Raw genomic sequence first — 53,675 nt, 5'->3', positions numbered from 1 at the left:
TAAAAAAACGTTTTACAACATTTCATAACCGCAATTACGGCGGATTCGCCTACGTCCGAATCCACTCGGAATTGCTAACGTCCGTGTCAAACCGAAAATTAATGCATACCAACCCGTAACTGACGGTTATACAAAACCCATTAGCCAACATTTGAAAATGAACAAACCGATAATAATTTTACTTCTGATTTTAACGCTTTTTAGTTGTCAAAAAAACATTGAACGGATTGACATTGCGAATACTTTACGAGGGAATACCTTTGTTATGACTTCAATCGGAGAAAAGGACACTTTGACTATAGATTTTAAGGACTCAACCTATACTGTTTTTGAAAATAGCGACAAGAATTTACCTTGGAGGATTGCATCTTTTGAAAATAACGACTTATTGGTTTTTGACGGAAGAGTAATTGCAATCAAGCAGATTGACAAGAATACTCTAAAAGGGCTTTTGATTTCCGAAAAGGACTATGAAATAACCCTTGAGAAAAGTAAAATTCAATGGAACAGAAAGTTACTGAATGGAATTTGGATTGATGAAAAAAATTATGATTTGCCCTCTAATGACAGCATAATCAAACCGCCTCCGCCACGAGGTATATCTGAAAATAATTTTCAATATCCGCCTTTTTATGAAATTAAAGGCGATACTATTTCTGCATCATATTTTTATCAAGTATCCAAATCTGTAATTGACATCAGTAATTCAACAGAATTCTTAACTCTGGAATTACAAAGTGATTTAGACAGGATTGAGAAACTATGGAAAATTAAAAAGCTGACTGACAGCTTAATGATTATAGACCGAACTATACAAAAGGGAAATAAAGAGTTTAGTTTATTAACGACAACTGAAGAAAATATAAAACTGATTAAAAAGCGTTAGCTAACACCGGTAGTCGTTGCACAAGCCACTAATTTTTATAAAACCTTACTAATTTTAACCTACTGACAGGTAGGAATTGACTTAAATGCTCTAACAAATACATAAATTACCCTCAATAACTTAATTAGACTATACCACCCGTAGGCTGCTAAATACTGAATGAAAACAAAATTATGCATACTCCCCTTATTACTACTCTGTTTTCTTGGCTGTAAAGCACAGGATCAAGTACCATCTGATTTTATTCCAAAAGGATATGTTGAATTTGAGAAATACTTTGGGGATCTAAATAAAGATGGTCTGAAAGATTGTGTTCTTATAATCAAAAAAACTGATACCACTAACATTGTCACCAATCGCTTTAACAAAAAAGTTGACCGAAATAGACGTGGAATTGTTGTTTTATTTAATAATGAGGGAGGTTTTGAACTTGCTGATAAAAACTACACTTGCTTTTCGTCAGAAAATGAAGATGGTGGAGTTTATTTTCCGCCAGAATTATGGTTTAAAATTGAAAACGAAAAACTTTACATCCATTACGGACACGGCAGATATGGGTATTGGGAATATACCTTCCGATATCAAAACTCAAATTTTGAATTAATTGGATTTGATTCAAGCAGCAATCGTGGACCAATCACAATGAGAGAAACAAGCATCAACTTCCTGACAAAAAGGAAATTAGTCAAAGAGAACATCAATGAAAATGCGGAAGGTGGAGATGAGGAATTTGAGGAAACCTGGAATACTATTAAAATAGATAGTCTAATCAAACTGTCTGAAATAAAAGATTTTGATGAATTAGATATGTATGGTTACTAAATAAAAACTACTACAAAAGATGCACTAGTAATCGTTTGGTCCTCGCCCTTTTGGAAAAATCCGCTCGAATTTTTCGCTGTCGGTTTGTTTGCTATCTTCGGGAATAGACAACGTAACAATTTTACATACAACGTGAGCTGTAACCCGATGACGAACCTACGAACTTCAAAAGATGACGATAAAATTGAACCTAATTGCATTTTTTAACCTGTTGATTCTATTGACTTCTTGTAATGGACAGGACACAAAACAACAGGTAACGTTGAACAACATTGTAACTGGGGACTCAATTACTGAACTTGGAAAAAATATTATGGTCGTTTATCAAGACCGTAAAGCTAATTTTTGGTTTGGCAGTTGGGAAGCGGGCGTCTATAAATACGATGGTAAAGGTTTAGTGAATTATACAACAGAACACGGATTGATAAACAACAGGATTGATGAGATAAAGGAGGATAATTCAGGTAACATGTATTTCTCTAGTGCAAACGCAACAGCTTCAATATCTATGTTTGACGGAAAGGAATTTACAACATTGACGGCTGTTCCGAGTGAAAATTGGAAACTTCAACCAAAAGATATGTGGTTAAAATATTCTTATGGAAATACGGGAAAAGTATATCGCTATGATGGTATTACTTTATATGAATTAAAGTTACCTAACCCACCGAATTTACCAAATCCCTTTGATGTCTATAGCATTTATAAAGACCGAAAAGGAAATCTCTGGTTCGGCACAAACCCTAGTGGAGTCTGTCGATACAACGGAAAATCATTTGAATGGATTACAGAAGAAGATGTGACTGAATTTCGAAACGAAGGAGCAAATGGTGTGCGTTCGATTTTGGAAGATAAAAACGGTGATTTTTGGTTTAATACCGAATATAGATATAGCATATACGATAGCACCACATTGAATAGCGATCAATTTTACACAAGGCATAAAAGCATCGGCGGTTTAGACGGTAAAATTGATAGCAATTTAGACGAGTATCTATCCAGTGTAATAGATGATAATAATAATTTATGGTTTGTAACTTACCTCGATGGGGTTTGGAAATATGACGGTGCGAAAATTACACATTATGCCGTTCAGGAAAATTCCAAACAGATTGCAATATTCAGCATTTACAAAGATAACGAAGGTGATCTCTGGCTTGGAACTCACGAAAATGGAGCCTATAGATTTAATGGAACAGCATTTGAAAAATTCTTGGAATAATAAATCCAAAAAAGAGTTACAGCTAACAATGGTTATCGCTGCACAAGACTCTAATTCCTATAACATTTCACTTATTTAAACCTTCCGAAGCCTTGGGATTAAGCGGTTTTTCAGTTTAGACCGTTGATAAACACTGGAGTCTAACACAAGATAGAATTGATTTAAATGCTCAACTGAATAACTATTTATCGTCAAAACCTTTAAAGCACTTGTAAATATTGGAATAGCAACATGAAAGAGTTTTTTAAAGACATATTTGAATATCATAATCACTTTAACCAAAAGCTGGTTGAACAACTGATTGAATATGAAAATAAAGTACCTGAACGGACGATTCCTCTCTTTTCTCACTCGATAAATGCCCAACAAATATGGAATGCAAGAATAACCGGAAAAGAAAAATTGGGTGTCCATCAAATACATTCACTCAAACAATGTGCTATAATTGATAATGAAAATTTTAAAGAAACGCTTAAAATAATTGATGAGCGTGAATTGGAAGAAAGAATTAAATACGAGAACTCAAGAGGAACGGAATTTGACAATTCAATCCAACAGATTTTATTTCACGTAGCAAATCATTTCAGCCATCATAAAGGACAAATCATTTCAGATTTAAGACAAAGCGGTATCGAGCCAATTGTCACGGATTATATCTTTTATAAACGATAATTAATAATTCAAACAACTAAAGCAAAATCAATACCTCGTTACGATTAAACAAAAAGATACCCAATATTAGTTCGTAACCCGTTTTGTTTTTTGAACCAAAATCAAGGTAATTGCAGCTATATGCTTTATATTGAGTAATTCGAAGAAACACTTATGAAAGAACTAATTCAGTCACAGTTAGAGTTTTCAGATAAGAGTTATGAGCTTTTAATTAGCATTGCTTCTGAAAAAGAAATGGGAAAAAATCAATTGCTTTTTTATCCGGACAAACCCACAACTAAAATAATATTCCTAAAAAAAGGACTCTTGCGGGGATATAAAATCATCGACGGTAAAGAACATACCCATCACTTTTACTTAGCCGGTTGGTTTGCAACAGATTTCCAAAGTTTTTTGACGGAAAAACAAGGCCAAATCTATATTAGTACCCTGGAAAACGCCAGTTATTTTGAATTTCAAAAAAGTGATCTCTTAAACTTGTATCGTAAATCACATCAGTTGGAGGCATTGGGTAGAATCATTGCCGAAAAAGCATATTTAGCAACGGTTGAGAAATTAGCAACTATGCAATTGCATAACCTGACTGAAAAGTATCAGCTTTTGATGAAATCATAACCTGATCTCATTCAAAGAGTACCCCAAAAATACCTGGCATCGTATTTAGGAGTTTCAGAACAAAGCCTCAGTAGAATTAAAAAACAGGCCATTTCTTAACAAATGCGAATGCATAATTAGTCACTATATACTTTGTTTGTCTAAACTCCTAAGAGCAAACTCATGAATTCTTTTAAAAATTACCTGCTTTTAATTTTTTCCATAGGATTATTAACAAATTGTTTTGGACAAAACACCTCAGATTTTAAACCCAGCTTTAAAAAATCAAAACAAACCACACATAAAATCCCGGAAGACCAGAATTATACGTTTGGCTATTTAGAAGTACTCGAAAACAGAAACAAACCCAACGGAAACCGAGTAAAACTACCCTTATATATTTTTAAAAGCAGAAGTAAGAACCCAAAACCAGACCCTGTTTTATATACTGTAGGTGGGCCTGGTTATACCTCTATGCGTGCATCTATGTATATGGAATACTACAAGTATCTTGATGACAGAGATTTGATTTTGTTTGAGCAAAGGGGTACTCAATATGCAAAGCCAAGTTTAGACTGTCCCGAATGGGCCCAGGCAGTATATGAGTCTAATCTTCGCGGTTTTGATGTTGCTAAAACAGATAGTATTCTCCAAACAGCAGCCCGGGAGTGTAATGAACGATTGCGCAAAGATGGTATTGACCTAAATGTGTACAATACAAATCAAATTGCAGCAGACATCAATGATCTTATAACTGCACTGGGCATTGAAGAATACAATTTGCTCACGATATCGTACAGCACTAAAATCAGTCAGGTTTTATTACGAGATTATCCTGAAAAAATAAGAAGTGTAGTGATGGACTCCCCACTTCCCATAGAAGTAAATTATGATGAAGAAAGTGTGCAGAACCTTTTAGAAACTGTTAGCGCATTACTTCAAGATTGTGAGCACGACAAAAATTGCAATACAGCGTATCCAAATATCAAAAACCGATTCCTAAACTATTTAGAAGAGAAAACTAAAGATCCACTAGTAGTAGAAGTTGAAAATCCAAAAAACGGAAAACCCGAGATAGTTTACTTGGAAGGCAAAGACTTAATTTCAGTTTTTAGTTCTGCCAATACTGGTGATGTACCGAATATTCCTTTTGAGATTAATATGCTCTTAAATAACGATTTATCATCAGTTAAAGAAAAACTATCGACTCTTTTCGAAGAACCTGGTAAAGGTACAGGTTTAGGTATGCGTCTATCCGTTTGGTGTGCTGAAGAAAATCCATTCAATTCTCAGGAAAAAATAAAAAGTGAAACAAGTAAATACCCGGAAGTTATGGGATTATCACCCGCCGTTTTTGATGATGAAATTTGTAAGATCTGGGGTGTTGAAAGTGTACCAAAAATTGAAAATAAGCCGGTAAAAAGTAATATTCCTGTTCTTTTAATAAGTGGGGAATATGATGAATTGACGCCCGTTAAATGGGCTAAATCAATGGCCAATAACATTACGAATAGCTTTCATTTAATTTTTAAAGGCTGGAAACACGGCCCAACTACAAACTGGAGTAATCCCTGTGCTATGCAGGCTGCAAATGATTTCTTCAACGATCCGGGTTCTAAGCCTCATCCAGAATGTTTGGCGCAAACTAAAAGTCCAGAATTTAAATTGAAGTGATATAAGATTTATCCATTACGAAATCTTTAATTGTCTTAGGTCGTGTTTCATTCTTAGAAAGAACTTTCCAAAAAAAGGTACATTTATCCCTTCAAGCGTTTACAATAGGTTTCCAGGTGTTTGTAAGTGGATGGTATTAACCTTAGCAAAGACTGCATCAGTCATAAACACATCGATCAAAAATCAGAACACACCAAAAAAAGGATTAACCAGAATTTAAAATAACTCAATAAATAGTGCTGCTTATAGCAACTACCAAGAAAACTGACGAGATAGATTGGGACTGGAAAAAACTTTATTTATAAATCATCGAATAGGCCCAAAACTAAATTGGCTTGCTATTGCCTCAAATCTGGCGCTTGTAGTTTTCATCTCAACATTGATAACCGTAATCATCACCTATTTTATAGAAGGCAAGTTCTACATAGGTTTTATTTCATTTCTTCTAAGTGCTATAGCCGCCACAGTCAAATTATATATGAGCAAGACAACAGTCTCAATCAAATTTGATGAAGACCATGAAATATTGATTATCACTCAAAAAAATGGGTTTGAAAAACTAATTTCGAAAAAAATAGCTATTGATAACAGCGATTTGAGCCCACTTTACAAAGAGTCAGGCGAGCTGGAATTTGATTTTATGAGTGCTTATAGTTATACACGAATCAGTTCAACACAAAAAGGTGTTTCAAAAAAAAATGTCCAGGTGATCTACACGCTGATGCGTGATAAATTTGGTTTAAAGGTTCGCATATTGAATTAGTTCTTTCGGTAATTTTTTTTCTACATATTTATAGTTCCCAAATTACTTCAAATATAGAATTAGACTTTTCTTATCAGCTTCATTAGGCTTATCTGCTCAAGAATGATCCTTATAGCGTTTTTTTTATTCAGTCATAGATAATATTCTAACAACTAGTCTTTCATATAAGATATTGAATATTAAATAATTATATTTAAAAGGTAAACAACACCCTACCTTTTAAGCGAGATGGTATTTCGGGTTTTAAGAGTTTACTTCCTCGTCCTATGAAAGCGATAGCCCTTACCTCCGTCGGTCTGATTCTTAGTCTCAATTCCATTTGTGCACAAACAGCTGCAGAGAAATATGCAAATGATGTCAATTCTATAGACGCAATCATCAACGCATACTACGATGTAGTTTCGGGCGCCGCTGATGAGCCCTGGGAATTTGAACGCGATGCCTTTATCCATTCAAAAAATGCCGTCATCACAAGACTTGACGAGCTTGGGAATGCAGAGTCACATGGTCTCGAAGCCGAATATATTCCGATAGGATTGTCGTCAAAAGAAGATTTTTATGAAAAGGAACTCAAAAGAGTAGCCACGCATTATGGAAATATCGCCCAGGTCTGGAGTGCGTTTGAAATTCGACCTGAACCCTATACAGAATCGAACGTAATAGGATTAAACAGTATTCAACTGCATTTTGAAAACGGGCGCTGGTTTATAGATAGCTGGACGTGTGAAATGGAATCAGAAAAAAATAATCTGGTTACTCGGTTTTTGAATGATCATTCAGATTAGCCACCCTGAAAAACCGGTTACAACACAGTTATAAACGTCTATTTAACACCAATATTTATGAAAAAAATTACTTTTCTCCTGCTTTTAATTCAGTTTTCTCCAGTCGTTTTTGGCCAGAAAAATGATTTTTCGCTTTCCTTTAATCACATCGCTTTATCAGTGAAAGATGTAGAGGTATCAGCTCAATTTTATGAGGAGGTATTGAATTTGGAACGGATTCCACTTGACCCAAAATATACCACGGTGCGCTGGATTTCATTAGGTGAAGGAAAACAATTACACCTATTATCAGATTTACAAGATACAATCAGAACCAATAAGGCGGTTCATCTCGCGCTATCAGCAACTCATTTTGATGCATTTGTTAAAGAACTCACAGCTAAAAATATTGCGTACTCCGATTTCCCGGGAAACCTCAATAAAATCAACGTCAGACCTGACGGTATAAAGCAGGTATTCCTTCAGGATCCGGATGGATATTGGATTGAAGTGAATAGCATTAAAGAGTAATACCTAAATCAAAATCTGGTCCGTACCGAAGCAAAATTGGCATTTAAATCATGTTTCTTAATGCGTTAATTAACAATTAACCTATGATCAAATTCTTTAGAAAAATACGTAAGAGGCTTCTGGATGAAGGAAAAACAAACAAGTATATCAAATATGCGATTGGGGAGATCGTGTTGGTGGTTATTGGGATTTTGATTGCACTTCAGATCAATAACTGGAATGAGGGACGTTTAGAAAATAACCGCGAAAAAATCACCATTCAAAACCTAAACACTGAATTCCGGGAAAATTTAAGGGATCTTGATTCCATCAATACTACCTTAAAACGCACCATTCGGGCAACGGAAACCATTTTTAGGAAGTTCAGAGAAGGGGAATTAGAGGAAGCAAAGGAGGTAGATAGTCTATTGCATTACGTTATTGAAAGCCCTTCCTGGAAGCCCAGTGAATTTGTATTGAACGACCTTCAAAACTCAGGAGGTCTCTCAAAACTGAACAACTCCGACCTCAAAATCCTCTTATTCCACTGGTCACGCTTTTTTAATGAACTGCAGGAAACGATGGTTCAGTCAGAAGAAACAAACATCAGCCTGATCGAATTTATACGGGATCATGGTTCACTTAGAAACATAGATACCCGGTCTGAGACCTTTCAATACGGGCCATCACAACTGGAAATGAATAATGCCTTGTTGCTCCAAAACATTCAATTTGAAAACTACATCGACGATAAACTTTACGTGCTTAAGGAGTCTGAGATTGCCTATGCCCAGGCTAAACTGTTAATGCAGAAAATACTTGAAGAAACAACTGTAGAATAAAACCTCGATCCATTTAAAAGATTAATAGACCCTCAACCCATGATTAAATTCTTCAGAAATATCCGCCACAAACTTCTTGATGAAGGTAAAACCGGTAAATATCTTAAATATGCTGTTGGCGAAATAATACTCGTGGTAATAGGTATTCTGATTGCCCTGCAGATCAATAACTGGAATGAAGACCGAAAGGAACAGGCCGAAGCAATTGCTCTTTTAAGTCAGTTACACGCAGAGTTTGAAAGCAACCGAAAGCAATTGGAGGAAAAAATGATCATACGAAATAATATGATCGCTGCTTCCTTTAAACTGCTGAACTATATTGATCACCCTGAAAAGAGGCACTTAGACAGTGTCAATTCTCATTTGGTGCAAACTCTTTTGGTACCCACCTTTGATCCTGTTGTAAATGATATTATAAGTTCGGGACGCATTCAGTTGCTGCGAAACAATAGGTTAAAAGAACTCCTAACGTTGTGGACGAGCGAGATCATACAGGTGACCGAAGAGGAAGTCGCCTGGGGCAATTACAAATTAAATTCTTACAGTCCCTTTTTGACCAAAGTGATCTCCACGAGATCTATTTTAAATCAATACTGGCAGGAAAATGCGATGGAAACCTTTTACCTGGATAAAGGAACTACTGTAAAATTCAATATAAAGAACTCGCGCGCTCCTACTGATTTTGCTAATCTATTTGAAAGCCCCGAGTTCGAAAATCATTTAGCTGTTTGCGCCACAGATGCAAAAATCGCCAACATCCAGTCATTGAGTTTAAAGAACAGGATCAATGAGATTTTAGAGATTATTACGCAGGAATTAAAAGAAAAGCAATGATCAAATTCTTTAGGAAAATCAGACTCAAATCCCTGACTGAAAATAAGTTTGGGAAATATCTTACTTACGCCACGGGCGAAATTATTCTGGTAGTAATAGGCATATTGATTGCTCTTCAAATCAACAACTGGAATGAAGACCAAAAATTAGAGGCAAAAACCCAAAATTATTACGAACAATTATTAGTAGACCTAGATAAGGATACGGCTTTTATACAGCAGATAATTTCGAAATTCGAATCACAGCGAAAAGCCTATAATTCTTATCTAAACAAGTTTGAAACCTCTCAATTGAGCCTGGAATCAATTTACGAAGAATTACTTAGCTTAAACACAGAGTCCTACGCGCTTAGCTTCAACACCAGTACTATTGAGTCACTCCAAAATAGTGGAGAAATCGTGCTTATACCGCCTCAGTTAAGAAATAAGTTGCTAGATCTTAAACGCCTGCAGCAAAAAATAACACTCGACGAAAGTCTTGACAACAGAGCCAAAACAGGAGTTACTGAACGTTTGAGCATGCTCATGGGTACCTCTAATTTTTCAAAAAGATTGGAAAATCAGGAGATCCTGAAGAAGATCTTGAATATGGAAAATAATACTTCCGGTATCATTTTGGGTTTAGAGGCCGTTCAGAATTGGATGGACTTTTCGGAACGGAAGTCTATCCAACAACTCAAAATACTATTGGAAGAAATAAAACGCGTTAAAGAACTTATTCAAAAAGAACAAAAGCAATATGATTAGGCTTTTTAGAAATATTCGAAAAACTATGCTCAATCAGGGCAAAACTTCCAAATACCTCAAATATGCCTTTGGAGAAATTGTATTGGTAGTTATTGGGATTTTGATTGCCTTACAGATCAATAACTGGCACGCCAACCGTACAAAAAGCCAGCAGGAAGCTGTTTATCTGAAAAATCTGAAACGGGATTTATATCAGCAACTAAAAACAATAGAAGCGCAAATCAACTTTGAAAATAGTATCAATAAAATTGCCACTCCTATTTTAGAGAATTACAAAACACATCAAAGTTTTAATGTAGACAGTACCTTCACAAGTCATATAGGTCTGCTTACCGGGCGGGTTACATTTGTAAAAAATGCCCCCACCTACACCGAACTTATCTCATCCGGCAATCTGGACATCATTAGTAACGATGAACTAAAAGATGAAATTATCAGGTACTATGAAGAGATTGAACGAACCGAATTGATCATTAATAAAAACAACAATCTGTATACAGATGCGGTGCTGATTCCACAGGTCATGGCATTGTCTGAAATGCAAATGATTGGCGATTTGGGACTTGAGATTCTAAAGGACTTTGACAAAGATCAGAGCACAACTTTTATAGATCTTAATGAGCCCCGACTAAAGGAGATCACAAAAGCACAATTAGCCATCCCCGGAAATGAATTAAAATTGATTAATAGTATAAACTTTAAGAATTTCCTGGCTATTGTACACCGGCATATTCTGGAAAAGCACAAGGAACAAACGGAAATTCTATTACAGCATCTGGAAGCAATACCTTAACTATGATTTTATACGAATTACTTTTCTACCCTTTACTAAAATAACAGTAAAAACCCTAAACCCATAAAAATCATATATTTAAAACAAACCCATTTATTCTTATGATCAATTTCTTTAGAAAAATCAGGCAAAATTTACTTTCCGAAGGTAAAACTGCGAAGTACATCAAATACGCCACTGGGGAAATAGTTCTCGTTGTAATCGGTATTTTGATTGCCCTACAGATCAATAATTGGAATGAAGGGCGTAAGCTCAATCAGGAAGAGCTAAGACTTTTGTCGGAAGTCAAATCAAATTTGGAAACCACTTTGATCAACTTCAGCAGGGATACGCTTTTAAATACAGCGAGTATCACTAAAATGAGAAAAATTGAACATTACGTCAACAACGATTTGCCTTACAGTTCTGAATTAGATGAAGCTTTTGCCACGTTTGGTCAATGGCAAAGTCCATATCCCATCACCACAGCGTATTCCACCTTAAAAACAAAAGGCTTAGACAATATCACAAACAAGCAATTGAGAAATAGAATTGCCAATATGTATGAATTTGAGTTTGTGGTGCTACACAATGATTATGATAAAGGCGAATGGGGAATTATACAGAATGCAAACGTTTTTTTGAACAAACACATCCGAAGTAAAAATTCAAAGCAAACTGCACGTCCCAACGATTTTGAAGAGCTAAAAAAACAGCTGGAATTTAGTAACATTCTGAGTAAAATAATCGCACAAAGAGAAACCGGTTTGAAACTTTACAGAGAAACGATAATAGCTATAGCAGGTTTAATTAAGGAATTAGAATATGAATTGAACTCGAGAATATAATACAATCTGTCGCTAGGTACTATGTACCAATCCGCCTTATTTAGAAACTAACAACCTACTTATGATCAATTTCTTTAGAAGAATCAGGCAAAATTTACTTTCTGAGGGTAAAATTGCGAAGTACATCAAATACGCCGCTGGGGAAATAGTTCTCGTTGTAATCGGTATTTTGATTGCCCTTGGGATTAGCGACTGGAATGATACCCGAAAAGAAAGAAACGAAACCGATGATTTTATCTCACGACTTTCCAAAGAAATTGATATAAATATCAGCAATGTTGAGAAAGCTATAACACTTCAGGCTAAGCATATCTCCGCTTCAAAGTCTTTATTGGATATGTTTCATAAAAATAAAGCTCCGATCGAAACGAGATCACTCGATAGTTTACTCATTATAATCTATCAGTCAACCTCTGTTGAAATTAACAACGGAACCTTTTCTGAAGGACTGAACACGGGTAAAATTGGTAATATTCCTTCAGACCGGTTACGTTCGGCACTCTATAGCCTGCCCTCAGTAATTTCAGACACCAGACGCCTGGAGAATATAAACACTAGCGATTTAAACGGACCCTTCACCCAATTTCTGTATCCCAACTACAACTACAGAAATATGGACAACCAATTTTCAGAATATAAAGGAGAAATTGGGGAAACCAAATTCAAGGAATTCGACAATATGGAAGTGTTAGATAAGATGGAATTTGAAAATTATATGGATAACCGGTATTTTAACAACAGCGTTCAACTCGAACAATACAAAAAGCTAAAAACGGAATTTCTGCAGATTAAAAAATTAATGCAAATCACGCATTAATTGTTTTTAAGGTATTTTCAGGATTCTTCAACCTCTTTTTGCGAGATAAGGATATTTTTTTTGAACCCTTAGAATCTGGCTACTAAACAGTTACTTTAAGTTTTCATTAACACACCTCAAATATGAGGGATTCCGTATTGTTAAAATAATTATTGGCTTTAGATTTACCTCAAATTATAATCTATTTTCAATAATGAACAAATCATTACTTTTTATTTTATTTATTGCTTTCACACTGTCTACCGCAACTGCACAACGCGGCGGAGACTTACAAATGGGATTAAGCGCCGGTCTTAACCTTTCTAACATTTCTACTATGGATGGGGAAAACAATACAGATCCCCGTATTTCCTTCAATCTGGCGGCTTCCGGTGAATATTTCTTCTCAGAAAGCTGGGCTATCAGAGCTAAGCTGATCTATGACAATAAAGGTTGGGCTAATGGTTTTATAGAAGATAACAACTTTAATACCTATACCACAGACTTCCGCTTAAACTACATCACGCTACCGGTAATGGCAAGCTGGCACTTTAGCCAAAGCGGCAACTGGTATTTAAACCTGGGGCCTTATGTAGGCTTTTTGATCAATGCGACAGATTCTGAACTTGGCAGTGACGTGAAAGAGGGGTTTAACAGCACCGATTTTGGTGTGGCATTTGGCATTGGCTATGCCTTTGACATCAGCAGAGACACACGCCTCTTTGTAGAATATGATGCACAAACCGGCTTTAATGAGGTTTTTGCAGAAAACACTTCTGGCCAGACCATTCGCAATGGACGAAGCAGCGTCAATTTTGGAGTTCTTTTTTACCTGAATTAATTGCTAAATAAAATTCTTATGAAACGATTAATAGCGCTATACGCCTCGGTTTTAGCTCTGCTCATAAGCTCCTCTCAGTAGAACCCTACAGTGGCGAAACAGATACCGTAGATCCGGTAGAGTCCAATTTTAGACTTACGCAACGTATTGTTAATTACCTTGATGGCGATGTGGTAACCGAAACCTTTACCTATGATGGTAATAAACTCATAAGTATCAACGGATCAGATACGAGTGTAATAACCTATAACTATGAAGGCGATCTTTTAACTCAGATCATTGATGCGGCCGCAGCAGGAAATACGCTTACCACCAATCTGGCTTACGACAGTCAGCAACGTCTTATCAATTACCGAATGACCACTGATGATGAAATTCTGGAATATGAGTTCTCGTATAATACAGATGGAAGTATTACCCGGACTTTTTACTTTGGAGGAAAGGAAAATGCTACCGGAACACCCGGAGAAAGCATTTTGACATTTCAAAATGAGCAACTTGTAAAAGAAACAAAAGATGACGGTCAGATCATCACTTACGCTTACGATGATCAAAAGAGTTCGTATCTGGGTATTGCCAATATAAAAACCATTAATCTGGTAAGCGTAGATTTTAATGGCTACATAGACAGCTCAGTTAATAATCTGCTTACCGCAACGATTACCGAAAATGGTACTGATTCCGTAGACGAAAAATACGAATATACCTATAACGAAGCGGGCTATCCGGTAACAGCTGCTTATTATCTGGAAGGTGAGCCTGACTCTGAACTTGAGTTCGTATATGAATCTCTATAATTACTAGCTAAAAGGCTGATCATTTTTTTCATACCATCAAAAAACGAACGAAAATCGCTTTCTAACGAAGGCGATTTTTTTTGCTCTATTGTTAAATCTTAAAGGGCAAAGGTTTACAAACTAAAAAAGCTGAACAGTTTCCTGTTCAGCTTTTTTAGTTGTTGAAAGTGTATGTTCTCGTTACGAAGAAGCTTCCATTGAGGCTTGTACGCCTGCTGAAAGTCTCTTGTACGTTCCGTTCTCTAAACGCTCACGAATGCTGGAGAACGCGTCATGTGTTTCTTCCACATCCTGAAGCGTATGCGAAGCTGTAGGAATCAGACGCAATAGAATCAATCCTTTAGGGATTACCGGGTACACTACAATAGAGCAGAAAATACCGTGATTCTCACGTAGATCTTTTACCAGCGCCATCGCTTCCGGAATGCTTCCTTTAAGATATACCGGAGTTACACAACTTTGAGTCGTTCCGATGTCAAAACCACGTTTCTTCAATCCGTTTTGAAGTGCATCTACGTTCTCCCAAAGCTTTTCGCGAAGCTCAGGCATCGTACGCAGCATATCCAGACGTTTTAAAGCTCCGATTACCAATTGCATTTGAAGCGACTTGGCAAACATCTGCGAACGCAGGTTGTATTTTAAGTAATCGATAATCTCTTTATCGGCTGCGATAAAAGCTCCTGTACTTGCCATAGACTTGGCAAAAGTCGCGAAGTATACATCAATTTTATCCTGTATACCCTGCTCCTCACCTGCTCCGGCTCCGGTTTTACCCAACGTACCAAAACCGTGCGCGTCGTCTACAAACAAACGGAAGTTATACTTGTCTTTTAAAGCACAGATTTCTTTAAGTCTGCCTTGCTCCCCACGCATACCAAAAACGCCCTCAGAGATCAATAGAATACCTCCTCCGGTTTGTTCGGCAAGCTTGGTTGCACGCTGTAAGTTTTTCTCTATACTGTCAATATCGTTGTGCTTATAGGTAAAACGTTTACCCATATGCAAACGCACCCCGTCAATGATACAGGCGTGTGCATCTACGTCATAAACAATAATATCATCTTTAGATACCAAAGCGTCAACCGTAGACACCATACCCTGGTAACCAAAATTCAATAAATAGGCTGCTTCTTTGTTTACAAAAGCAGCAAGTTCATTTTGAAGCTGCTCGTGTAGTGTAGTGTGGCCACTCATCATACGTGCACCCATTGGGTAAGCAGAACCCCACTCAGCAGCGGCTTCAGCATCTACTTTACGTACTTCGGGATGGTTGGCAAGTCCCAAATAATCATTCACGCTCCAGGTAATCACGTCCTTTCCACGGAACTTCATTCGGTTAGAAATAGGTCCTTCAAGCTTAGGAAATACAAAATAACCTTCTGCCTGTTCTGCCCATTTTCCTAAGGGACCTTTGTCTTTGTAAATTTTGTCAAATAAATCTTTCATACATCAATTTTCAACCAAAAGCATCTCAGCTCTTGTCATACATTCTTGTTAACCTATTTTTGGGTTCTAAATTTATTATTCGGAGGCGCTTACTTCACAAACTCAATTTTTTCAGCGCTGATCTCATTCTCGGTATCAAAAAATCCTTGCTCGTTCATCCAGTCGTCGCTATAGATTTTGCTCATATAACTGCGCCCGTGATCCGGAAAAATAATCACCACTTTCGAATGTTCATCAAACTCCCCGCTCTCAGCAAGCTGCAAAGTTCCCTGAACCGCTGCCCCGCTGGTGTAGCCTACAAACAAACCTTCAGTCTTGGCGATGCGGCGTGCCGTATGAGCACTTTCTTCGTCAGATACTTTTTCAAAGTAATCAATCACGTCAAAATCAGTCGCAGTAGGAATGAGGTTTTTACCCAGACCCTCTATGCGATACGGGTAGATTTCGTTTTGATCAAATTGCTGAGTCTCGTGGTATTTTTTAAGCACACTGCCGTAAGCGTCAATGCCTAAAATGCGAATATTTGGATTTTTCTCTTTTAAATAGCGGGCGGTTCCTGAGATAGTTCCTCCTGTTCCGCTACAGGCAACTAAATGCGTGATTTGACCTTCGGTCTGTTTCCAGATCTCCGGACCGGAAGAAGCGTAGTGCGCTTCGGCATTAAGTTGATTAAAATACTGGTTGATGTAGACTGAACCTTCGTGCTCCTGATGCAGGCGCTTTGCTACCTGATAGTACGATCGCGGATCGTCTGCACTTACATTTGCCGGACAAACATAAACCTTGGCTCCCATCGCACGTAAAGCATCAATTTTATCTTTAGAAGATTTTGAGCTTACTGCCAGTATGCATTTATAGCCTTTGATGATGCTGACCATTGCAATACTGAAGCCGGTGTTTCCTGAAGTCGTTTCAATTATGGTATCGCCCGGTTTTAAGATTCCTTTTCGCTCTGCGTCTTCAATGATATACAGCGCAATACGATCTTTTGAGGAATTACCGGGATTAAAGGCCTCTACTTTAGCAAAATAGGTGCCGGGTAAGTCTTTGGTAATTCGGTTAAGTCGTACTAAGGGAGTGTTACCCACCAGCTCAAGGACATCATTGTAAACATTTAGGTGTTCTCTCATAGAAGAATTATCGTTTCGAGTACGCTATTCCTGCGGTTCCTAAAACCATCGTTTAAAACCTTGCAAATTTACGGGAAATTTTTGGATTTACTTGGATTTTCCCGCTAAATCCATTAAAAAGGCATAATCCTTTGCAGTCTCTTTTAAGGCTTCAAAACGTCCCGAAGCCCCACCATGACCCGCATCCATATTGGTTTCAAAAAAGATTTTAGTGTCTGCCAGATTGTTTTCGCGCAGTCTGGCAACCCACTTCGCAGGCTCCCAATACTGCACCTGACTGTCATGATAACCCGTTGTGACCAAAATATTGGGATATTCCCGTGGTGTTACCTGATCGTAAGGCGAGTAGGATTTCATATACTCATAATACTCCGGATCATTGGGATTACCCCACTCATCATACTCTGATGTCGTAAGCGGAATACTGTCATCAAGCATCGTAGTCACCACATCTACAAAAGGTACCGAAGCGATGACGCCTTTATACAAATGCGGCGCCATATTGATAATCGCCCCCATCAGCAAGCCCCCGGCAGACCCGCCGTAAGCAAAGAGATTGGAAGACGAAGTATAACCGGTTTCAATCAAGAATTGCGAACAGGCAATAAAATCAGTAAAAGTATTGCGTTTTTTGAGTAGCTTGCCGTCTTCATACCAGGTTCTGCCCAGGTATTCACTGCCGCGCACGTGAGCAATGGCAAAGACAAAACCGGCATCCAGTAAACTGAGACGTGACGAAGAAAATGAAGGATCTGTCGTAATCCCATAACTGCTGTATGCGTATTGCAACAGCGGATTGCTTCCGTCAAGACTGATGCCTTTGCGATAGACAATCGAAATAGGAATTTTAACTCCATCATCGGCAGTCGCCCAAAGCCTGCGCGACTCGTAATTGGCTTTGTCAAATTTTCCACCCAAAACCTCGGCTTCCTTCAATACCTCTTTCTCTTTGGTCACCATATTAAATGAAATCACCGAAGCAGGAGTGTCTAAAGCATTAAATGCGTATCTCAGGTAAATGGTATCAAAATCGGGGTTTATGCCCGTATATGCGGTATAGGTCTCGCTGTCAAAATCCAAATAATAATCTTCCTTACCATCCCAACGTTTGATATTGATCTGGTTTAAACCTTCGCGACGCTCTTCGACCACTAGAAATTCTTCAAAAATCTCAATATCTTCAAGCAGGGTATCTTCGCGATGCGGAATGACCTCTACCCAGTTTTCTTTCGCCGTAGCGGAAACAGGAGTCTTAACCAGCTTAAAGTTTGTTGCGTCGTCTGCATTGGTTACCAGATAGAAATAATCTTCGTAATGTGAAATCCCGTATTCGAGTCCGCGGGTACGTTCCTGAATGATTTCAAAATCAAAATCCGGCCCGTTAGCGCGGGTGTAGCGGTATTCGGAAGTCAGCGTACTTGAGGCACCAATAAAGATAAATTCGCGCGACTTACTTTTAAAAATACCTACATCAAAAGTCTCGTCAAGCTCTTCATAAACCAGAATATCGTCGGCTACCGAAGTCCCCAAAGTATGTCTGTAAATCTGATTGCTGCGCAGGGTTTGCGGGTCTTTCCGCGTGTAAAAGAAAGTCTTATTATCACCGGCCCAGATCGCGCGACCTGTGGTATTTTCAATCTTTTCAGGGTACAACTCACCAGTTTTCAGGTTTTTTACCTGAATCGTGTACTGCCGCCTGCTCACGGTATCTGTACCAAATGCGGCCAGCTCATTATTTTCAGAAACCGAATATCCTGCCTGTTTAAAGTAGGAGTGCCCCAAAGCCATCTCATTGTTGTCAAACATGATTTCTTCGGGCGCAAGCATCGTATCCTTACGACGGCAATACAGCGGGTAGTTTTTTCCCATTTCAAAACGGGTATAATACCAGTAACCGTTGTATTTAAAGGGTACGCTCTCATCATCCTCCTTGATGCGGGCTTTCATCTCCTCAAACAACTGCTGTTGCAAGGGTTTGGTATGCGCCGTCATCTGCTCGTAGTAGGTATTTTCAGCTTCTAAATAAGCCAGCACATCAGGATGATCGCGCTCGTTCATCCAGTAGTAATCATCGGTACGCACGTCACCGTGCTTTTCCAGTTTGAAGGGCTTCTTTAAAGCGATAGGCGGAGTAAGTGTCGTATTCAAAATAGGGTGTTGATCAAATCATTTAAGGCTGCAAAAATACGGGTTATCTTATTAAACTTTACTAAAATTGAAAGCAGATGCCCGCTCAAATTGTACTTTTGTAATTCAATTTTAAAATCACAATTATGTTTGGAGATATGATGGGTATGATGGGCAAAATCAAAGAAGCCCAGCAAAAGGCCGAAGACACCAAAAAACGACTGGAAACGGTTTATATTGATGAAAAAAGCAGCGATGGTTTGCTTGAAGTTAGCGTAAGCGTTGCCGGTGCAGTCAAAAAAATAAACATCAAAGATGAACTTCTGGAAGACAAAGAGCAACTGGAAGACTATCTTATTCTTACCTTAAACAAAGCACTAAGCCGCGCAAAAGCAAGCTACGATCAGGAACTTGCGGCAGTAGCCAAGGAAGGTATGCCGGATATTCCGGGGCTGGATATGTTTAAATAACGTGCTTCAAACGCTTGTCCATTACAGCCTACACTTTTTAATGCCCGGGTTAATCGCCTGGGTATTTTTTCGCAAAAACTGGAAAAAGGCGTGGCTCATTATGGTTCTGACCATGCTTGTTGACCTCGATCATTTGCTGGCCGATCCCATTTTTGATCCCAACCGCTGCAGCATTGGCTTTCATCCGCTGCATTCCTATTGGGCAATTGGAGCCTATTGCGCCATGTTTTTTATCCCTCAGGCACGGATAGTTGCGGTAGGCCTCCTCTTTCATATGTTTACGGATTATATCGATTGCCTTTGGTGATTTTAAAACACATTTTTATGCTCAAAAGCCTGCATCACATCGCCATTATTTGCTCTGATTATGAAGTTTCTAAAGCTTTTTATACCGAAGTTCTTGGGCTAACCATTCTGGCGGAAACCTTTCGCGAAGCGCGGAACTCCCACAAATTAGATCTCGCGCTTAACGGAACCTATCTAATCGAATTGTTCTCATTCCCCAATCCGCCTGCCCGCCAGTCTCGACCTGAAGCCTGCGGACTGAGACATCTGGCTTTTGCCGTGAGTGATCTGGAAGCCATGATTGCGCATTTAAATGAAAAAGGCGTCACCACCGAAGCCATACGCACAGACGATCTTACCGGCAAACGTTTTACCTTTTTAGCTGATCCAGATGGTCTTCCGCTTGAACTTTACGAAAGCTAAACTGCGGAAGAAACTTCAGCCTTAAAAAGCGTGCTCAGATATTCATAGGATTTCAATCGCGCCTCATGCTCGTAGATGTGGGAGATCGCGATAATCTCATCAACCTGCGTCTGTTCTTTAAACTGCTCCAACCCGGCAGCGACTGTATGCGGCGAACCTATAAAACTGTAGCGCATCATATGCTCTATTTGTGCCTGTTCGTGAGGCAGCCACTCCCCTTCCATACTGTCAACCGGTGGCGCAAGCGGTTTGCGCGTATTGTGGATTACACCCAGCATAAAGCGTTTGGCGCTGGTTGCAAGTCGTTGGGCTTCAGCATCAGTATCAGCAACGATTACATTGACACAAGCCATCGTATAGGGTTTTTCAAGCTGTTCGGAAGGCTGAAAATGCTGATGATACAGGTGCAGGGCGTCGTGCAGATGCGTAGGTGCAAAATGGCTGGCAAAAGCATAAGGCAAGCCTTTTTTACCCGCCAATTGCGCACTAAAAGTACTCGAACCTAATAAATACAACGGAATTTCAAGACCCTCACCGGGAATAGCACGTACCGCGCCGGTACTATTTTCTTCTGAAAGATAGAGCTGCAGCTCCTCTATGTTATTTGGAAAATCCTGAACGGTTTCCTGCTGATACCGTCTTAAGGCCATTGCCGTTCGTTGATCTGTACCCGGCGCACGACCCAGCCCCAGGTCAATTCGTTTGGGAAAGAGCGTTTCCAGAGTTCCAAATTGTTCTGCAACGATCAATGGCGCGTGATTGGGAAGCATTACCCCACCGGAGCCTACCCGTATTTTGCTCGTATGCTCGGCAATATGCGAAATGAGCAATACCGGCGAAGCGCTGGCAAGGCTTTCCATATTGTGATGTTCAGAAATCCAAAAGCGTTTGTAGCCCAAACGTTCTGCATGTTGCGCGAGATCAAGACTGCGGGCAATTGCCGCTCTACGGGTACTCCCTTCAACGACAGGCACTAAATCTAAAACTGAAAAAGGCGTATTCTTTAAATTGGAATGTTGCATATAAAACTAGTCCGTAAAAATACAATCACCTTACATTTCCATATGTTAACACAAATCTATATAAAGCGTTAAAGGCCTAGGCTGAGAATACATGCCTGTCTACCTTTGTTTTACAATTATTACCTATGAAATTTTTGGTTTCCTTTATCGCTGTGTTTATTCTCTTAGGCTGTGACCAGTCCAAAAAAACAGATACAGAATCATTCCCGGTTAAAGCCGGCTGTTACGGCTACGCCGAAAAGGGAACACAAATCACCTTTCAGATTACCCGGGTTGACCCGCTTGTTCAGGGAACACTCATTTACGATTGGGCCGAAAAAGACCGTAACTCCGGAAGCTTTAACGGAAGCTATAAAAACGGATTAATATTAGGAACCTACACCTTTGTTTCTGAGGGAACAGAATCAAGCCGTGAGATTGCTTTTAAAGTGGAAGACTCCATGCTTCTTGAAGGTCACGGCGAGACCCAGTCTACCGGTAAAATGACATCCTTCACAAATACCGAAAATCTAAAATTCAATGACGATTTTAGATTGATTTTAGGTAATTGTAAAAATTAGATCTAAAAACTATTAATCTTCAGTTTTCAAACCCGTATCCTGAAAACGGAAGAAAGGTTTATTGACCAAATTATTCTTTGATCGATAAATCCCGGTGCTTTCTCTTTAACTGGCAATTTTTAGGTACATTTAAAGCTCCTAAATCGTTTATGTAAGCACCTATGAAAAAAAAGCGACCTTCGTTGCGGGATATTGCCGAAGTTTTGAATGTGTCGACTACGACGGTTTCCTTCGTTCTTAATGGTAAGGGAGAAGAGAAAAAGATTTCAAAACAACTTATTGAGCGGGTTGAAAACTACCTTAAAGAAATAGATTATAAGCCCAATCTTATCGCCCGCAGTCTGCGTACCGGCAACAGTCATATCATCGTGTTTATGGTTGAAGACGTGAGCAACCACTTCTTTTCTAAGGTGGGCCGTGTTATTGAAGACATTTCCTATAAGCACGATTATCGGGTTTTATTTTGCAGCACAGAGAATGATGCCAAGCGCACCCGGGAGCATATCGAAATCTTTAAGGAGCGTCAGGTAGACGGTTTTATCATTGTTCCTCCTCCCGGAATTAAGGAAGAAGTTGAAAATCTTAAAAATAATGGTCTCCCGGTGGTGTTGTTTGACCGAAAAATTGAAGGACTCGATATCGATTCGGTCTTACTTAACAACTATGAGGGAGCACGACAAACCACTCAACATCTCATTGATCAGGGGTTTAAAAAAATAGCCTTCATAACTATTGACCTTGATCAGAATCAAATGCACGATCGCCTTAAAGGTTACAGGCAGACTGTAAAAGAAGAAGGCCTTGAAGAATACATTTTAACCCTTCCTTACGATACAGACCGCGTTGCAGAATCCCGAAAAAAAATAAAAGATTTTATTGCTGCTCATCCGGAGCTTGACTCGGTGTTTTTTGCAACAAACTACCTATCTCAAAGTGGATTAAAGACCTTACATCAAATCGATTCGAATCTGGTAAGCAATCTGGGCATCATCAGTTTTGACGACAGTTATTTCTTTGAAATGTATGCTCCTACGATTTCTGCCTACGCGCAGCCAATCGAGTTGATGGGAAGGGAACTTATGCGCATTATGTTTGACCGCATCAAACAGAAGGGCGAGGCTTCAAAGCATCAGGAGGTGAGCCTGGATGGCGAACTCATAATCAGAGAATCTTCCTTAAAAAAATATACCCGCCTTTAAAAAGCGGGTATATTTAGCTTTAGCTTTAAAAACAGGCATCAGTTCATTTTAAATAACTGATTTTTCTTTTGTTCGTAAATCGTATTCAGGTTTCGGGTAAACAGATCGAGCTCTTTAGACACCGTCTGAATGTAATCGCTATATTCTCTCAGCTTTTCTTCGGTTAAATTCTCCCGCTCCATCCCGATGACGTTTGAAAGACCCAGCAAATTCGTAACGGGACTTCTCAGGATATGAGAGATATCAAAACTTATTTGCTCCATCGCCTTTTTATACTCCAATTGCTGCGTGATGTTTTGAATGGTACCGTACCAAACCTTCTGCCCGTGTCGATCTTTCTGGCGGCTGGCTTTTCCAAAATACCACTGCAAACCCTTTTCGGGGTCTTCTACCCTGAATTCAAAAACAAAAGGCTTCTGATTTATTGCAGCTTTCAGGAGCGTACGCCGTACCGTCTTCCTGTCTGCACCGTAGATGTTATCTAGAAATGAAATGGGGTTTTTAAGTAATTTTTTGGGCGTAATACCGCGACCTAATTGCCTGACACCTTTACTTACAAAATTCACCTGCAAGTCTTTTCGATCCAGTTGAAATTTAAGCAATACACCCGGAGCTTCATCGGTTAAATCTTTAAGAGACTGAGCACTTTCTTCTATGGTGCGCTTTTGATTCAGGATAATTTTTCGCGTATTTAGATAATCCATGGCCTTATCGGCAAGTAACTTCAGCGCTTTTACTTTTTCGGGCGCCAAATCACCGGGCACCGTATCAATCACGCATAAAGCACCAAGAACATAACCGTTTTCAGACAGTAAGGGTGCACCTGCATAAAAGCGAATGTTGGGATCTTCAACCACCAGCGGACTGCATTTAAAGCGTTCATCACAGGCGGCGTCCCGGATTACCATTACTTCATCATGATTCCCAAAAGTATGATGACAAAAGGACCCTAAACGATCTGTTTGTTCCAAATCTGTACCGTACCGGGCTTTAAACCAGTTTCGATCTTTATCTACCAGACTTATTAAACCTACCGGTTTTTCGCAGATGACCGAAGCCAAATACACAAAATCATCAAGTTCTTTTTCAGGTGGAGTATCGAGAATCTTGTAATCAAAAAGCTCTCGTAAACGTAATGATTCAAGCATAAGTGAGGGGGATTAAGTTGGCTTGTATCATCTAAAATAATTGCTTTTAACCGAAAAAACAACACTTAAAAAATAAAATTAGCGCATTTCATACAGTAATACACCTACAATGTTACTTTAAACTTATAAAAAACTCGACGAATAAATGAATTCGAAAGCCAAAGTGTATAACCGAAAACAATGATTAAAATGGTATTCAATAAAAAACCCGGCATGAGCCGGGTTTTTCTGATTCTATAGGTTCTAAAGAGCTTATATCACATCTAACGCCTTTCCCACTTTAGTAAACGCGGCAACAGCTTTTGTAATGTGTTCATCCTCGTGTGCTGCAGAAAGCTGTACACGAATACGCGCTTTACCTTTTGGCACAACAGGATAAAAGAAGGCAATGACATAAATGCCCTCATCAAGCAATTTAGCTGCAAATTCCTGCGCAAGCTTCGCATCATAAAGCATAATGGGAACAATAGGATGCTCGCCGGGAATGATATCAAAACCGGCCTCGGTCATTTCGGTTCTGAATCGTTTTGCATTGTGTTGTACTTTGGCAATCAAATCGCCGGAGGCACTAATCATGTCAATGGCTTTTATTGACGCACCTGCAATTGCCGGGGCAAGGGTGTTGGAGAACAAATAAGGTCTGGATTTTTGACGCAACATAGCTACGATCTCTTTACGAGCCGCCGTAAAACCACCTGAGGCTCCACCGAGGGCTTTTCCATAAGTTCCTGTAATGATATCAACCCGGCCCATTACCTTGTTGTATTCATGGGTTCCTTTACCATTCTCCCCAATAAATCCTGTGGCGTGGCAATCATCTACCATTACCATAGCATCGTACTTATCTGCCAGATCACAAATTTTGTCAAGTTGCGCGATTGTGCCATCCATAGAGAACACTCCGTCTGTAACGATAAGACGTCTGCGGGCACCTGAAGCTTTTTTGAGTTCTTCCTCCAGAGCTTCCATATCGTTGTTCTTATAACGATGACGTTGTGCCTTGCAAAGTCTGATCCCGTCAATGATACTGGCGTGATTCAATTCATCTGAAATTACCGCATCTTCCGCAGTTAAAATAGGTTCAAAAACACCTCCATTGGCATCAAATGCCGCAGCATAGAGGATGCAATCTTCCATCCCTAAAAATTCAGCGGTTTTACGCTCCAGTTCTTTGTGCACGTCCTGAGTTCCGCAGATAAAACGCACCGACGACATACCGTAACCGTGTGTATTAATCGTATCTATACTGGCTTTAATGATATCAGGATGCGAAGAAAGTCCCAGATAATTATTTGCACAAAAATTAAGCACCTCGCTCCCCTGCTTCGTATTGATGGCAGCGCTTTGAGGTGTCGTAATAATACGCTCCTCTTTGTAAAGACCGGCTTCCTTTATTTCTTCTAATTCTTCCTGTATTTGTTTTCTTACTGATGTAAACATGTTTAAATTTTTAAGCGTGCATCAACGCGTTTGTTCTTTTCTTGTGTTCAAGGCGGTATAACATTTCTTCAGTCATACGCTCCAGATCATATTCGGGCTCCCAACCCCAGTCCATTCGTGCAGCAGTATCGTCAAGGGCTATAGGCCAGCTCTCAGCGATTTGCTGGCGGTTATCAGGCTTATAATCCACTTCAAAATTGGGGTAATGCTTTTGAATTTCTTCCGCAATCATTTCAGGTGAAAAACTAATTCCCTGAATATTATAACCTACCCGGGTGATTGAACGTCTTGGCGCTTCCATCATTCTGATGGTTGCAGCAATAGCGTCTTCCATATAAAGCATAGGCAACTGTGTGTCTGGTTTTAGATAGCACTCAAAATTCTCGTGATTTACAGCTTTATGAAAAATAGCAACCGCATAATCTGTGGTTCCTCCGCCAGGCATAGCCTCGTGACTGATTAAGCCCGGATAACGCAGGCAACGCACATCCATCCCATAGCGCTTGTTGTAATAGCTCGCCCAATTCTCACCGGCAACTTTACTTATGCCGTATACCGTTGTGGGATTTAACGGGAAGTCATTTGAGGTACTTCCGCTACGCGAATCAGGACCAAAAACCGCAATAGAACTCGGAAAGAATATCTTTCTGATTCCATTTAAACGGGCAGCCTCAAGCACGTTAAAGAAGGTAGAATTATTCAAATCCCAGGTTTTAAGCGGCTCTTCTTCGCCTTTGGCAGACAAAATAGCGGCAAGATGGTACACTTCAGTTACCTGATACTTTCGGATCATGCTATCTAACGCCTCAAAATTAGTGGCGTCCAGCTTTTCGCAAGCGCAATCAAACTGATTGTCTATACGAATATCGGTTGCAAGTACTGCTTCCGACCCATAATGGTAAATTAATGCCTGAGTAAGTGCGGTCCCCAACTGACCAAACGCACCGGTGATAAGAATTTTTTGTGCTTTCATAACCTTATATTTTCAATATAAAATTAGCAAACACAGCAGTCTTTCAAGTTAAATTCCTGCTAATCTCTATAATTTAAGTATTTTTAACTGCTAATATCCCTTTTAAAAGATTTTTATTTTTCAGCTGTAGATTAATAACCTGCCTCCCAGTAAATTTTGCTGCTTATGGAAGTACTTGACGAAACCGATTTAAAGATTTTGCGCATCTTACAGGAAGATGCCAAAAAGACCACCAAAGAAATCGCAGATCAACTGCACCTTACCGCCTCCCCGGTTTATGAGCGTATCAGAAGACTGGAGAAAAAAGGCTATATCAAAAATTATGTGGCCCTGCTCGATAAAAAAATGCTTAACCGCCCGGTCACCGCGATCTGTATGGTATCGCTACGCTATCATAACGAGGGTTTTATTGACACCTTTGAGCAGCAAATTAAAGAACTTGTGGAAGTGCAGGAATGTTATCACATGGCCGGGAAAGTAGATTTCTTTCTGAAAATCCACCTGGAAAGTCTGGATATGTACCACGAGTTTGTGCGCTCAAAACTTTCGAGAATAGCGAATATTGGTGTTTTAGAAAGTTATTTTGTGCTGAAGGAAATTTACAATACGACCGCGATTGATATTTAGCTCCAGGAGAAATTTTTGCTTCCGGAACGCTTATAACCCCTTATCTCGATTTTGTCGGCGGTAAGTTCTACCACACTAAAGGCATTATTCTCAACTCCCTCATAATCTACCATTCCCAGACGGGTAATATAGGTAATACCATTTTGTATGCTCACATCTTCCTGATGCACGTGCCCGTGAAAACAGGCAACCACATAACTGTTTTCGGTGAACAGCTTTTGCACTTCCTGGTAATTGGTTACGTGAAATTTAGATCCCTCTTTGTAAAACTCGTATAAGGGATGATGACAAAAAACGACGGTAGGCTTTTTGATTTTAGCCAAATCTTCTTTTAACCAATTCAACTCCTGAGGCGGAATGTTTGCATCTTCCCAGTCCGCGCCTTCTGCAAAAAAATGATCAGTTCCGGCTGCATCATAATTGGCATCAAGCACTATAATATGAAAGCCGCCGGCGTCAAAAGAATAATAGTTTTTTGCCGAATCCTGTCCGGTATTTTTAATGTGACTGAGAAAAACCTCCTTGCGAATACTGTCTACATCGTGATTGCCCAATGCGTGATAGGTTGCGCCCTCAAAACCTTGAAACTCACTTTCAATTGTTTTTAAATACCGCAAAGTATCTTCGGGATTTGCTTCGGTGTCCTGATCTTTAAAATCTCCCAGATGAATGATGAAATCCAGATTTTGAGTATTCAATTCGGCAATAGCTTCCTGCATTTTTGGGATTGAATCTCTGTAAAAACGAGTTCCGGCCGGCTCACGCTCTGCGTAATGCGAATCGGTCAACAAACCGAAACGCAGAAAGGGTTTCGGTGCTTCCTGCTTACAACTCCACAAAAATTGCGGCATCGTTAAAACGGTTGTGCCCGCCAGCGTAAATAGTTTAAGGGAGTTGCGTCTGTTTATTGGAGATGATTTCATCTTATTTTTTTCGATAAGGCAATATAACTAGTTAAAGTATATGTCAGGAATCAGAGCAGGTTTTAAATTGCAGCATATAAAAAATTCTACGAAAGCCAGTATCTGAAAAATGAAAGACTACCCAAAAATCTATAAAAATCTGTCCGATAAAGAACTTGTACGTATTGTCACGGTAGAAATTCATAAATACGAGCCGGAAGCGGTCAAAGCTGCTGAAGCTGAACTTTCCAAACGCGGCATAGGCAAACTCAAAATGGCCGAACTGGTCAAGGAAGTGGCTCAGGAAAATACCTCGGTACAGGAAATTCAGGATTACGTGAGCAGTTCAACGATGCGCTTTGTCAATTTTCTCATAGATTTTGTAGTGTACATCGTTTTGGTCTTGGCGGGCAGCCTGGCACTTGATTCGGTTTTTGTTACTACAGACAGCGATTTGATTATAGGAATCGGATACTTTATGATGTTTATGATTTTTATGGCGTATTATGGCCTGAGTGAATTTTACTTTCAAAAAACAGCCGGCAAATACGTAACCAAGACCATTGTCGTAACTAAAGAGGGAACCAAGCCTAATGCTTCAACCATTATCATACGGACGCTGTGTCGATTAATTCCCTTTGACCGGCTTTCATTTCTAATTGTTAAAGATGGTTTCCACGATCGCTTTTCAAATACTACGGTTATTCGGGAGAAAGAGTAAATTGTTGCCCAAAAACGGCTTAAATATCAATGGAAATTATTTTTAGTAAGCTGATAAACTAAATGGGAATTTAGTCTAATTTCGCCCGCCTTAAAAAACCTGATTTATGCATAAGAAGCAAGTCATTCAAGAACTGCACAACAAGCTTAATGCGCGGCTTACCCAACTAAAGGAAACCCGTGACGGACTTATAGAATCACGTGAGAGTGAAGGCGGAAAAAGCAGTGCCGGTGATAAATACGAAACCGGTGTTGAGATGATTCAACAGGAAATGGAACGCAATCAGGCGCAAATTGATCAGGTAGAGCGTCAAAAAGAAGCGCTAAATCGCGTAAGCCTGACTCCAAATACCTTAGTAAGCGAAGGCAGCCTTGTAGTGACAGACAAAGCTTCTTATTTTATAGGTATTCCCTTCGGAGAACTCAAATTAGAAACCGGAAACATCTATTGCATCTCTAGCGCCTCTCCAATAGGCGAATTGCTCCTGGGTAAAAAAGAACACGATCTGGTGCAATTCCGGGATCAAAAAATAAATATTAAGAATATATTCTAACCCGCTGCTAATAGCGATTGAGCGATGTTTAAAACATCCTGAGGATAAATAGGTTTGCTAATACTACCTTTTACCAAAGCGCTGTTCCTATAATCAGTGTTTAATGCTGAAACAGGATTGAGCATCATATATACACTTATGGGTTTTCCCGTCTGTGGCTGAAAGTTTTCGACCTCCTCCAAAAATCTGGTAATGCAATGGGGAGACAGATTGCCTGAGAGCAGAATAGTGTCTGGATACTCCCTGATTTGGAAACGCTGCTCCTCCATAAAGTATCGAAATCCGCTTTCGCATGATTCGAAACGCTTTAGGACTAAACTGCCAAACTCATTCTTAATCAAACGCTCAATAAGATCTCGATTAACCGGATCCTCGTCAATGATATATACCACCTTTGCAGACATAGCTAAATTCCTCTGAGTGAAATTAATACTGTTTCAAAATCCGGAACAAAACAACATCATTTCCATTTTTGTTAAGTATTTTTTAACATTAAAAACGATATAAAACACAAATTGGATGTATTGTACAAGTATTACTAAATCGATTAACTTAAAACGTTAACTTTCCTCAATTGTCATATTTAGCTGACCTACAAATCTTTAACTTCAGATAACGAGCTTTAAGAGCAAACCACATCGTAGAATTATCCCGGCCGAAGTACGAATAGGCTATTTTTTAGTCAAAAAGGCAACCCTGCTAAAAGCGTAGTTTTCACCTCTAAAAAATTTGAGTATAAAAAGTTGATTAAGCGCTTGTAGAACCTGCCACTCTTTGATTATAAGAATCAAAAATAGCAGAAAGCGACCTGCGTCTTACCGGTTTAGATAAATATCCCTGTATCATCGCTACATTATCCGGACCAGATTGGAACCGGTCTATCTCCGCATCCCGCATAACATAAACCAGACTTGTTAGTTTCAGCTGTTGTAAAGCTGCCAGAAAACGATTAGAACATTCCTCATTGAGTTCAGAGCCCAAAATTATGAGCTGAGGATATTCTTTTTGATGGAATTGTTCCTGCAATTGAATCACGTGCAAAGCCAGTTCACACGAATCAAAAGACTGCAATGAGATTCTGCCCCATTCATTTTTAATTAAACGTTCTGTAATGTATCGGCTTACGGGGTCATTGTCAATAATGTAGATGTGGTCTACGTTTGAAGTTTGGAGAGAATTCAAAACACGATCAAGTTAGGGTTTAAACGGATTTTTAATACATTTCATCCAAATTAAATACATTTTCTAAAACAAAACCACAGTTTTTTAACAAAAAAAGCAGCCCTAAGGCCGCTTTTTTGTTAACTTCAAATTAAGTGATTGATTATTAATTACTTGTATAAAATATTAACTGTGTTAAAATTCAGAAAATTCGATTAATGCTTAAATAAAGGTCTGTGCCCCATCATCGCATTTACCTGACCTGCAATCTCTTCCAGCTTATCATCGTCCTGATAATTAACCAGAGCCGCATCAATAAGCTCAACCACCTGCTTCATATCTTCTTCCACCAACCCACGGGTAGTTACCGCAGCAACCCCAATACGCATTCCGGAGGTCACAAAAGGTGAACGGGTATCAAAAGGCACCATATTTTTATTTACCGTGATATCGGCCTTGCCTAATGCTTCTTCTGCATCTTTACCTGAAATCTCCTTATTTCGAAGGTCAATCAACATCATGTGATTGTCTGTTCCTCCTGAAATGATATCATATCCTTTGGCTACGAAAGCAGCAGCCATAACCGCAGCATTTTTCTTAACCTGAACCATATAGTGTAAAAAGTCGTCAGTAAGGGCTTCGCCAAAAGCGATTGCTTTAGCCGCAATTATGTGTTCTAAAGGACCTCCCTGATTTCCCGGAAAAATCCCGCTGTCTAATAACGAAGACATCATACGCAGGCTTCCATTTTTAAGCTTAATACCAAATGGATTCTCAAAATCTTTACCCATCAAAATCATACCTCCACGAGGTCCGCGTAGCGTCTTGTGGGTTGTAGTAGTACAAATATGACAATGTGGTACCGGATCTCCGATAATTCCTTTAGCGATAAGTCCCGCAGGGTGTGCCATATCACAAAGCAAGATAGCTCCTACTTTATCAGCGATTTCGCGAAAACGCTTATAGTCGATCTCGCGGCTGTAGGCCGAAGCTCCCGCGATAATCATTTTCGGCTTTTCTTTAACCGCAAGTTCTTCGATCTTATCGTAGTTTAAAAGACCGGTTTCCTGATCTACTCCGTAGAATACAGGATTGTATAAGCGACCTGAAAAGTTTACCGGCGAACCATGTGTTAAGTGCCCGCCGTGAGCCAGGTCAAATCCTAAGAAAGTCTCTCCCGGTTTCATAACTGCGTGAAAAACGGCAGTATTGGCCTGTGAACCGGAGTGCGGCTGCACGTTTACGTATTCAGCACCAAAAAGTTCTTTAGCGCGCTCTATGGCGATGTTCTCAACCTCATCTACGACCTCGCATCCGCCGTAGTAACGCTTACCGGGATACCCCTCGGCATATTTATTAGTAAGTACAGAACCGGCAGCTTCCATGACCTGCTCGCTTACAAAGTTTTCTGAAGCAATTAACTCTAAACCATTGAGTTGACGTTGCTTTTCTTCCTGAATAAGATCAAAAATTTCGGTATCCCGTTGCATGCTTTATAAAGTTTGTTAAATTAGGTTCAAAAGTAGTGATTACAATTGGTTGGTACTATTTTAATTCTATATTTGAGTAGCCCTTTTACTAACACTTTATTAAAAATATATGCCTACTAAAGCTAACGATCCCAAAAGAAAAACCTGGCTAGAGACTGCTGCAGACACAGACTTTCCTATCCAGAATATTCCCTTTGGCGTGTTCCTCACCCGCGATGACATCATCACCATAGGAACGCGAATCGGAGACTATGCCATTGATCTGGGAGCGCTGCATCAACTGGGATATTTTAGTGAAATACCCCTTACCGATGACATCTTTTTGCAAGACAGCTTAAACGATTTCATTGCAGACGGGCGCAAAACCTGGAGGGCTGTACGCAACCGCATTTCCGAAATTTTTGAAGCAAACAACCCCGAGTTACGCGATAACGCAGATCATCGCGATACCGTAATTTTTGCTATGGACGAGATCGAAATGCAACTGCCGGTACAAATAGGCGATTATACTGATTTTTACAGCAGTAAAGAGCATGCGACCAATGTAGGCTCTATGTTTCGTGACCCGGACAACGCGTTGTTACCTAACTGGCTTCATTTACCTGTGGCTTACCACGGGCGCAGCAGTTCGATTATTCCTTCGGGAATTTCGGTACATCGCCCACAGGGTCAAAAGCTGCCTAACGGAGCTGACAAACCCATTTTTGGTCCGTCAAGACAACTGGATTTTGAATTGGAAATGGCTTTTATCACGACAGCGGCAAATGAATTGGGGCAGCCCATTCCGGTAGATCAGGCTGAAGAATATATTTTTGGTCTGGTATTATTTAATGACTGGAGCGCCCGCGACATTCAGCGCTGGGAGTATATGCCCTTAGGACCGTTTTTAGGTAAAAACTTCGCCTCTTCGGTCTCCTGCTGGATTGTAACTCTTGATGCTTTAGAGCCATTTAGAACCAACAGTCCCAAGCCCGACCAGGAAGTACTACCCTATTTAAAATACAGCGGCAAGAAAACCTTCGACATCAATCTTGAAGTAAGCATTCAGCCTGAAGGAAAAGAGGAAACCGTAGTTTGTAAATCAAACTTTAAACACCTGTATTGGAATATGAGCCAGCAACTGGCACACCACACCATTAACGGTTGTCCGGTTAACAGCGGTGATATGATGGGCAGCGGTACCATAAGTGGTCCTACGCCCGACTCTTACGGCTCTATGCTTGAGCTTAGCTGGAAGGGCTCAAAACCCGTAAAACTAAACGACGGCAGCGATCGCAAATTTATAGAAGATAACGATACAGTAATAATGCGCGGACACTGTGAGAAATCAGGAGCTGCGCGTATTGGTTTTGGTGAAATATCCACCAAAATAAAACCGGTTTTTAAACCCAAGAAAAAATAAGTTTTAAGAACATACCAGATAACACGCCTAAATTCTTCCTGATTTTAGGCGTTTTTGTTTTTATACCTGTACCTTTGTTCCTCAATGGGGTGCTTGCCCGAAGAATGAAATCATTAAACCAAATGATTACTCCCCGGCAGGCTGAGATGATACCCGTGGGCACTTTGCCCAGTACCTGATCCGGATAATGCCGGCGTAGGGATTTTTTAGCAAACAGGCAATACCTGTCTGCCGCCCCCTGGGCTCATCTCCTCATTGCATTTGGTAATCTAAAATCCGGTAATGGAGGACTTTTTAATGAGTTTTGTGTGGTTGCAGTGGATAGGCACCGCCTTCGGCATCACCCAGGTTTTACTCGCACGTCAAAACAACGTCAACAATTACATTTTTGGCATCATTGCTATTCTTATCAGCATTTGGGTACTCTACCATTCAAAGCTGTATGCCGATATTATACTGCATCTGTACTATTTTGTGATGAGCGTTTACGGCTGGTTGTACTGGAAATTTGGTAAAAAACAAGAGGAAGCGCCCATCTCCTATTCAAGCCGAAAGGAACATTTACAAGCCCTTGGCATTGTGGCTGGTTGTTTTATTTTAATGGTGTTCTGGCTCACCCATTACACCAATTCAGACGTACCTTATTGGGATTCGGTCGTGAGTGCATTTGCCTGGGCGGGTATGTGGCTGATGGCCCGCCGCAAAATCGAAAACTGGATTTACCTAAACATCAGCAACATTGTTTCCATACCTCTGCTCATTTACAAAGAATTATACATCTACGCCGGCCTTACCGGTTTTCTATTTTGCGTGGCTATTTCCGGGTATCTAAAGTGGCGAAAACTCATTAAAAACGAACAACATGAACAACTTGCGCATACCTGAATTTCAAAAGGGCACAGAACGATTTTCTGCGGAAACCCTAAACTGGATTACAAGCCAGAATCTTTGGAATATTTGGGTGCCAAAAGTTTACGGTGGCCGGGAATGCTCACTCACTGAAGGTTTAAAACTCCTGCAGCAACTCGCCAGAAACGATGGAAGCCTGGGCTGGACGGTCACGCTGTGCAGCGGTGCCAATTATTTTGTGGGGAATTTAAAACCGGAAACAGCTCAGGGTATTTTTACAGAAGGTGCACACAAACCCATTTTTGGAGGCAGTGGCGGCTTATTTGGCTGCGCCGAAAAAACAGGCGATAATTACAGACTTTCCGGAACCTGGAAGTATGCTACCGGTGGACCGTATCTTACCCACGTGACCCTAAACGCCAAAATCACTAAAAACGGAAAAGAACTGCCTCAGAAAGACGGAAGCCCGGTTTTTAAATCCTTTGTAATCCCAAAAGACGCCGTTAACCTCATCGACGACTGGAACACCATGGGAATGCAGGCTACCCGCACCTGTTCGTTTAGTATTAAAGATTATATCGCACAGGAAGAACAAAGCTTTCAATACGATCAGTTTTACCTGCCGCAGGCGATTTATAAAATCAATTTCCGGGTATTTGCTGACCTCACTTTATGGATTAATTATATAGGAATGGCACAACATTTCGAAGAAGAATTAAAAAGCTTAGAAGCCGAACTTGATTTCGACGACTTAAGTACCGCAGTTGCCAAAGCTGAAAAAGACTGTTTTGTTTTTGCCTTTCAAGTCGAAGAGCGCATAGCTAACGAACAACCACTCGAGCCGGAATTCATCACAAACATTCATCAAACCGCTGTGGCTTCCGTGAGGGAATTGTCAAGATCACTCATTGCAGTTTATCCACATCTAGGCATCAACGCTGCCCGTGAAAACAGTGCCCTAAACCGCATATTTCGGGATTACTTTACCGCCACCCAGCATCGCAATTTCACCCGCTAAAGCGGGGTTTAAAACCAAAAACGGAGCAACTGAGTTGCTCCGCTTCGTATATATTTATTCTCCATTTAGGGGCCAAGGGGCTCCTACCACTTAATAATCGCACTCGCCCAGGTAAATCCGCTACCAAAGGCTGCCAGTACCACCGTGTCGCCTTCCTTAATTTTACCTTCCTCCCAGGCTTCAGTCAGGGCAATGGGTATAGAGGCTGCCGTGGTGTTTCCGTATTTCTGGATGTTGTTATACACCTGATCGTCATTCAGCCTGAATTGCTTCTGTACAAATTGGGATATGCGCAAATTAGCCTGATGCGGGATCAGCATATTGATATCTTTTGCGGCAAGTCCGTTTTGCTCCAGACCCTCATTGATCACTTCCGCAAAGCGCACCACCGCATTTTTAAATACAAACTGTCCGTTCATATAGGGATAATAAGGTGGGTCTTCCTGTGGATTTTTCTCAATCAGCTCAGGCACCCACTCCATCGTACTGGGGCCTTTCAGCGATAGCTCAAGCGCGTGCTTCCCTTCACTATGCAAATGGGTTGATAGAATTCCTTTTGAGTTGTCTTCTTCCCGGGTCAAAACCGCGGCTCCCGCCCCGTCCCCAAAAATCACCGAAACGCTGCGTCCGCGGGTAGTCATATCAAGACCGCCACTGTGATTTTCAGAACCAATCACCAACACGTTTTGGTACATACCGGTTTTGATAAACTGGTCTGCCACCGAAAGTGCATAGACAAAGCCACTACACTGGTTGCGTACATCGAGTGCCGGTATGGTGCGCATCTCGAGCATTTCCTGCACCTGCACGCCACAACCCGGAAAGTAATAATCAGGACTCAGGGTAGCAAAAACGATCATATCAATATCCTGAGCACTCATTTTTGCGCGTTCTAAAGCAATTTTGGCTGCTTTAACACCCATTACCGCAGTAGAATTACCGTCTCCATCTTTAATATGGCGGCGCTCTTTAATACCGGTTCGCTCCTGAATCCAGGCGTCATTGGTATCCATGATTTTAGCCAAATCATCGTTGGTTACAATATTTTCGGGCACGTAGGCGCCCATTCCGGCAATTCGAGAATTATACATAGTCTGTAAAAAATCTAGTTGAAATTATGAACCTGACATAGATCAGGCCTTAAATGTCCCGAAAGATACTGTTTCTTCAATTTTAAATGTTTTAAAGTATTCCTCTTTAGCTATGCGTGCATAGTTTTTTAAAGTTGAAAGTTCAGAGTGCAGAGTCAAAATTTTTTGGGAAAAGTCTCAGTTGGCAGTTGCAGTAGGCAGCTTGATTGTGGTATGAGGTAAAAAGTAGAAAAACGATTCTACGGTTCAACGAATAAATGTTTACACGATTAAACGGAAAACAGAAAACCGGAAACAAATAGAAAACGGCAAACCCTAAACTTTCAAAACATTTTTGATTAAATTACAGGGCATTAGACAAATCGTTTTCCTCGATTATCGATTTAATCCAAAAAAAGCACACATTACTATGAAAAAACTCCATCTCCTCGGCGCATTCTTTCTGCTAACCGCCACTCTGGTAGCACAGGTAAATCTCGATTATCAAAAACCACCTGAAGAAATTCTTGAGCTGGTAGATGTACCCCGGGCGCCGGCTGTAGTGATGAATACCGAAGGTGATACTATGCTCCTCCTCTATCGGGACAGTTATAAAACCATCGCCGAACTTTCTGAAGAAGAACTACGCCTGGGCGGACTGCGTATTAACCCTAAAACAAACATCGGCAGCCGCACCACCTATTACAATGATGTAAAAATCAAAGGTGTTGACGAGATGGATGCCCGCAACATCAGCGGACTACCCGAAAACCCAAAACTTAGTAACTTCAGCTGGTCGCCTGACGAAAGCAAAATGGCCCTGACCAACACCACCGATACTGGGGTTGAAGTCTGGATTCTGGATCTGGAGAAGGCTTCTGTAAGCAAACTCACCGAACCAACCTTAAATGCCAATATGGGAAATCCCATCAGCTGGTTTAAGGATGGAAAAAGTCTGTTATTGAATATGCTTCCGGCTACCCGAAAAGAATTGATCAATACCGCAGAAGCCGTACCTACCGGTCCTACCATTTCTACCAGTGACGGCTCTAAAGCGCAAAACCGCACCTATCAGGATTTGCTTCAGAATCCCAATGATGTGGCCAATTTTGAGCAACTGGCTACTTCGGTTTTGGTTAAAAAAGATCTTGATGGCACGTCCACCATCTGGCATACCGCAGATATGTTTACAAACGTATCCTTTTCGCCCGATGGCGAATATGTAATGGTTACCAGCATTCATAAACCCTTTTCGTATATCGTGCCGTATTATCGTTTTCCGGAAACCGTAACGGTTTATAAAAAGGATGGGACTGAAGTAAAAGTGGTGAATGAAGTACCCCTTATTGAAGAATTACCGCAAGGTTTTATGGCTACTCAAACCGGCAAGCGCAGCCTGAACTGGCGTGCTGATGCTCCCGCGACTTTGGTATGGGCAGAAGCTTTAGACCAGGGAGATCCTGAGGTTGATGTTCCCTTCCGCGATCAGGTTTATATGCAGGAAGCGCCTTTTATGGGTCCCGTAAAACCGGTGCTTAAAACTATAAATCGTTTCAGTGGCATTACCTGGGGAAATGACTCAACAGCGGTCGCATACGATTACTGGTGGAATACCCGAAATACCAAAACTTACACCTTCAATCCCGCTGATGCTTCGGCAGAACCGGTGCTGATTTCAGATCGAAACTATCAGGACACCTACAGTGATCCGGGTAATTTTGTAACGCACGAAAACGATTATGGGCGGAATGTTCTAACGCTTATAGACGGAAATGCCTACCTCATTGGAGACGGTTTTAGCGAACGCGGACAGTTTCCATTTATAGATAAAGTGAATCTGGCAACTCAGGAAAAAGAGCGCATTTACGAATCGGCTTACACCGATAAGCTTGAAAATTTACAGGAAGCGCTGGATATGGAAGCCGGTAAAATCCTGGTGCGTATCGAAGCTCCTACCGAATATCCCAATTATTACATCCGCGATTTGAACGACAACAGCCTGAAGCAGATTACGCGATTTGAGAATCCATTTAAAAGTATTCAGGATGTACATAAAGAAGTGATTAAGTACAAGCGTGATGATGGCCTCGAACTTTCGGGAACGCTTTATCTGCCCGTGGGTTATGATATGGAAAAGAAAGAGAAAAAGCCGATGCTGCTGTGGGCCTATCCTACCGAATACAAAGACAAAAACAGCGCCGGGCAGACCACTTCAAACCCAAATGAGTTTACCTATCCGTATTACGGGTCAATGGTTTACTGGGTGACCCGCGGTTATGTGGTGCTTGACGATGCCTCTTTCCCTATAGTAGGTGAAGGCGACACCGAACCCAATGATACCTTTATCAAGCAACTGGTTGCTAACGGAAAAGCCGCTATTGATGCGGTGGATGAATTGGGTTATATAGATCGAAATAAAGTCGCCGTTGGAGGCCACTCCTACGGAGCTTTTATGACAGCAAACCTGTTATCGCATTCCGATTTGTTTGCTGCCGGTATCGCCCGAAGCGGTGCGTATAACCGTACGCTGACGCCTTTTGGCTTTCAGTCTGAAGAGCGCAATTACTGGGAAGCACCCGAGATTTATTATGAGATGAGTCCGTTTATGCACGCCGATACGATGAAGACACCTTTACTTTTGATTCACGGTGTGGCCGATAACAACAGCGGAACCTATCCGTTGCAAAGTGAGCGTTACTTTAATGCCTTGAAAGGTCTGGGAGCTACCGCGCGCCTGGTGATGCTGCCTAAAGAAAGTCACGGTTATGCCGCTAAAGAATCGATTTTGCATATGCTGTGGGAACAGGATCAATGGCTGGAGCAGTACGTAAAGAATCGCGAGGTCAACGAGATTAAACAAACAGAGGAAATTAAAAAATAAGCAGTCTCAGTTGGCAGTCTCAGTTGGCAGTCTCAGTTGCAGGTTACAGGTTGCAGGTTACAGGTTGCAGGTTAAAAACGATTGAACGATTAAACTTTTCCTGAAAAAACAGAAAAACGGAAAACCATAAACAGTAAACTCAAAAAATGCATTTCAAACTCCACATACCCGAACCCTGCCACGAAGACTGGTCGCAAATGAGTAAGCGCGAGCAGGGTAGGTTTTGTGCGAGTTGCACAAAAGAGGTGATTGATTTTACTGCGCTTTCGCGAAAGCAAATCACAGAAAAGGTACAATCCGGGAAATCCATTTGCGGGCGGTATCGCAAAGACCAACTGGAAACCGTCTATTTTATTCCGGAAAAGAAAGCTTTTAAAAATCTGGGGATAGCTGCTGCGTTTACATCGCTGTTGGCTTTATGCGAACCGGTGATGGGACAGGAAACTGAGGTTAAAACTGAGCAAACTCGAAATAGCCAACAAAATAAAAAAGAAGCCATAAAATTGACTCCTAAAAAAGATCTAATTATTGAGGGTACAGTTCTGGACCAAGATGATTATCCTTTGCCCGGTGCCAATATAATGGTCTCAGGAAGTAATCTTGGAACAGTTACAGATTTTGATGGGAATTTTAAAATTATCCTTCCTTTAGATGAAATCGAAAAAAATAATAAGTTGGTTTGTTCATTTATAGGCTTTAAGACTGAAGAAGCTACTTTAAAAGTTGTTCAAAATAAATACAACTTTGTCATGAAGCAAGATCCTTCTGAAATGACCTTAGGCATGGTTGTCGTTGGAGGAATTCAAGTTCAAAAACAACGCACCAAAAAGCCACGCTCCCGCTGGTCTCGGTTTCATTAAAGATTTATTTTATCTGGTATTTAGTTATAAATAACAATAGTCATTACAGATTCAGCAGGCAGTGCTATTTGCTGTGCCTCAACTCTTTTAAACTGTAAATCTTCAGTTGCTGAAGTGGTGTAGGTTTTAAAGCTTTGCATTGCAAAATTCTCAGGAAGTGAAAGCGAAAGGGACTTTTCTTTAGCGGAATCATTTATCAAAACAAGCACAAGTTGGGTTTGATCAGGATTAGTATAAGCCGAATACTTTAGTTGTTCCGCCTTGTTGCCGCTTCGCTGTGCAATTGCTACCCGTTTAAAACCGGGACGTATAAACCGACTATAATTTCCCAGTACCCAAAGCATTTTGCTTTCGTAGAAATTACCATCCTGCTCTTTTTTGTCGATGTAGATCAGTCCATCTTTATAATCGTAGGCCGAAATTGCGGTCCACCAATGCCAGGCGCTGGCCTGTGCATCTACCAGGTCGCTGTGTATGACCTGTGCCAAATATAAAGCCGAAGTCATCCCCAGATCGCGTTTATCACCTTCAATCTCGCCGGCGTTAGCTCCCAAGATGCAGTATTCAGACATCCAATAATCAAGATCGGGCACTTCATGGAGCTTGTTTCGCAGTCGTTCGCGCTTTTTTACCCGTACCGAAGCCGGTGAAGTTGTAAAATAACTGTGTCCAGAAATGGCGTGCCCCATACTTTTCAGGTTTCCGAGATAGTAAGGAGATTCCCTGCTGAAAAAAGCTTCAATCTGATCGCCTCTGCCCGGCTTCTTTCCGGTTTTGAAGAGGTAGTCTATTTGCGCAGCTTCGGCGATATCAATTGTAGTCGCGATCTTTCGGTCCTGAAAAACCGAATCAATCGCTTTTGAAATCTCAAAAATATCCTGGTTCCAATACGGGTTTCCCTCCTGCCCGCCTTCGGCCCAGTCCCACTGGGGCTCGTTAAACGGACTCACATAATCTACCTCAACATTTTTCGCCCGCATTCCTTCTATAACATCTGCGAGATAGGTTGCAAAAGCCGGGTAGTTTTCAGGCGCAATATTACTTTCTGTTTTATCTGAAGTATAGGCCCTACCATTACGGGTAAGATGCACCGGCGGACTGTTTAAAAACATCAATAACTGATCTGCACCCCGCTTTTGAGCGGCTCGCGCGAGCCAGACCTGACTATCCAGTTTATCCCAGTCATAACCGGAACCATCCCAAAAGGTAGGGGCTCGTCGCCATGAATCCCGAATACCGCTTTTTCTCCCTTGCTCTGCACTGCCTGCACCCAGATTGAAGCGCCAGAGGGACAACCCAATTCCTTTTGGATTTCCGGCATTATCCAGCTCCTGACTAAATAGCAAATCGGCCATCGCATTACGTTTTGCATCGGGCCATAAACCCACAAACTGTCCGGACCAGGCATCAGAAGCGCCAAAATTAGCCATGCTTTGAAAAACCTGATGAGTATCTATATGCAGCACCACAGGCTGTTCTGTAGCAGCATGCTGCTGTGATTGACAGGAAAAACTTTGGAGAAGAAGCGCAAAACAGGATATTTTAAAAAAAGATGGCATCATAACTGCAATAAAGAATTCGAGTAGTACAAGTTACTTAATCAATATTAAATGTAATCTGTACAAGTATAAAAATAATCCGTTGTAATCTGCGTCTTTTTGACACTTCCCTTTCATAAAAGAGATAAAGTCTTTAGTAACCGAATTAATAAATGGGCTACCCGCCAACTTACTATGCGTGCACAGTAAGTCTTTTTAGGAACTCCTGTTTCTACAGCCTAAACACGTATTTTTACAACCCCTAATACACAAAATAGCTATGCAATTATCAAACATACGCCTTGAGGTTATGCAGACAGTGGGTCAGTCTATGGATGAGCTCATCAAAACCTATCTCAAGTCGGTTGAAGAAAACTGGCAGCCTACCGATATGCTGCCTGACGCGACCAATCCCGAATTTATAGATGAAGTAAAGGAAATTCAGGAGCTTTGTCGCGAGATGGATTATGATCTTTTTACCGTTTTAGTAGGCGATACCATTACCGAAGAAGCTTTACCTACCTACGAATCCTGGTTGATGAGTGTGCAGGGCGTAGATCAGGTAAACGGAAACGGCTGGTCTAAATGGGTGCGCGCCTGGACGGCTGAAGAAAACCGTCACGGAGATTTGCTTAACAAATACCTCTACCTCTCGGGTCGTGTAAATATGCGCGAGATGGAAGTGAGTACCCAATACCTCATCAGCGATGGTTTTGATATTGGAACCGGAATGGACCCTTATAAAAACTTTGTGTACACCAGCTTTCAGGAGTTGGCGACCAATGTTTCGCACAGACGTGTAGCTTCCTTTTCCAGAAAACAGGGAAATAAGCAATTGGCTAAAATCTGTAATACGATTGCCAAAGACGAGGCGCGTCATGCTTCGGCTTATATGGAATTTGTACGCAGAATATTTGACTTGGACCCCAGCGAAATGATGCTGGCTTTTGAAGCGATGATGCGCAACAAGATTGTGATGCCGGCTATGTTTTTAAGAGAGTCTGGTCAGCAAATAGGTGAATTGTGGGAACACTTTTCTGATGCAGCACAACGCTCAATGGTATATACCACTCAGGATTATATCACTATTTTAAAATCATTGATTGCCGACTGGAAGATTGAAAACATCAAGGGGCTTAACGACAAAGGTGAACGCGCACGCGATTACCTGCTTAATCTGCCCGATCGTCTGGAACGCATCTCGCAACGTATTGTGGTTCCTAAGCTGGATCATAAGTTTAAGTGGATTGCGAGCTAGCAGGCAGAGCCTGAATTTTTATAAAGAAACCCCTGGTAAATTCATTGTCAGGGGTTTTTCTTTTGCTTTTCCAAATAATAGTAATGAATTATAAATATTATCAGTTATTTTTAGTTCAAAACACAATAGATTAAAAATTTGATTCAACGTTTACTTTTCCTTATTTCTTTTATTTTGCCGTTGCTCAGCTTTAGTCAATGGCAACAAACGTCTGGACCCTCTGGTGGTAGCACTGCTCAATTGCTAAATATTGATGATACATTTTTCGTCAATATGGGTAATGGAGGTGTTTTTAGGTCGGACGATTTTGGTAACACTTGGTATTTCGTAAGTCAGGGACTTCCCTGTTCAGAAGTTGTGTATGACCTCGTTTCTTATGAAGATAGACTTTATGCCGCAGTAAGCCGAAGCGGTATCTGGATGTCTCCGGACAAGGGACTTACCTGGGAAGCTATCAATACCGGAATTGATAACTTAACTTTTTATACTCTATTCGCTGACGACAACCGAATTTTTGCGGCAGAATCTGAAGGTGGTGTTTTCTTTTCTGACGATAACGGGCAAAGCTGGACGAACCGAAACAATGGTTTTACGGATAGAAACGAAATTACGGACTTTCACCTTTTTAATAACACAGTTTACGCTTCCGCCGAAACTCTTTATAAAACAACAGACGACGGTCTTAACTGGAGCAGGATAACTGTACCCAACAAGCAAGTGGGCAGACTTTCTGCACTAACCAGTAATAATGGCGTTTTTTATACCGCTTCTCTCGGTAGAATCCATTATTCAACCGATAATTTACAAACCTGGAATACGTTCAACACCCCTGGTATTACAGCGACAATTTCGTCATTTGAAACCGGTCAAAATGCCGTTTATGCCGCGACGGGTAACGGTATTTATTTTAAAACGAATAATGACGGGCAAAGTTGGCAGTTAGTAAAAAATAACAGGACGTCAGATTTTCTAAACGATATTCTAGTTTATGAAAATCGAATACTTACAACCGCGGAAACAGTTTATGTTTCAACCAATGATGGGAGTTCCTGGAATACAAGTGATCGAGGTTTAAGTGGTCTTAGAACAACTTCTCTAGACTTTTTTGGAAATTATCTGTACGCGTCAAATGAAAGTTCGGGAGGTATACATAGAAGTCCTGACGGTGGAAACACTTGGGAAAATGTGAGTCAGGGTCTGACTTTAACTAATGCGCGTGGTGTAGGTGCGATAAAAAGTAAAGACAATTCACTTTTTGCCGCTACAGGTGGTGGCATTTACAAATCAACTACGGGTACTGCCTGGAGCTCTGTTTTTTATCCGGGAATAAATAAGTCAACACCTGTACTTGATATAGATGGTAACACTATTGCAACAGCTGTAAATTCTGAAGGCGTTTATCTTTCTCAAGATGAAGGCAATACATTTGTTGCTGCCAGCCTAAATGGTTTTGAGTCTGATCCTGAGCAACGGGGGTATTTAAGTCTTTTACTAAAAAATCAAACCATTCTCATATCTACTGCAAACTCCAGACTATTCAAATCAACAGATCTTGGTAAATCCTGGGTAGAAGTTACTGTTACTCCAGGCTTTATTTTGGTTCAGAAAATGAGACTTGATGGCAACCTAATTTATGCCGCGACTACACGAGGTGTATTTACCAGTTCAGATATGGGAAGCACCTGGACCCGGTTTGGAGTAAATGAATTTAATGCAACTGATCTGGTAGTAGACGGCTCAAAAATTTATGCAGTAACTCTTGATGGTGCTTACGTGGCAGGTTTAGATGATAAAATTTGGTATGAACTCTGCGAAGGTTTAGGAAAAAATGCAATCGAATCTGTAGCCTTGCAAGGGTCAACAATTTACGCGGGCACCTTTAGTTCGGGAGTTTGGAAGCGCAATACCGTAACGGGAGATTTACCTGCCGAGAATTATAATTCAACCACAGGCGTTTCAGATTTGAGTCTTTGCCCCAGCAGCAATAAAGTGAATTTATATACCGCTTTGAATATAGATCCCGCAACACCGGGATTCTGGTCACCTAAAGCTGCAGTAGATGGTGAGTTCGACCCGTCTGTTGATACTCCCGGAGTCTACCGTTTTTCGTATGCCACCCGCAGCTGTGGTTGTTTAAATTATAGACAGGTAAAAATTGATCTGGAAGGTAATTCTAATGCTGGGGAAGATAGTGCCATAACTTTTTGCAGAGATGAGGAAGAGACTGACCTCCTATCATTAATTTCAGGAAATCCCGATGCCGGTGGCATATGGTCTCCGGCTCTGAACAGCGGTACTTCTGTCTTCAATCCTGCGATAGATCAGGAAGGGATATATACGTATACTCTGAATAATGCGCAGTGCGGAAGCGATTCTTCAACAATCACCATCAGTTTTGAAGACAGACCAAATACCGGCCTGGAAACAAGTTTAAGCCTTTGCGAAAATTCTCCCGCCTTTAATTTATTGGAACAGGTTAACGGCAATCCAGATTTAGGTGGCATCTGGTCACCGGCTTTAGCGAGCGGTACCGACATTTTTGACCCTAATCTGGATCAAGCCGGAACTTACACCTACTCTATTAGTAATAAGGGCTGTGAGGCTTCTACAAACGTAAACCTGGAAATCACTCCACTTCCTAATGCCGGTGAAAACACCGTTTTGAGTTTATGTTTGAATAAAGACGAACCTATAAATCTTTTTAATTATCTGGAAGGCTCACCGCAAGCCGGTGGGGTATGGACTCCCGCCTTAACGAGCGGCTCAGATCTTTTTGATCCAGCCACAGATGCTTCAGGTATTTACCGGTATACCGTTTCTTCTCCCTGCGGACCAGTTTCTGCAGAAGTGGAAATCAGCGTTGAAAATCCGTATGAAATTGAAGACTTCACCATTTCAACTACACAATTTGAAGGCAGTAATCGTTTAGAAATTAATCTTGCAGAAAATGAAAACTACCACTTTTCACTTGATGGCGTGGTATATCAATCCTTTCCCTTCTTTAATGAATTGCCCGGAGGCTCCTACACGGTCTATGGAAAGGAGATAGATGGCTGTGGTTATTTTATAAAAGAGGTCTTTATTTTAGACTATATGCGCTATTTCTCTCCTAATGGTGATGGCTATCACGACACCTGGCAACTTCTGGGGATAGCTGATGAAGATTATCAAATTTACATTTATAACAGGTATGGCAAATTTTTAGCAGGTCTCAACCCCACTAACCCTTCATGGGATGGCACTTATAGCGGTACAAATATGCCTTCGGATGATTATTGGTTCCAAATTGAATTAGCCGACGGAACGCTTCAAAAGGGACATTTTACTTTGAAAAGGTAGCAGATTTAAATATCGTCTCAATTCTTTACAACAATATTGAATTACTTAATAAACCCGCTGATTACTATTCAATCAACCTTTACAACTTATACGTCACTTTAAACAAAAGGGTTTATGGCTGAATAAGTATCGGATCTGGACTGAATTTTATGCGACTATTTTGACTCCTTAAAACCCTGTTCTCAAATAAATCCCCTATTGCGAGCTTCCAGAATAAGTTCGCGGTCAGACTCGCCTTCTACTTCAAAGAGAATTTTAAGATTGCGTTTACGCTTCTCAACTCCTGCTTTAGACAGCTTTAAAATATCACAGAGCTCGGTATTTTTTGTGCTAAGCGAGAGTTCATACAACAACTTGCGATCTGTACTGTCAATATCAATCTCAGCAACCAGATTCTTGCGCAAATGCTCGAGAACGGTTACGGTATAATACGGAGGTTTTGAAATAAGACTTTGTATGCCTCTGATGAGTTCGCCGGGGGTCAGATCGCCTTTTAGCAAAAGTGCATCCGGGTCAATATCCTTTAAAATACTTCGCAAACGGTAATGATCACTCAGGGAGGTAAGAATAGCTACTTTGGTTTCCGGGTACTTTTCGCGGATTTTCAATCCCAGATCTTCACCCGATAACAGGCTTTTATCGCTCCCCACAGGCAATTGTACATCCAGAAAGACTAAATCGCATTTGCTCATATAACTCTGATTGTTGTAAAAAGCACCGGCTTCATCCAGATTCAATGCAACGTCAATATTGAAGAGAACCGTTTTATCCTGTGCTATCTGTTCAAAAGCCTGTTTGTAGGCATTAACAATTAACGGGTGGTCTTCAACTATTAAAACTTTTACTATTCTCATATGGGTATACTAAATGACATTTTGGTTCCCGAAGAATCGGAATGGATTTTTAAATCGCCTCCTAAATCGCTTATTCGATAATTTAAGTTGGTTAGCCCTATTCCCTGTTTGGCTGCTTTAACATCAAAGCCCTTTCCATTATCGGTTATGGAACCTGTTAAGGTATTTTCTTTTTGATTCAATCTAATCTTGCAAACCGTCGCATTGGCGTGCTTCATTACGTTTTGCAGGCATTCCTGTAAGATATAGTATATCGAAATCTTTACCGAATCTCCCAGGGTATTAAAATCTACAGACTTGGTAACATGCAGCTCAAAGGAGGTAGCCGTATGCTCGTTGAATGTATCTATCAGTTTCTTGATCAATTTTTCAACACCGTCTTCTGAGGTCAAACTGTTTGAAGCCAGATTATGGCTTACGTTTCGTATTTCGGCCTCAATGTTTTGAAGTTCTTTGAGATGTGTTTCTGTTGCCGGATTATCAGATTCCATAAAACCCAGGGCCATTCGGGTACCAAACAATCTGCTGATTACCCCGTCGTGTAAATCTCTGGCGATGCGCTCACGCTCTTTAACCGCGGCGATTTCAACTTGTTTCTGTTGGTCAAGCAGGAGTTTAAACACTTCGGCATTTGATTCCTTGAGGCTATTCTGCATTCGGGCTTCAATAAGATTGGCTTTTTGCCTTTGTAAAAAGAGAAAAACGCCCAATAGCGTAAGAAGCACAACAGCTGTAAAGCTAATCCAGATGATACGCTCGCTTAAGCTTCTGTTTTTGTTGATATATTGATCGGTTTCATAACGTATACGGGCAAATTTGCTGCGTATTCCGCGCTCATCGTTTAAAAGCTTTTCGTTAAGTACCAGATACCTGTCCAGATACTCCTGATTCCCGGTAATACTATGAAGTTTTAATAGCGCTTCCAGCTCGTACTTGGCATTCTGCTCTTCCTCAGCCAAAGCAAGCGCCGTCTGAAGATTAGCTAACGCACGGGCAGTATCTTCCGTATCTAAATAATACTCTCCAAGTCTGATCCTACTCACCATCATCCCGGCCTTATGATCAATACTATCGCGTATATGCAACGCCTCACGGGACGCTTTTAAAAAATCTTCAGATTGCCCTGCTTTTAATTGAATATACGCATAGTTGTCTAGAACCATGGCATAAAGTTCCGTATCGGCTTGTTTAAGGCCTTCAACATCCAATGCCTGCTTAACATAACTCAAGGCATCCTCATAAAAACCATTTTCTAAATAGACAACGGCAAGATTATTAGAACTTCTTGCTATTAAAATTTCATCTTTCGTTGAAGAGGCTATAGCTGAAGCTTTTTTATGATGTTCAATAGCTTTACCAAAATCTCCCAAACCATTATAAACAATGGCCAGGTTATTATGTACGGTATAAATATCCTTTTTCTTTGTTTGCGGCAAAAGCTCGAGGGCTTTAAATGAGGAATTCTCACTGCCTATATAATCCCTAGCATTTTCCTGAGAAACTGCCATCATTAACATCATTTTACCTGCTTTAGCGTCATTCTTCAATTCGCTAAATTTTTGATAGGCTTTATAATAATACGCATAAGAACTATCCAGACTAGAATATTTACCTTGAAAATAGGCCAGATCCCAATAGGCATTAGCCTCTACCGTTTTATTAGATAGTTGATTGGCAAGCTCTAACGTTTTTGTATTGATTTTTCTAAATAGCGTGGAATCTTTATTCAGATATTCAAGCGAAAGTTTTGAAAGAATAGAAAGCCTCAGACTGTCATTTGGAATGATCTGATCTAGATTTTCTATTTTCTGTAGCGAAACTTCAGAATCTATAAGATTACTATTCTGCTCATCTAGTTTATTTTTCGAGGGCGATGAACAACTCAACAGGCTCAAGAGGATTCCTAAGAAGAATAGTGAACTCTTAATGTAACGAGATGAAAAAAATTCCCTCATAAAACGTTTTCAATTGATTTTGGGTATTCGGGAATGCATGGTATCAGAAGTTCTAATTAAAAGAAATATAAACTAAAAAACCCCAAGATGTTCTCTTGAGGTTAAATTTATAAAGCTTTAAAGTTTTAGTCTTCATCCGGATCTCTTGGCTGCTGTGGGTTTGATTCTGAACCGGAATCACTTACTACAGTGGTTTCCTCTAAAAAGCGATCGGGTTCACAACTTGTATTTGCAAAAGCAACAACAGCAAACAGTACTAACAGGGCGTAATTCTTTAATTTCATAATTGAAGTTTTTAATGAATAAGGGAAACTTCAATTGGATCCAATCTCCCGATTATCGGGGTTTCTTTTTGTTAACAGTACAATTTTAAGGGAATCCTCGCAATCTTCGAAATTTAAAAGAACTTATATTGCAGATAACCCTAAACTACTGGTCACTGCAACGATTTGAAGGGTAACTAACCAAAAAGCACCTGCTCATCAGTTAAAAGTGTTTTCTTTAAGCCATCAACCTGGTCACGAAATTTTCGGGAGAAAGGCACGGAGTGACCATTTAAATCAGCATCAAAGAAAATAAGCGACTTACTGTAGTTTATGCGCTTTACTGCACGCTTGTTTATGATATAACTGTTATGTATACGCAGAAAATCATCGGAAAGCGTATCTTCAAAATATTTTAGGGATTTAAATGCAGTAACCTGCTTCTGACCGTTTAAAAACAAATCGGTCGTATTATTATCTGCCTTCAAATATAAAATCTCTTCCACGTTTAAAAAACGATAATCAGAATAGGACTTAAGACAAATCACGTTATCCCGTTCTCTCGAGGTGCGCATTTGCAAACATTTTCTGCTCTTCACCAAACTTTTCCGAACATCAAGTTCGTATAGCGGATTCAATAAATAATCCTGAAATCCTGTTTTTAACGCCTGATAGGCAAAAGATTTGGTTGAAGAAATAGCAACCAAAACCGGTTGGCACTCCATATAGTTTAGCACTTCCACAAGAGAATTCCAGTCTGATTGACGGTAATCAGGATGATCTAAGTCTACAAAGAGAATAGAGGGGGGCGTCTTTAATAAAGCATTATAAGCTGATTCTAAGCGAAACGAATAAAAGTCAAACTTATAATCGCAAATATCAAATGACTGAAAAAACTTGATTACTTCTAAGTTTCTGGTAATAATAGAACATCTATAATGCATGGATCTTCAGTTTCTTGTTCGTATCTACCAACTTATTAAATCCTAAAAGCATTTTCGAAGAATTCTGCTTACTCTTGGTAAGCAGAATTCCTGACCGAGCAATGCAAAGGCAATTTCAAAGATTAAACGACAAAGCTCTGACAGAATGTTATAAGTAATTGGCAACTAGCCCCAAGACAAAAAGCGTATGCTAGTCATGTTTATGGGAATTCGTGAGCAGAAATAAACTTTGTTAACCAAAATCTGAAAAAATTACTGCAACTTACTTATTTTCAACCTTTTCAGCCGCTTTTGCAAATACCAGCTTAATTAGGCTTATCTTTGCCGCTTATTAGAATTTATGACATTTAAAGATTTAGGTCTAATCGACCCGATCCTGAAGGCGCTCGCCGATAAAGGATACACCCACCCTACTCCCATTCAACAACAAGCCATCCCGGTACTTTTAAAAGGAAAAGACTTATTAGGTTCGGCACAAACCGGTACCGGTAAAACCGCTGCGTTTACGATTCCCATTTTGCAACAAATCTACAACAAGGTAGGTTCGGGCAAGGGTAGCCGTAAGCTCAAAGCGCTAATTATTACCCCTACCCGCGAACTCGCCATACAGATAGACGATAACATAAACGAATACGGCAAATACACCGGTATTAAAAGTACCGTGATTTTTGGCGGCGTAAAGCAGGCTTCACAGGTTACGGCAATGCGCAAAGGCGTTGACATCCTTACCGCGACCCCCGGGCGCTTGCTCGATTTGGTCAAGCAGGGTTTTATCAGCCTAAAAGACATCGAATACCTGGTACTTGATGAGGCAGACCAGATGCTCGACATGGGCTTTATTCACGATATTAAAAAAGTTCTCAAACTGGTTCCGCACGACCGGCAGTCCCTGTTCTTTTCGGCTACGATGCCAAAGGCCATTGTAGATCTGTCAAAACTCATTCTGGGCGACTTTGAAAAAGTAAGTATCGCTCCGGAAAAACCTACCGCAGAGCGTGTAGACCAGGCGGTTTATTTTGTAAGTAAAAAAAGCAAGGCCAAATTACTCAAGCATCTTATTGAGACCGAAAAACCTGAGACTGCTTTGGTGTTTTCGCGTACCAAACACGGTGCCAATAAGATTGTAAAAATCCTCGACAAAGCCGGAATTAACTCGGCTGCCATCCACGGAAATAAATCACAGGCTGCACGCCAGAAAGCCTTAGGTGCTTTCAAAGATGGAAAAACTCAGGTTCTGGTAGCTACAGACATCGCGGCACGCGGTATTGACGTTTCAGAACTGGAGATGGTGATTCAGTACGACCTGCCCAATGTCCCAGAAACTTACGTACACCGCATCGGTCGTACCGGAAGAGCAAAAGCTAGCGGCGTTGCTCTGGGTTTTTGTGCCGAAGACGAACGTCCCTATCTTAAGGATATTGAGAAGTTGATCAAGCAGAACATACACGTGGTTACTGAGCATCCGTTCTTAATTGACGGTCCTGACGATCCTTCAGAACAGCAGGATCAACGACCACCTCGTAACAACGGTAATCGTAATAACAATAAGCGCTCCCGGGGCAATGCGAATCGCAATCGCAATAACGGACCTAAAAAACGTACTGCCGGTAATCCTAAAAAACGCTTCAACAGCAAACCCAAGTCGCAATAAACCCGTGTAGTTTAAAATACAATCTGCTGCAGACGCTCTGTAGCAGATTTTTTTTTTTGATCAATATCGAAACAAAAAAAAGGATTCCGCACATCACCATTATTTTAACAGCATTTAAACGTACCAAGCGCTCTGCGTTTAGGTTTCTTTTCTATATTTAATCTGTTAAAACAACATGTAACTAAGATGAAAAAACTACTTTTTCTCACTGCCTTTTCAGTTCTTTTATTGACAGGCTGTGATGACACCCGTAAAAACCTGCACGAGAAATACCTGGAGTTTGTAATGCACACAGATAGCCTGGAAGTGGTACACGATGCTATGACCGTGCACAATGAAGCATTAAAGTCAGATACCCGCACGTTAAAACAACGCTTACAGGATCTTGAGGATACAGATTCTTTGGCTTTGCTCGATCTGGCTAAACACCAGGCCTTGCTAAAGGAGCAAAATCAGATGCTTGCTAAACTAAAAGAAATCATCAACAGCCACGGCGAGATGAAGGCCTATTTTATGTCAGACAGCATCAGTATTGAAACTATGGAAGCTCGCTTGCTGGAAATGGAAGCCAATAATGAAGACATTGCTTCACGGCTTTCGGAGATTAAAGCCGAACTGGTAAAAATCGAAGATCAGCAGGACTCGATGAATCCGCTAAAGTCGGAGTAAATCCCAAAAAATCTATTTAATAGCTTACCTCTGCAAATGATTTTGACAGAGGTTTTTTATTTCTGGACAGTCCGTAAACGGCTTTTTTTGGTAAATTGAGAATCCTTAATTCAAATGCCTTTTAGCATTTAAAAGTCAAATTATGAAAATCATCAATCAATTATTCTCAATCGGGTTATGTGCCTTAAGCTTTTCGGTCCTTGCTCAATCAATCAACACAACAGACACACGCCTGCTCCGTGAGCCGGCTTTAAGTACCAATCACATCGCCTTTATATATGCCGATGACCTTTGGGTGGCAGACAGCGACGGTAAGAATCCACGGCGTCTTACTATAGATGAGGGCATCGAGCAAAACCCCGTCTTTTCGCCTGATGGCCAGACCATTGCTTTTAGCGCGGAGTACGATGGCAATACCGATGTATTTACCATTCCGGTAACCGGCGGTATCCCCACACGATTAACCTATCATACCTATACCGACTGGGTGCAAGGCTTTACGCCAGACGGTAAAAATGTGCTTTTTACCTCCCAGCGCGCGATGTTTACCAATCGCTATGCGCAGTTGTTTACCATCCCACTATCGGGCGGTAATGTTACCCAACTCAAGATTCCCAATGCCTTCTGGGCGAGTTATTCGGCAGATGGCAAACACATTGCTTACACTCCCATTCCCGATCGTTTTAACCAGTGGAAACACTATCGTGGTGGTACTCAATCGCGTATTTTCATTTTTGACACCGATACTTACGAAACCGTCGAAATCCCGAAACCCGCTGACGGAAGTAACGATTCACGCCCCGTTTTTGACGGAAACACCGTCTATTTCAAAAGTGACCGCGATGGCGAATTCAATCTGTACAGCTACGATCTGGCCTCAAAACAAGTCACAAAACAAACCGATTTCAAGGATTTTGGCCTCATCAATCTGGCGGTAAATAACGAAGGAAAACTCATTTTAGAGCAAGCCGGATACCTGCACAGCTTCGATCCTGCAACTAAAAGCCTTAACAAACTTAAAATAGGCATCGCTACTGATCTTTTGGAGTTGCGTCCCCGCTTCG

General features: G+C 40.6%; 52 protein-coding genes (1 of these 52 only partly in view). 35 read left to right on the top strand and 17 right to left on the bottom strand.

Annotated elements, in window-relative coordinates; all coding sequences use genetic code 11:
• Nucleotides 1-157: 157 nt before the first annotated feature.
• The 17 genes from CJ305_RS15250 to CJ305_RS15170 all read left to right on the top strand — a co-directional run bounded on the left by CJ305_RS15250 (nt 158) and on the right by CJ305_RS15170 (nt 14,383).
• The gene (locus CJ305_RS15250; RefSeq protein ID WP_099647155.1) at nt 158-886 is read left to right on the top strand and encodes a hypothetical protein; all 729 of its coding nucleotides are present in this window, start codon (nt 158-160) and stop codon (nt 884-886) included.
• Between the two features lie 159 nt (nt 887-1,045).
• The gene (locus CJ305_RS15245) at nt 1,046-1,708 is read left to right on the top strand and encodes a hypothetical protein (protein WP_099647154.1); all 663 of its coding nucleotides are present in this window, start codon (nt 1,046-1,048) and stop codon (nt 1,706-1,708) included.
• A 262-nt stretch (nt 1,709-1,970) separates the two neighbouring features.
• Nucleotides 1,971-2,930, top strand: coding sequence for a ligand-binding sensor domain-containing protein (locus tag CJ305_RS15240; protein WP_189319469.1), 960 nt, complete (start codon nt 1,971-1,973; stop codon nt 2,928-2,930).
• Nucleotides 2,931-3,161: 231 nt separating this feature from the next.
• Nucleotides 3,162-3,602, top strand: coding sequence for a DinB family protein (locus CJ305_RS15235; RefSeq protein WP_099647152.1), 441 nt, complete (start codon nt 3,162-3,164; stop codon nt 3,600-3,602).
• A 153-nt stretch (nt 3,603-3,755) separates the two neighbouring features.
• Nucleotides 3,756-4,217, top strand: coding sequence for a Crp/Fnr family transcriptional regulator (locus CJ305_RS15230; protein ID WP_099647151.1), 462 nt, complete (start codon nt 3,756-3,758; stop codon nt 4,215-4,217).
• A gap of 162 nt (nt 4,218-4,379) precedes the next feature.
• On the top strand, nt 4,380-5,870 hold the full coding sequence (locus CJ305_RS15225; protein ID WP_099647150.1) for an alpha/beta hydrolase: 1,491 nt from the start codon (nt 4,380-4,382) through the stop codon (nt 5,868-5,870).
• Nucleotides 5,871-6,147: 277 nt separating this feature from the next.
• Nucleotides 6,148-6,633 (top strand): hypothetical protein, encoded by a 486-nt coding sequence (locus CJ305_RS15220; RefSeq protein WP_099647149.1) that lies wholly within the window; start codon nt 6,148-6,150, stop codon nt 6,631-6,633.
• Nucleotides 6,634-6,899: 266 nt separating this feature from the next.
• A complete protein-coding gene (locus CJ305_RS15215; protein ID WP_099647148.1) occupies nt 6,900-7,418 on the top strand; it encodes a hypothetical protein in 519 nt (172 codons plus the stop codon).
• A gap of 57 nt (nt 7,419-7,475) precedes the next feature.
• Nucleotides 7,476-7,928, top strand: coding sequence for a VOC family protein (locus tag CJ305_RS15210; protein ID WP_099647147.1), 453 nt, complete (start codon nt 7,476-7,478; stop codon nt 7,926-7,928).
• Nucleotides 7,929-8,011: 83 nt separating this feature from the next.
• On the top strand, nt 8,012-8,749 hold the full coding sequence (locus CJ305_RS15205) for a DUF6090 family protein (protein WP_099647146.1): 738 nt from the start codon (nt 8,012-8,014) through the stop codon (nt 8,747-8,749).
• A gap of 39 nt (nt 8,750-8,788) precedes the next feature.
• Entirely contained in the window at nt 8,789-9,583 is a 795-nt protein-coding gene (locus CJ305_RS15200; RefSeq protein ID WP_099647145.1) for a DUF6090 family protein, read from the top strand.
• The gene (locus CJ305_RS15195) at nt 9,580-10,329 is read left to right on the top strand and encodes a DUF6090 family protein (protein ID WP_099647144.1); all 750 of its coding nucleotides are present in this window, start codon (nt 9,580-9,582) and stop codon (nt 10,327-10,329) included. Before CJ305_RS15200 ends, CJ305_RS15195 begins: the two co-directional genes overlap by 4 nt.
• A complete protein-coding gene (locus CJ305_RS15190; RefSeq protein WP_099647143.1) occupies nt 10,322-11,122 on the top strand; it encodes a DUF6090 family protein in 801 nt (266 codons plus the stop codon). Before CJ305_RS15195 ends, CJ305_RS15190 begins: the two co-directional genes overlap by 8 nt.
• Before the next feature lie 101 nt (nt 11,123-11,223).
• The gene (locus CJ305_RS15185) at nt 11,224-11,949 is read left to right on the top strand and encodes a DUF6090 family protein (RefSeq protein ID WP_099647142.1); all 726 of its coding nucleotides are present in this window, start codon (nt 11,224-11,226) and stop codon (nt 11,947-11,949) included.
• A gap of 61 nt (nt 11,950-12,010) precedes the next feature.
• Entirely contained in the window at nt 12,011-12,766 is a 756-nt protein-coding gene (locus tag CJ305_RS15180; protein WP_099647141.1) for a DUF6090 family protein, read from the top strand.
• Nucleotides 12,767-12,959: 193 nt separating this feature from the next.
• Nucleotides 12,960-13,586 (top strand): porin family protein, encoded by a 627-nt coding sequence (locus tag CJ305_RS15175; protein WP_099647140.1) that lies wholly within the window; start codon nt 12,960-12,962, stop codon nt 13,584-13,586.
• 170 nt (nt 13,587-13,756) lie between these two features.
• Nucleotides 13,757-14,383, top strand: coding sequence for a hypothetical protein (locus tag CJ305_RS15170; protein WP_099647139.1), 627 nt, complete (start codon nt 13,757-13,759; stop codon nt 14,381-14,383).
• Nucleotides 14,384-14,563: 180 nt separating this feature from the next.
• Here CJ305_RS15170 and CJ305_RS15165 read toward each other — a convergent pair whose 3' ends face one another.
• The 3 genes from CJ305_RS15165 to CJ305_RS15155 form a co-directional block, all read right to left on the bottom strand.
• Nucleotides 14,564-15,829, bottom strand: a complete 1,266-nt coding sequence (locus tag CJ305_RS15165; protein ID WP_099647138.1) for an aminotransferase class I/II-fold pyridoxal phosphate-dependent enzyme — start codon at nt 15,827-15,829, stop codon at nt 14,564-14,566.
• Nucleotides 15,830-15,918: 89 nt separating this feature from the next.
• Entirely contained in the window at nt 15,919-16,959 is a 1,041-nt protein-coding gene (locus tag CJ305_RS15160; RefSeq protein WP_099647137.1) for a PLP-dependent cysteine synthase family protein, read from the bottom strand.
• A gap of 87 nt (nt 16,960-17,046) precedes the next feature.
• On the bottom strand, nt 17,047-19,107 hold the full coding sequence (locus CJ305_RS15155; protein WP_099647136.1) for a S9 family peptidase: 2,061 nt from the start codon (nt 19,105-19,107) through the stop codon (nt 17,047-17,049).
• A gap of 125 nt (nt 19,108-19,232) precedes the next feature.
• On the opposite strand from CJ305_RS15155, the gene CJ305_RS15150 reads away from it, so the two are divergent.
• From CJ305_RS15150 to gloA2, 3 genes are read left to right on the top strand one after another with little or no spacing between them, the layout of a single operon-like run.
• Nucleotides 19,233-19,556 (top strand): YbaB/EbfC family nucleoid-associated protein, encoded by a 324-nt coding sequence (locus CJ305_RS15150; protein WP_099647135.1) that lies wholly within the window; start codon nt 19,233-19,235, stop codon nt 19,554-19,556.
• A gap of 1 nt (nt 19,557) precedes the next feature.
• The gene (locus CJ305_RS15145; protein WP_189319468.1) at nt 19,558-19,863 is read left to right on the top strand and encodes a DUF6122 family protein; all 306 of its coding nucleotides are present in this window, start codon (nt 19,558-19,560) and stop codon (nt 19,861-19,863) included.
• 17 nt (nt 19,864-19,880) lie between these two features.
• Entirely contained in the window at nt 19,881-20,264 is a 384-nt protein-coding gene (gloA2, locus tag CJ305_RS15140; protein WP_099647133.1) for an SMU1112c/YaeR family gloxylase I-like metalloprotein, read from the top strand.
• On the opposite strand, the gene CJ305_RS15135 is transcribed toward gloA2, so the two are convergent.
• Nucleotides 20,261-21,286, bottom strand: a complete 1,026-nt coding sequence (locus CJ305_RS15135) for an LLM class flavin-dependent oxidoreductase (RefSeq protein WP_099647132.1) — start codon at nt 21,284-21,286, stop codon at nt 20,261-20,263. The genes gloA2 and CJ305_RS15135 overlap by 4 nt on opposite strands.
• Nucleotides 21,287-21,411: 125 nt before the next feature.
• Between CJ305_RS15135 and CJ305_RS15130 the strand changes: the two genes are divergently transcribed.
• Together CJ305_RS15130 and CJ305_RS15125 are read left to right on the top strand one after the other, a co-directional pair.
• Nucleotides 21,412-21,846, top strand: a complete 435-nt coding sequence (locus CJ305_RS15130; protein ID WP_099647131.1) for a hypothetical protein — start codon at nt 21,412-21,414, stop codon at nt 21,844-21,846.
• A gap of 161 nt (nt 21,847-22,007) precedes the next feature.
• Entirely contained in the window at nt 22,008-23,045 is a 1,038-nt protein-coding gene (locus CJ305_RS15125) for a LacI family DNA-binding transcriptional regulator (protein ID WP_099647130.1), read from the top strand.
• A gap of 38 nt (nt 23,046-23,083) precedes the next feature.
• Here CJ305_RS15125 and CJ305_RS15120 read toward each other — a convergent pair whose 3' ends face one another.
• The 3 genes from CJ305_RS15120 to CJ305_RS15110 all read right to left on the bottom strand — a co-directional run bounded on the left by CJ305_RS15120 (nt 23,084) and on the right by CJ305_RS15110 (nt 26,606).
• Nucleotides 23,084-24,193, bottom strand: a complete 1,110-nt coding sequence (locus CJ305_RS15120) for a GAF domain-containing protein (RefSeq protein WP_099647129.1) — start codon at nt 24,191-24,193, stop codon at nt 23,084-23,086.
• A 252-nt stretch (nt 24,194-24,445) separates the two neighbouring features.
• Complete coding sequence (gene kbl / locus CJ305_RS15115) at nt 24,446-25,633, bottom strand: glycine C-acetyltransferase (RefSeq protein WP_099647128.1); 1,188 nt, start codon at nt 25,631-25,633, stop codon at nt 24,446-24,448.
• 10 nt (nt 25,634-25,643) lie between these two features.
• Complete coding sequence (locus tag CJ305_RS15110; RefSeq protein WP_099647127.1) at nt 25,644-26,606, bottom strand: NAD-dependent epimerase/dehydratase family protein; 963 nt, start codon at nt 26,604-26,606, stop codon at nt 25,644-25,646.
• Between the two features lie 165 nt (nt 26,607-26,771).
• Here CJ305_RS15110 and CJ305_RS15105 point away from each other — a divergent pair, with 165 nt between their 5' ends.
• On the top strand, nt 26,772-27,233 hold the full coding sequence (locus CJ305_RS15105; RefSeq protein ID WP_099647126.1) for an Lrp/AsnC family transcriptional regulator: 462 nt from the start codon (nt 26,772-26,774) through the stop codon (nt 27,231-27,233).
• Here the strand turns inward: CJ305_RS15105 and CJ305_RS15100 are convergent.
• Nucleotides 27,230-28,156: a metallophosphoesterase family protein gene (locus CJ305_RS15100; protein WP_099647125.1), complete on the bottom strand. Its 927-nt coding sequence runs from the start codon at nt 28,154-28,156 to the stop codon at nt 27,230-27,232. The two genes, CJ305_RS15105 and CJ305_RS15100, sit on opposite strands and share 4 nt — an antisense overlap.
• A gap of 109 nt (nt 28,157-28,265) precedes the next feature.
• Between CJ305_RS15100 and CJ305_RS15095 the strand changes: the two genes are divergently transcribed.
• Both CJ305_RS15095 and CJ305_RS15090 read left to right on the top strand, forming a co-directional pair.
• Nucleotides 28,266-28,856 (top strand): RDD family protein, encoded by a 591-nt coding sequence (locus CJ305_RS15095; protein ID WP_099647124.1) that lies wholly within the window; start codon nt 28,266-28,268, stop codon nt 28,854-28,856.
• A 106-nt stretch (nt 28,857-28,962) separates the two neighbouring features.
• Nucleotides 28,963-29,409 carry a 3-oxoacyl-ACP synthase gene (locus tag CJ305_RS15090; RefSeq protein ID WP_099647123.1) on the top strand — a complete coding sequence of 149 codons (447 nt, stop codon included), beginning with the start codon at nt 28,963-28,965 and terminating at the stop codon, nt 29,407-29,409.
• Here CJ305_RS15090 and CJ305_RS15085 read toward each other — a convergent pair.
• From CJ305_RS15085 to glyA, 3 genes are all read right to left on the bottom strand, one after another.
• Nucleotides 29,406-29,813, bottom strand: a complete 408-nt coding sequence (locus tag CJ305_RS15085; protein ID WP_099647122.1) for a hypothetical protein — start codon at nt 29,811-29,813, stop codon at nt 29,406-29,408. The genes CJ305_RS15090 and CJ305_RS15085 overlap by 4 nt on opposite strands.
• 343 nt (nt 29,814-30,156) lie before the next feature.
• Nucleotides 30,157-30,591 carry a response regulator gene (locus CJ305_RS15080; protein ID WP_099647121.1) on the bottom strand — a complete coding sequence of 145 codons (435 nt, stop codon included), beginning with the start codon at nt 30,589-30,591 and terminating at the stop codon, nt 30,157-30,159.
• A 194-nt stretch (nt 30,592-30,785) separates the two neighbouring features.
• The gene (gene glyA, locus CJ305_RS15075; protein ID WP_099647120.1) at nt 30,786-32,060 is read right to left on the bottom strand and encodes a serine hydroxymethyltransferase; all 1,275 of its coding nucleotides are present in this window, start codon (nt 32,058-32,060) and stop codon (nt 30,786-30,788) included.
• Between the two features lie 109 nt (nt 32,061-32,169).
• On the opposite strand from glyA, the gene fahA reads away from it, so the two are divergent.
• The 3 genes from fahA (at nt 32,170) to CJ305_RS15060 (ending at nt 35,329) form a co-directional block, all read left to right on the top strand.
• On the top strand, nt 32,170-33,462 hold the full coding sequence (gene fahA, locus CJ305_RS15070; protein ID WP_099647119.1) for a fumarylacetoacetase: 1,293 nt from the start codon (nt 32,170-32,172) through the stop codon (nt 33,460-33,462).
• A 282-nt stretch (nt 33,463-33,744) separates the two neighbouring features.
• Nucleotides 33,745-34,347 carry a nicotinamide riboside transporter PnuC gene (gene pnuC / locus CJ305_RS15065; RefSeq protein WP_099647118.1) on the top strand — a complete coding sequence of 201 codons (603 nt, stop codon included), beginning with the start codon at nt 33,745-33,747 and terminating at the stop codon, nt 34,345-34,347.
• On the top strand, nt 34,325-35,329 hold the full coding sequence (locus tag CJ305_RS15060; protein WP_099647117.1) for an acyl-CoA dehydrogenase family protein: 1,005 nt from the start codon (nt 34,325-34,327) through the stop codon (nt 35,327-35,329). The genes pnuC and CJ305_RS15060 overlap by 23 nt, the downstream gene beginning before the upstream one ends.
• An 83-nt stretch (nt 35,330-35,412) precedes the next feature.
• On the opposite strand, the gene CJ305_RS15055 is transcribed toward CJ305_RS15060, so the two are convergent.
• A complete protein-coding gene (locus CJ305_RS15055) occupies nt 35,413-36,420 on the bottom strand; it encodes a 3-oxoacyl-ACP synthase III family protein (protein ID WP_099647116.1) in 1,008 nt (335 codons plus the stop codon).
• A 409-nt stretch (nt 36,421-36,829) separates the two neighbouring features.
• Here CJ305_RS15055 and CJ305_RS15050 point away from each other — a divergent pair, with 409 nt between their 5' ends.
• Nucleotides 36,830-39,280 (top strand): S9 family peptidase, encoded by a 2,451-nt coding sequence (locus CJ305_RS15050; RefSeq protein ID WP_099647115.1) that lies wholly within the window; start codon nt 36,830-36,832, stop codon nt 39,278-39,280.
• A 245-nt stretch (nt 39,281-39,525) separates the two neighbouring features.
• A complete protein-coding gene (locus tag CJ305_RS15045) occupies nt 39,526-40,140 on the top strand; it encodes a carboxypeptidase-like regulatory domain-containing protein (protein ID WP_189319467.1) in 615 nt (204 codons plus the stop codon).
• Nucleotides 40,141-40,160: 20 nt separating this feature from the next.
• Here CJ305_RS15045 and CJ305_RS15040 read toward each other — a convergent pair whose 3' ends face one another.
• On the bottom strand, nt 40,161-41,606 hold the full coding sequence (locus CJ305_RS15040) for a glycoside hydrolase (protein WP_189319466.1): 1,446 nt from the start codon (nt 41,604-41,606) through the stop codon (nt 40,161-40,163).
• Nucleotides 41,607-41,958: 352 nt separating this feature from the next.
• Between CJ305_RS15040 and CJ305_RS15035 the strand changes: the two genes are divergently transcribed.
• Together CJ305_RS15035 and CJ305_RS15030 are read left to right on the top strand one after the other, a co-directional pair.
• Nucleotides 41,959-42,936: an acyl-ACP desaturase gene (locus CJ305_RS15035; RefSeq protein ID WP_099647112.1), complete on the top strand. Its 978-nt coding sequence runs from the start codon at nt 41,959-41,961 to the stop codon at nt 42,934-42,936.
• Between the two features lie 138 nt (nt 42,937-43,074).
• Nucleotides 43,075-46,275, top strand: a complete 3,201-nt coding sequence (locus tag CJ305_RS15030) for a T9SS type B sorting domain-containing protein (RefSeq protein ID WP_099647111.1) — start codon at nt 43,075-43,077, stop codon at nt 46,273-46,275.
• 182 nt (nt 46,276-46,457) lie between these two features.
• Here the strand turns inward: CJ305_RS15030 and CJ305_RS15025 are convergent, their stop codons facing one another.
• From CJ305_RS15025 to CJ305_RS15015, 4 genes are all read right to left on the bottom strand, one after another.
• Nucleotides 46,458-47,129 (bottom strand): response regulator, encoded by a 672-nt coding sequence (locus CJ305_RS15025; protein WP_099647110.1) that lies wholly within the window; start codon nt 47,127-47,129, stop codon nt 46,458-46,460.
• Nucleotides 47,126-49,084, bottom strand: coding sequence for a tetratricopeptide repeat-containing sensor histidine kinase (locus CJ305_RS15020; protein ID WP_099647109.1), 1,959 nt, complete (start codon nt 49,082-49,084; stop codon nt 47,126-47,128). The genes CJ305_RS15025 and CJ305_RS15020 overlap by 4 nt, the downstream gene beginning before the upstream one ends.
• A 125-nt stretch (nt 49,085-49,209) precedes the next feature.
• Nucleotides 49,210-49,368, bottom strand: coding sequence for a hypothetical protein (locus CJ305_RS19500; RefSeq protein WP_189319465.1), 159 nt, complete (start codon nt 49,366-49,368; stop codon nt 49,210-49,212).
• A gap of 176 nt (nt 49,369-49,544) precedes the next feature.
• Nucleotides 49,545-50,291 carry a LytR/AlgR family response regulator transcription factor gene (locus CJ305_RS15015; RefSeq protein WP_099647108.1) on the bottom strand — a complete coding sequence of 249 codons (747 nt, stop codon included), beginning with the start codon at nt 50,289-50,291 and terminating at the stop codon, nt 49,545-49,547.
• A gap of 340 nt (nt 50,292-50,631) precedes the next feature.
• Between CJ305_RS15015 and CJ305_RS15010 the strand changes: the two genes are divergently transcribed.
• The 3 genes from CJ305_RS15010 to CJ305_RS15000 all read left to right on the top strand — a co-directional run.
• The gene (locus CJ305_RS15010; protein ID WP_099647107.1) at nt 50,632-51,942 is read left to right on the top strand and encodes a DEAD/DEAH box helicase; all 1,311 of its coding nucleotides are present in this window, start codon (nt 50,632-50,634) and stop codon (nt 51,940-51,942) included.
• A gap of 186 nt (nt 51,943-52,128) precedes the next feature.
• Complete coding sequence (locus tag CJ305_RS15005) at nt 52,129-52,611, top strand: hypothetical protein (protein WP_099647106.1); 483 nt, start codon at nt 52,129-52,131, stop codon at nt 52,609-52,611.
• 142 nt (nt 52,612-52,753) lie between these two features.
• A protein-coding gene (locus CJ305_RS15000) for a S41 family peptidase (RefSeq protein ID WP_099647105.1) crosses the window boundary here: on the top strand, nt 52,754-53,675 show its 5' end (the start). The gene runs 2,330 nt beyond the window's last position; the window shows 922 of its 3,252 coding nt (coding positions 1-922); the start codon lies at nt 52,754-52,756; its stop codon lies beyond the right edge, outside the window.

Source organism: Leeuwenhoekiella nanhaiensis (assembly GCF_002744755.1).
In the GTDB taxonomy this organism is placed as follows: Bacteria; Bacteroidota; Bacteroidia; order Flavobacteriales; family Flavobacteriaceae; genus Leeuwenhoekiella; species Leeuwenhoekiella nanhaiensis.
Note: the sequence above shows the minus strand (reverse complement) of the source record. Positions and strands in the feature narration are given on the sequence as shown.

What these genes read in the sequence shown, in the direction of transcription:
- CJ305_RS15250 (WP_099647155.1), top strand. Translation starts at nt 158, where the DNA reads ATGAACAAACCGATAATAATTTTACTTCTGATTTTAACGCTTTTTAGT.
- CJ305_RS15245 (WP_099647154.1), top strand. Translation starts at nt 1,046, where the DNA reads ATGAAAACAAAATTATGCATACTCCCCTTATTACTACTCTGTTTTCTT.
- CJ305_RS15235 (WP_099647152.1), top strand. Translation starts at nt 3,162, where the DNA reads ATGAAAGAGTTTTTTAAAGACATATTTGAATATCATAATCACTTTAAC.
- CJ305_RS15230 (WP_099647151.1), top strand. Translation starts at nt 3,756, where the DNA reads ATGAAAGAACTAATTCAGTCACAGTTAGAGTTTTCAGATAAGAGTTAT.
- CJ305_RS15225 (WP_099647150.1), top strand. Translation starts at nt 4,380, where the DNA reads ATGAATTCTTTTAAAAATTACCTGCTTTTAATTTTTTCCATAGGATTA.
- CJ305_RS15215 (WP_099647148.1), top strand. Translation starts at nt 6,900, where the DNA reads ATGAAAGCGATAGCCCTTACCTCCGTCGGTCTGATTCTTAGTCTCAAT.
- CJ305_RS15210 (WP_099647147.1), top strand. Translation starts at nt 7,476, where the DNA reads ATGAAAAAAATTACTTTTCTCCTGCTTTTAATTCAGTTTTCTCCAGTC.
- CJ305_RS15205 (WP_099647146.1), top strand. Translation starts at nt 8,012, where the DNA reads ATGATCAAATTCTTTAGAAAAATACGTAAGAGGCTTCTGGATGAAGGA.
- CJ305_RS15200 (WP_099647145.1), top strand. Translation starts at nt 8,789, where the DNA reads ATGATTAAATTCTTCAGAAATATCCGCCACAAACTTCTTGATGAAGGT.
- CJ305_RS15195 (WP_099647144.1), top strand. Translation starts at nt 9,580, where the DNA reads ATGATCAAATTCTTTAGGAAAATCAGACTCAAATCCCTGACTGAAAAT.
- CJ305_RS15190 (WP_099647143.1), top strand. Translation starts at nt 10,322, where the DNA reads ATGATTAGGCTTTTTAGAAATATTCGAAAAACTATGCTCAATCAGGGC.
- CJ305_RS15185 (WP_099647142.1), top strand. Translation starts at nt 11,224, where the DNA reads ATGATCAATTTCTTTAGAAAAATCAGGCAAAATTTACTTTCCGAAGGT.
- CJ305_RS15180 (WP_099647141.1), top strand. Translation starts at nt 12,011, where the DNA reads ATGATCAATTTCTTTAGAAGAATCAGGCAAAATTTACTTTCTGAGGGT.
- CJ305_RS15175 (WP_099647140.1), top strand. Translation starts at nt 12,960, where the DNA reads ATGAACAAATCATTACTTTTTATTTTATTTATTGCTTTCACACTGTCT.
- CJ305_RS15165 (WP_099647138.1), bottom strand. Translation starts at nt 15,829, where the DNA reads ATGAAAGATTTATTTGACAAAATTTACAAAGACAAAGGTCCCTTAGGA.
- CJ305_RS15160 (WP_099647137.1), bottom strand. Translation starts at nt 16,959, where the DNA reads ATGAGAGAACACCTAAATGTTTACAATGATGTCCTTGAGCTGGTGGGT.
- CJ305_RS15150 (WP_099647135.1), top strand. Translation starts at nt 19,233, where the DNA reads ATGTTTGGAGATATGATGGGTATGATGGGCAAAATCAAAGAAGCCCAG.
- gloA2 (WP_099647133.1), top strand. Translation starts at nt 19,881, where the DNA reads ATGCTCAAAAGCCTGCATCACATCGCCATTATTTGCTCTGATTATGAA.
- CJ305_RS15135 (WP_099647132.1), bottom strand. Translation starts at nt 21,286, where the DNA reads ATGCAACATTCCAATTTAAAGAATACGCCTTTTTCAGTTTTAGATTTA.
- CJ305_RS15130 (WP_099647131.1), top strand. Translation starts at nt 21,412, where the DNA reads ATGAAATTTTTGGTTTCCTTTATCGCTGTGTTTATTCTCTTAGGCTGT.
- CJ305_RS15125 (WP_099647130.1), top strand. Translation starts at nt 22,008, where the DNA reads ATGAAAAAAAAGCGACCTTCGTTGCGGGATATTGCCGAAGTTTTGAAT.
- CJ305_RS15120 (WP_099647129.1), bottom strand. Translation starts at nt 24,193, where the DNA reads ATGCTTGAATCATTACGTTTACGAGAGCTTTTTGATTACAAGATTCTC.
- kbl (WP_099647128.1), bottom strand. Translation starts at nt 25,633, where the DNA reads ATGTTTACATCAGTAAGAAAACAAATACAGGAAGAATTAGAAGAAATA.
- CJ305_RS15110 (WP_099647127.1), bottom strand. Translation starts at nt 26,606, where the DNA reads ATGAAAGCACAAAAAATTCTTATCACCGGTGCGTTTGGTCAGTTGGGG.
- CJ305_RS15105 (WP_099647126.1), top strand. Translation starts at nt 26,772, where the DNA reads ATGGAAGTACTTGACGAAACCGATTTAAAGATTTTGCGCATCTTACAG.
- CJ305_RS15100 (WP_099647125.1), bottom strand. Translation starts at nt 28,156, where the DNA reads ATGAAATCATCTCCAATAAACAGACGCAACTCCCTTAAACTATTTACG.
- CJ305_RS15095 (WP_099647124.1), top strand. Translation starts at nt 28,266, where the DNA reads ATGAAAGACTACCCAAAAATCTATAAAAATCTGTCCGATAAAGAACTT.
- CJ305_RS15090 (WP_099647123.1), top strand. Translation starts at nt 28,963, where the DNA reads ATGCATAAGAAGCAAGTCATTCAAGAACTGCACAACAAGCTTAATGCG.
- CJ305_RS15085 (WP_099647122.1), bottom strand. Translation starts at nt 29,813, where the DNA reads ATGTCTGCAAAGGTGGTATATATCATTGACGAGGATCCGGTTAATCGA.
- glyA (WP_099647120.1), bottom strand. Translation starts at nt 32,060, where the DNA reads ATGCAACGGGATACCGAAATTTTTGATCTTATTCAGGAAGAAAAGCAA.
- fahA (WP_099647119.1), top strand. Translation starts at nt 32,170, where the DNA reads ATGCCTACTAAAGCTAACGATCCCAAAAGAAAAACCTGGCTAGAGACT.
- pnuC (WP_099647118.1), top strand. Translation starts at nt 33,745, where the DNA reads ATGGAGGACTTTTTAATGAGTTTTGTGTGGTTGCAGTGGATAGGCACC.
- CJ305_RS15060 (WP_099647117.1), top strand. Translation starts at nt 34,325, where the DNA reads ATGAACAACTTGCGCATACCTGAATTTCAAAAGGGCACAGAACGATTT.
- CJ305_RS15055 (WP_099647116.1), bottom strand. Translation starts at nt 36,420, where the DNA reads ATGTATAATTCTCGAATTGCCGGAATGGGCGCCTACGTGCCCGAAAAT.
- CJ305_RS15050 (WP_099647115.1), top strand. Translation starts at nt 36,830, where the DNA reads ATGAAAAAACTCCATCTCCTCGGCGCATTCTTTCTGCTAACCGCCACT.
- CJ305_RS15035 (WP_099647112.1), top strand. Translation starts at nt 41,959, where the DNA reads ATGCAATTATCAAACATACGCCTTGAGGTTATGCAGACAGTGGGTCAG.
- CJ305_RS15025 (WP_099647110.1), bottom strand. Translation starts at nt 47,129, where the DNA reads ATGAGAATAGTAAAAGTTTTAATAGTTGAAGACCACCCGTTAATTGTT.
- CJ305_RS15020 (WP_099647109.1), bottom strand. Translation starts at nt 49,084, where the DNA reads ATGAGGGAATTTTTTTCATCTCGTTACATTAAGAGTTCACTATTCTTC.
- CJ305_RS19500 (WP_189319465.1), bottom strand. Translation starts at nt 49,368, where the DNA reads ATGAAATTAAAGAATTACGCCCTGTTAGTACTGTTTGCTGTTGTTGCT.
- CJ305_RS15015 (WP_099647108.1), bottom strand. Translation starts at nt 50,291, where the DNA reads ATGCATTATAGATGTTCTATTATTACCAGAAACTTAGAAGTAATCAAG.
- CJ305_RS15010 (WP_099647107.1), top strand. Translation starts at nt 50,632, where the DNA reads ATGACATTTAAAGATTTAGGTCTAATCGACCCGATCCTGAAGGCGCTC.
- CJ305_RS15005 (WP_099647106.1), top strand. Translation starts at nt 52,129, where the DNA reads ATGAAAAAACTACTTTTTCTCACTGCCTTTTCAGTTCTTTTATTGACA.